Origin of the sequence: Bifidobacterium sp. WCA-178-WT-4B (assembly GCF_009696495.1) — a bacterium.
Lineage (GTDB): Bacteria > Actinomycetota > Actinomycetes > Actinomycetales > Bifidobacteriaceae > Bifidobacterium > Bifidobacterium infantis.
In genome coordinates this window covers 57,672-115,342 of the sequence record NZ_VULV01000006.1, presented here as the reverse complement: position 1 = coordinate 115,342, position 57,671 = coordinate 57,672, and the positions used below count along the sequence as shown (strand labels likewise).

General features: G+C 57.0%; 41 protein-coding genes and 2 pseudogenes (2 of these 43 cut by a window edge). 12 read left to right on the top strand and 31 right to left on the bottom strand.

The annotated features are described in order from the left end of the window. From FYJ31_RS05985 to FYJ31_RS05920, 14 genes and pseudogenes are all read right to left on the bottom strand, one after another. Positions 1-580, bottom strand: partial view of an ABC transporter substrate-binding protein gene (locus tag FYJ31_RS05985; RefSeq protein WP_154536257.1) — the 5' end (the start) only. Its footprint begins 800 nt before the window's first position; 580 of the gene's 1,380 nt are visible here — the first part of the coding sequence; it begins with the start codon at positions 578-580; its stop codon lies beyond the left edge, outside the window. Between the two features lie 184 nt (positions 581-764). After that, positions 765-1,652 carry a carbohydrate ABC transporter permease gene (locus FYJ31_RS05980; RefSeq protein WP_154536256.1) on the bottom strand — a complete coding sequence of 296 codons (888 nt, stop codon included), beginning with the start codon at positions 1,650-1,652 and terminating at the stop codon, positions 765-767. Next, the gene (locus FYJ31_RS05975) at positions 1,649-2,605 is read right to left on the bottom strand and encodes a carbohydrate ABC transporter permease (protein ID WP_071477681.1); all 957 of its coding nucleotides are present in this window, start codon (positions 2,603-2,605) and stop codon (positions 1,649-1,651) included. Before FYJ31_RS05975 ends, FYJ31_RS05980 begins: the two co-directional genes overlap by 4 nt. Before the next feature lie 237 nt (positions 2,606-2,842). Then, on the bottom strand, positions 2,843-3,892 hold the full coding sequence (locus tag FYJ31_RS05970) for a glycerophosphodiester phosphodiesterase family protein (RefSeq protein WP_060620223.1): 1,050 nt from the start codon (positions 3,890-3,892) through the stop codon (positions 2,843-2,845). 115 nt (positions 3,893-4,007) lie between these two features. After that, entirely contained in the window at positions 4,008-5,039 is a 1,032-nt protein-coding gene (locus FYJ31_RS05965) for a glutamyl-Q tRNA(Asp) synthetase (RefSeq protein ID WP_250235995.1), read from the bottom strand. Between the two features lie 455 nt (positions 5,040-5,494). Continuing rightward, the gene (gene clpB / locus FYJ31_RS05960) at positions 5,495-8,152 is read right to left on the bottom strand and encodes an ATP-dependent chaperone ClpB (protein WP_154536255.1); all 2,658 of its coding nucleotides are present in this window, start codon (positions 8,150-8,152) and stop codon (positions 5,495-5,497) included. A 219-nt stretch (positions 8,153-8,371) separates the two neighbouring features. Then, positions 8,372-9,193, bottom strand: a complete 822-nt coding sequence (locus FYJ31_RS05955; RefSeq protein WP_195839452.1) for a fumarylacetoacetate hydrolase family protein — start codon at positions 9,191-9,193, stop codon at positions 8,372-8,374. Positions 9,194-9,367: 174 nt separating this feature from the next. Then, a pseudogene (locus FYJ31_RS13300) lies at positions 9,368-9,496 on the bottom strand (DUF4854 domain-containing protein); the annotation flags it as partial. A gap of 416 nt (positions 9,497-9,912) precedes the next feature. Next, positions 9,913-11,103, bottom strand: coding sequence for a UDP-galactopyranose mutase (glf, locus tag FYJ31_RS05945; protein WP_154536252.1), 1,191 nt, complete (start codon positions 11,101-11,103; stop codon positions 9,913-9,915). 116 nt (positions 11,104-11,219) lie between these two features. Next, entirely contained in the window at positions 11,220-12,506 is a 1,287-nt protein-coding gene (locus FYJ31_RS05940; protein ID WP_195839455.1) for a glycoside hydrolase 5 family protein, read from the bottom strand. A gap of 13 nt (positions 12,507-12,519) precedes the next feature. After that, a complete protein-coding gene (locus FYJ31_RS05935) occupies positions 12,520-13,344 on the bottom strand; it encodes a carbohydrate ABC transporter permease (RefSeq protein WP_065474778.1) in 825 nt (274 codons plus the stop codon). Then, entirely contained in the window at positions 13,337-14,338 is a 1,002-nt protein-coding gene (locus FYJ31_RS05930; protein WP_154536250.1) for a carbohydrate ABC transporter permease, read from the bottom strand. The genes FYJ31_RS05935 and FYJ31_RS05930 overlap by 8 nt, the downstream gene beginning before the upstream one ends. Beyond that, positions 14,335-15,615, bottom strand: a complete 1,281-nt coding sequence (locus FYJ31_RS05925) for an ABC transporter substrate-binding protein (RefSeq protein WP_032744260.1) — start codon at positions 15,613-15,615, stop codon at positions 14,335-14,337. Before FYJ31_RS05925 ends, FYJ31_RS05930 begins: the two co-directional genes overlap by 4 nt. 325 nt (positions 15,616-15,940) lie before the next feature. After that, the gene (locus FYJ31_RS05920; protein WP_012578603.1) at positions 15,941-16,882 is read right to left on the bottom strand and encodes a glycosyltransferase family 2 protein; all 942 of its coding nucleotides are present in this window, start codon (positions 16,880-16,882) and stop codon (positions 15,941-15,943) included. A gap of 147 nt (positions 16,883-17,029) precedes the next feature. On the opposite strand from FYJ31_RS05920, the gene FYJ31_RS05915 reads away from it, so the two are divergent. Together FYJ31_RS05915 and FYJ31_RS05910 are read left to right on the top strand one after the other, a co-directional pair. After that, complete coding sequence (locus FYJ31_RS05915) at positions 17,030-18,157, top strand: acyltransferase (RefSeq protein ID WP_154536249.1); 1,128 nt, start codon at positions 17,030-17,032, stop codon at positions 18,155-18,157. A gap of 39 nt (positions 18,158-18,196) precedes the next feature. Next, positions 18,197-19,867, top strand: coding sequence for a DUF6020 family protein (locus tag FYJ31_RS05910; RefSeq protein ID WP_229773871.1), 1,671 nt, complete (start codon positions 18,197-18,199; stop codon positions 19,865-19,867). A gap of 40 nt (positions 19,868-19,907) precedes the next feature. On the opposite strand, the gene FYJ31_RS05905 is transcribed toward FYJ31_RS05910, so the two are convergent. Genes FYJ31_RS05905 through FYJ31_RS05890 form a run of 4 tightly spaced genes read right to left on the bottom strand, consistent with a single transcriptional unit; the run spans position 19,908 to position 26,821 of the window. Beyond that, on the bottom strand, positions 19,908-21,596 hold the full coding sequence (locus tag FYJ31_RS05905; RefSeq protein WP_326831185.1) for a DUF6020 family protein: 1,689 nt from the start codon (positions 21,594-21,596) through the stop codon (positions 19,908-19,910). A gap of 22 nt (positions 21,597-21,618) precedes the next feature. Next, on the bottom strand, positions 21,619-24,660 hold the full coding sequence (locus FYJ31_RS05900) for a DUF4422 domain-containing protein (RefSeq protein ID WP_154536247.1): 3,042 nt from the start codon (positions 24,658-24,660) through the stop codon (positions 21,619-21,621). Between the two features lie 59 nt (positions 24,661-24,719). Further along, positions 24,720-25,985 carry an ABC transporter ATP-binding protein gene (locus FYJ31_RS05895; RefSeq protein ID WP_154536246.1) on the bottom strand — a complete coding sequence of 422 codons (1,266 nt, stop codon included), beginning with the start codon at positions 25,983-25,985 and terminating at the stop codon, positions 24,720-24,722. A gap of 2 nt (positions 25,986-25,987) precedes the next feature. After that, on the bottom strand, positions 25,988-26,821 hold the full coding sequence (locus tag FYJ31_RS05890) for an ABC transporter permease (protein ID WP_308219196.1): 834 nt from the start codon (positions 26,819-26,821) through the stop codon (positions 25,988-25,990). A gap of 138 nt (positions 26,822-26,959) precedes the next feature. On the opposite strand from FYJ31_RS05890, the gene FYJ31_RS05885 reads away from it, so the two are divergent. Next, entirely contained in the window at positions 26,960-28,846 is a 1,887-nt protein-coding gene (locus FYJ31_RS05885) for a DUF4422 domain-containing protein (RefSeq protein ID WP_154536244.1), read from the top strand. Between the two features lie 79 nt (positions 28,847-28,925). Here FYJ31_RS05885 and FYJ31_RS05880 read toward each other — a convergent pair whose 3' ends face one another. Continuing rightward, positions 28,926-30,170 carry a nucleotide sugar dehydrogenase gene (locus FYJ31_RS05880; RefSeq protein ID WP_154536243.1) on the bottom strand — a complete coding sequence of 415 codons (1,245 nt, stop codon included), beginning with the start codon at positions 30,168-30,170 and terminating at the stop codon, positions 28,926-28,928. A 344-nt stretch (positions 30,171-30,514) separates the two neighbouring features. On the opposite strand from FYJ31_RS05880, the gene rfbB reads away from it, so the two are divergent. Next, positions 30,515-31,540: a dTDP-glucose 4,6-dehydratase gene (gene rfbB / locus FYJ31_RS05875; protein ID WP_154536275.1), complete on the top strand. Its 1,026-nt coding sequence runs from the start codon at positions 30,515-30,517 to the stop codon at positions 31,538-31,540. Positions 31,541-31,551: 11 nt separating this feature from the next. Here the strand turns inward: rfbB and FYJ31_RS05870 are convergent, their stop codons facing one another. Next, on the bottom strand, positions 31,552-32,760 hold the full coding sequence (locus FYJ31_RS05870; protein ID WP_154536242.1) for an acyltransferase: 1,209 nt from the start codon (positions 32,758-32,760) through the stop codon (positions 31,552-31,554). Further along, a complete protein-coding gene (locus FYJ31_RS05865; RefSeq protein WP_162859150.1) occupies positions 32,760-34,835 on the bottom strand; it encodes a DUF4012 domain-containing protein in 2,076 nt (691 codons plus the stop codon). The genes FYJ31_RS05870 and FYJ31_RS05865 overlap by 1 nt, the downstream gene beginning before the upstream one ends. Positions 34,836-35,326: 491 nt before the next feature. Between FYJ31_RS05865 and FYJ31_RS05860 the strand changes: the two genes are divergently transcribed. The 3 genes from FYJ31_RS05860 to FYJ31_RS05850 all read left to right on the top strand — a co-directional run bounded on the left by FYJ31_RS05860 (position 35,327) and on the right by FYJ31_RS05850 (position 38,762). After that, the gene (locus FYJ31_RS05860; protein ID WP_154536241.1) at positions 35,327-36,817 is read left to right on the top strand and encodes an ABC transporter permease; all 1,491 of its coding nucleotides are present in this window, start codon (positions 35,327-35,329) and stop codon (positions 36,815-36,817) included. Then, positions 36,814-37,935 carry an ATP-binding cassette domain-containing protein gene (locus FYJ31_RS05855; RefSeq protein WP_174774315.1) on the top strand — a complete coding sequence of 374 codons (1,122 nt, stop codon included), beginning with the start codon at positions 36,814-36,816 and terminating at the stop codon, positions 37,933-37,935. The genes FYJ31_RS05860 and FYJ31_RS05855 overlap by 4 nt, the downstream gene beginning before the upstream one ends. A 122-nt stretch (positions 37,936-38,057) precedes the next feature. Further along, complete coding sequence (locus FYJ31_RS05850) at positions 38,058-38,762, top strand: HD domain-containing protein (protein ID WP_154536240.1); 705 nt, start codon at positions 38,058-38,060, stop codon at positions 38,760-38,762. Between the two features lie 70 nt (positions 38,763-38,832). On the opposite strand, the gene FYJ31_RS05845 is transcribed toward FYJ31_RS05850, so the two are convergent. From FYJ31_RS05845 to FYJ31_RS05820, 6 genes are all read right to left on the bottom strand, one after another. Beyond that, complete coding sequence (locus FYJ31_RS05845) at positions 38,833-39,693, bottom strand: class II glutamine amidotransferase (RefSeq protein WP_032743842.1); 861 nt, start codon at positions 39,691-39,693, stop codon at positions 38,833-38,835. Between the two features lie 93 nt (positions 39,694-39,786). Continuing rightward, a complete protein-coding gene (locus tag FYJ31_RS05840) occupies positions 39,787-42,291 on the bottom strand; it encodes a KUP/HAK/KT family potassium transporter (protein ID WP_014485201.1) in 2,505 nt (834 codons plus the stop codon). 142 nt (positions 42,292-42,433) lie between these two features. After that, positions 42,434-43,393, bottom strand: a complete 960-nt coding sequence (locus tag FYJ31_RS05835; RefSeq protein WP_012578620.1) for a TatD family hydrolase — start codon at positions 43,391-43,393, stop codon at positions 42,434-42,436. A gap of 16 nt (positions 43,394-43,409) precedes the next feature. Continuing rightward, the gene (locus tag FYJ31_RS05830; protein WP_154536239.1) at positions 43,410-43,580 is read right to left on the bottom strand and encodes a hypothetical protein; all 171 of its coding nucleotides are present in this window, start codon (positions 43,578-43,580) and stop codon (positions 43,410-43,412) included. Further along, positions 43,581-44,726 carry an alpha/beta hydrolase gene (locus tag FYJ31_RS05825; RefSeq protein ID WP_136500748.1) on the bottom strand — a complete coding sequence of 382 codons (1,146 nt, stop codon included), beginning with the start codon at positions 44,724-44,726 and terminating at the stop codon, positions 43,581-43,583. A gap of 8 nt (positions 44,727-44,734) precedes the next feature. Then, on the bottom strand, positions 44,735-46,177 hold the full coding sequence (locus FYJ31_RS05820; RefSeq protein ID WP_154536238.1) for a sugar porter family MFS transporter: 1,443 nt from the start codon (positions 46,175-46,177) through the stop codon (positions 44,735-44,737). A gap of 240 nt (positions 46,178-46,417) precedes the next feature. Here FYJ31_RS05820 and FYJ31_RS05815 point away from each other — a divergent pair, with 240 nt between their 5' ends. The 3 genes from FYJ31_RS05815 to FYJ31_RS05805 are packed head-to-tail and all read left to right on the top strand — an operon-like array spanning position 46,418 to position 49,036. Further along, positions 46,418-47,437, top strand: coding sequence for an ROK family protein (locus FYJ31_RS05815; RefSeq protein ID WP_154536237.1), 1,020 nt, complete (start codon positions 46,418-46,420; stop codon positions 47,435-47,437). Then, positions 47,427-48,122 (top strand): N-acetylmannosamine-6-phosphate 2-epimerase, encoded by a 696-nt coding sequence (locus FYJ31_RS05810; RefSeq protein WP_154536236.1) that lies wholly within the window; start codon positions 47,427-47,429, stop codon positions 48,120-48,122. Before FYJ31_RS05815 ends, FYJ31_RS05810 begins: the two co-directional genes overlap by 11 nt. Before the next feature lie 38 nt (positions 48,123-48,160). Beyond that, on the top strand, positions 48,161-49,036 hold the full coding sequence (locus tag FYJ31_RS05805) for an AraC family transcriptional regulator (RefSeq protein WP_065474737.1): 876 nt from the start codon (positions 48,161-48,163) through the stop codon (positions 49,034-49,036). A 140-nt stretch (positions 49,037-49,176) separates the two neighbouring features. Here the strand turns inward: FYJ31_RS05805 and FYJ31_RS05800 are convergent. Continuing rightward, a pseudogene (locus FYJ31_RS05800) lies at positions 49,177-49,884 on the bottom strand (Fic family protein); the annotation flags it as partial. A gap of 612 nt (positions 49,885-50,496) precedes the next feature. On the opposite strand from FYJ31_RS05800, the gene FYJ31_RS05795 reads away from it, so the two are divergent. Next, positions 50,497-51,567: a Fic family protein gene (locus FYJ31_RS05795; protein WP_154536235.1), complete on the top strand. Its 1,071-nt coding sequence runs from the start codon at positions 50,497-50,499 to the stop codon at positions 51,565-51,567. 25 nt (positions 51,568-51,592) lie between these two features. Here the strand turns inward: FYJ31_RS05795 and FYJ31_RS05790 are convergent, their stop codons facing one another. Together FYJ31_RS05790 and FYJ31_RS05785 are read right to left on the bottom strand one after the other, a co-directional pair. Continuing rightward, a complete protein-coding gene (locus tag FYJ31_RS05790) occupies positions 51,593-53,401 on the bottom strand; it encodes an ABC transporter ATP-binding protein (protein ID WP_041080938.1) in 1,809 nt (602 codons plus the stop codon). A 10-nt stretch (positions 53,402-53,411) separates the two neighbouring features. Then, positions 53,412-55,322 carry an ABC transporter ATP-binding protein gene (locus FYJ31_RS05785; RefSeq protein ID WP_154536234.1) on the bottom strand — a complete coding sequence of 637 codons (1,911 nt, stop codon included), beginning with the start codon at positions 55,320-55,322 and terminating at the stop codon, positions 53,412-53,414. 441 nt (positions 55,323-55,763) lie between these two features. Here FYJ31_RS05785 and FYJ31_RS05780 point away from each other — a divergent pair, with 441 nt between their 5' ends. After that, on the top strand, positions 55,764-57,161 hold the full coding sequence (locus FYJ31_RS05780; RefSeq protein ID WP_154536233.1) for an ATP-binding protein: 1,398 nt from the start codon (positions 55,764-55,766) through the stop codon (positions 57,159-57,161). 116 nt (positions 57,162-57,277) lie between these two features. Here FYJ31_RS05780 and FYJ31_RS05775 read toward each other — a convergent pair whose 3' ends face one another. Continuing rightward, positions 57,278-57,671, bottom strand: the final stretch of a protein-coding gene (locus tag FYJ31_RS05775; protein WP_077425690.1) for an ATP-binding protein. 923 nt of this gene lie beyond the right edge of the window; the window shows 394 of its 1,317 coding nt (coding positions 924-1,317); its start codon lies off the right edge, out of view; its stop codon occupies positions 57,278-57,280.

Sequence of the window (57,671 nt, the reverse complement as noted above, 5' to 3'; positions counted from 1 at the left end):
TCTCGGCGGCGGCCCTCACTTCATCCAGCGTTTCCGGCGCCTTGTTCGGGTCGAGCCCGGCCTTCTCGAACAACGTCTTGTTGTAGTACAGCACCGGCATGGAGGTGTTGAACGGCATCGAATACAGCTTGCCGTTCACGGTGTAGTACCCAGCCACGTTCGGCTGCAGATCGGAGGTGTCGTACTTGTCTTTATCGATGAAATTCTGCATCGGCGTGATGGTGCCGGAATCCATCATGAAGCGCGAACCGATGTCGTAGATCTGCATCAGCGTCGGCGTGGACTGCGACTGCACGGCCGACTTGTATTTGGTGATCGCTTCATCATACTTGCCTTGGTACAAGCCTTTGACGGTGATCTTGCCCTTGTTCTGCGCGTTGAACTCATTGATCATCTTGTCCAGCACCTGACCGTTCGTGCCGGACATGGAGTGCCAGAAGTTCACGGTCACGGAACCGTCGGACTCTTTGGGCGTAGGGACGTTGGCGTTCGAAGCGGTATCCGATCCGCATGCCGCCAAGGAAACCATGGAACCCACCGCCGCGATGATGGCGATGGCACGGGTGGCAATCTTGTTCATTCTTGTTCGTTCTCCTCATAAGCTGCCCGCATGTCGGATACGACACGGCCGACGGACGGTGATTGGTGACAGTCGGCCAGCGAGCGCCGGCCGAGGGATGGTGATTGACGTCGACATTCAGCTCGGCCAATGGTCGGCGACGTCAATGGTTGGTTGTTGTCGGTATTGAGTTATGAATCACAGATCATTTGGTCGAACCAGCAGTCAGACCGCGCACGATCTGGCGCTGCCCGAACACGATGATGAACAGCGTGGGGATGACGGCCAGAACGGCGCCGGCCATCACCAGTCCCGGGTTGAAGGCATCGGGCGACTGCAGCTGCGTGATGCCGATCTGGATGGTCTGCATCTGCGGTGTCTCCGTGACCAGCAAGGGCCAGAAGAAGGCGTTCCAGTGAGTCAGGAAGGTGTAGATGGTCAGCGAGGCGATGGCCGGGCGGCTTAGCGGAAGCACTACGGACCATAGCAGGCGCAGGTTCGAGGCGCCGTCGATGCGCGCGGCTTCCACCAGCTCCATCGGGAATTGGCGCATGAACGAATGCATCATGAACACGCCGAATCCACTGGCGAGGAACGGAAGCACCAGCGCGAGGAAGGTGTTGCGCAGCCCGAGCGAAGAGATGGTCAGATAGTTCGGGATGATCACGGATTCACCCGGAATCATCATCGTGGACAGGAACAGCACGAACCACACGCGACGGCCCTTGACTTTGAGGATCACCAGCGCATACGCCACCAAAGTGGAGGTGAGCACCTGCGCCACGGTGATCACCAGCGTGGCCCCCAGCGAGTTGACGTACTGGCGCATAAGCGGAATGATCTGCGCCGCGGTGGCGAGATTATTCCAGGTGATGCCATGCACCGGCCAGACGGCGGGCGGATAGCTGGCGATGTCCTCCTGCTTCATCAGCGAACCGGCGAACGAGTAGTACACCGGGAAGACCACGAGGAAGGCAAGAAACAGCAGCACCAGCACGCCGAATATCTTCGAGGCGATGTATCTGGCGCGGGAAAGGCTCAGCGAGCCGGTCGCGCCGCGCGACACGGTACCGGAGGGAATGGAAGCGGTCATTGGTTATCCACCTGCTTTCCAACAGTGAGGAACTGGATCAGGGTGATGACGGCGACCACCACAATCAGCACCAACGCCTCGGCCGAAGCGTAGCCGAAATTGGAGCTGTTGTTGGCGAAACCGTGCATGTAGATGTCGTACACCAGCGTGGTGGTGGAGGCGTTCGGGCCACCCTTGGTAAGCACATGAATCTGGCCGAAGCTTTCCAACGACTGGATGGTGTCGGTGATGATCAGGAAGAACAACTGCGGCATGATCAGCGGAATCATGATCGAGGTCTGCAGGCGTAGACCGGAAGCACCGTCCAGACGAGCCGCTTCGACGATCTCCTCCGGAACCGAGCCCAGGCCGGCAAGCAACACCAGCACGTTGTAGCCGATGTTCATCCACACCGTGGTCATGGCGATGGCCGGCATCGCGAATTTCGGGTCGGTGAGCCAACCCACCGGCTGCATGCCGATTTTCTGCAGCGCGGCGTTGAACAGGCCAGTGGCCGGATTGAAGAAGGCGGAGAAGATGATGGACGCGGCCGACACCGAGTAGGCGAACGGAAGCGCGAAAATCGTGCGGAACACACGATTGACGGTGGATTCCTTGTTCAGCATCAACGCAATGACCAGCGACAGCAGAATCGTGGGAATCACCGTGTATACGGCGAACATCAACGTATTGAGCATGATTTTGCCGAATTCGGGATCGCTGAACACGCGCTGGAAATTGCGTAGTCCCACGAACTTGCTCTGTCGGCCGAGAATGTCGGTGCCCGACATGGACAGCACGAACGTGCGAATCAGCGGGTATACCACGAATACGAGGAACACAATGGCCGCGGGCGCAAGATACAGCGACGACGTCACGTCGCGCAGGGTGAATCGCGCCTTGGCACGGGAACCTGCGCCATATGACGGCGGGGATTGGCTAGGTTTTTGGATGTGTGCGACTGCCTGAGACATGCAAAGGCCCCTTCCGGTCGAAGACCGTTTATGCATTTTTCCTGTGGACGGTTACCTCGTTCAGTGGTACCCCAGCAGTCGACGCCCCTGGATCGATATCACTGAGAATTCAATATGGCTTCATCGCCATTACGTCTGATATTCGCCTCGTTCACCGCCCCGTCATGGCATGCCAATAAACAGGCCGCCCACCACGACAGATGTGGTGGGCGGCCTGAAGGGCACCGGTAAAGCGGTTTACCGTTCGTCGGGCACGAACGCCTCGAAGATATGACGGTCGAAGTAAGCGTCGCATTGGGCGAGTTCGTCACGGCTGCGCACGGTCCACGACACGGCGGTCGCGCCCATCGCGCGCGCGAGCCTGACCTGCGGCGACGAGCCGCCGACCCAGTCGTAGGCCACGAAATCGGGGCGGGACATCCAGTCGAACACGAGCAGGCCGGCGGCCCATTCGGTCACACCGTCCTCCTTGATGGTGGCGGGCCAGCTCAACTGCCCGCGATTCACCTCGGGATGGTTGACCTTGTACCATTCCACGGCACGGGGGTTGAACGATTCGATCACGTACGGGCCTTCGTACTGGGCGAGCAGCGCGGCGCCCTTGTCCATCAGTTCGTCGCAGCGTCCGTCCCAATGGGCGTTGTCATCGAACTTGTATTCCACGATCAGCGGAACGCGGCCATTCACCACCTTCAGCACGTCGGAGAACAGCGGCACATGCTGGTAGTAGCCGTCCGGTGCGGCGGACGGCGTGGTGACCAGCGGCGGCACCTCCTCGGCGCCGGGCAATGGTTCGGCGACGGCATCGCCGGGCCGGGCCGTGGGGAACAACGGGATGCGCGTCAACTCGCCGTAAGTGAGGTCTTCGATGCGGCGCGGATCGCCGGCCACGCGCTTCAGGTCGGGGTCGTGCACAACGACCACCTGGCCGTCAAGCGTCAGCTGCAAATCGAGTTCTATGCCATACCCGGCCTCGCAGGCGGCGGCGAAAGAGGCCAGCGAATTCTCGGGGGCGATCGGGCCGGCCTCGTTGGCGGAACCGTAGCCGGCTTTCTCGGCCATGCGGCGGGCGAGCGCCACATAGTCGCCGGATTCGGCGGCGTACCGATGGGTCAGGCCGGAACCGGCGTCGTGCAGACCACGGTGGGCGTACCACGCATCGGGAACCGAAGGCACGAAGTTGCGGCGCTTGTCGTTGAACGAGCGCGGCGCAAGCGCCCAGGCCGCGGTGCCCGCGGCAACGGCGCCGCCGATGATCACATTTCTGAACAGTTTCGATGAAGACATACGTTCCTCCCGTGTCGGACCAATTATCCACGCTCAGCCTACCGCGGTCCGTCACCTCGGCACGCAAGGTCCCGCCGGCTCACGACACGTTTTTGCGCAGCCCGGCGGCCCGCGCTCACAAGGCTTCGGCCAGCCATGCCGGCGTGTGCGGCGAGGCCGGATCCAGGATGCGATCGTCATGCTCGCCGCGCAGCGGCGTCCAGCTGAAGTCGGCCAGCAGGTCGGCGGGCGGACAGGCGATGGGGTCGGGCCGTAGGCGAAGCAGCCACGCACAGTAGCCGATGATCTGCTCCGGGCGGACGCCGCGCGCCCGCAGGGCGCCCATGTCGAGCGACCGCTCTCGTTTGGCGAGGCGGCGTCCGGCCGCATTGTCGATCAGCGGCAGATGCGCGTATGCGGGGCACGCGGCGCAACGGCTTGCGGGCCGACCGACGGCGCACGGGTCGATGCCGCCATGTTCCGGTTCAAAGCCGCCCTCCAGCAGGCACCGGCGAATCCGCATCTGCAATGCGGTGGAGCGCAGCAGGTCACGCCCGCGCACGATGTCGTCCACGCCCATGTCGAGATCATCGACCACCACGGCCAACTGGTATCCGAACAACCCATCGGCCCGGCGAATCACGCAATCGCCCACTTCCCGGGCCAGGTCGTATCGACGCGGCCCGTAGACGCCATCGGTGAAGGCGACGGCCGCCTCAGGCATGGCGATGCGGATGGAGTGACGGTCGCCGCGCGTCAGGCGGGCGCGCACCTGCTCGGGATGCTCGCGCAGCAGGCGGCGGCATGTGCCCGGATACACCGTGAAGCCGTCTCCCTCGTTGGGCGCCGACGCCGCGCGGATATCCGCGCGCGAACAGAAGCAGGGATACAGCACGCCCTGCGAGCGCAGGCATTCCAGCGCATACTCGTATCGTTCGGTGCGCCGGGACTGGAACATCGGCTCACCATCCCAGTCGAGCCCGAGCCAATGCAGGTCGTCCATCATGAGCCGGTCGGCACCAGCAATCACGCGCGGCTTATCCACGTCTTCGATACGCATCATCATGCGTTCGCCACGGGAACGGGCCGAGAGCCATGCGCCCAGCATGGCGTACACGTTGCCGATATGCATGCGCCCCGACGGCGTCGGCGCGAATCGTCCGGTCACTGGCCCTCCCTTCGTCTGTTAACACTCACTTTCCTACCATATGCGACAGTGAACACCTTGATGCCACGGTTCTTCCACTCTTGGGGAACACAATTGAGACGGATCGGACAGATACTTCCGTTTCAAGGGGCTGATTTCGATATTGCAGGAGGTCTACTTCCGTTTCAAGGGGCTGGTAGCCAAGTAGACACGGCGCAACAATGGCGGAATGGCGTTGCCATAAAGCCGCTGATACTCGCGGTTCGGCAGAAGAGCAGCCCCTCGAAACGGAAGTAGACCTCCGAAAGGGGGCAAATCAGCCCCTCGAAATCGAGATAGATCCACAAAGACGAAAAGGTGGGTATGACTGCTACCATACCCACCTGTTTAAGAGATTTTGCAGAGAAGAATCACTGTTGCGAAGCCGCCCGAACTCCCCTCAGTCAGCTTCGCTCAGAGAGGGGAGCCAGTGATTGTCACTTGTCTTCGGTGACGTTGTCTACGCTCACGGACGGGTCGTCGCCGCCCGAACGTGCGGTGAGGTCCAGATGCTCGCCGCCGGTCTGGTCGACGAGCACGGTGTCGCCGTCGTGGACCTTGCCGGCCAGCAGCATGCGGGCCAGCTGGTCGCCCACTTCGGTCTGCACCAGCCTGCGCAGCGGACGGGCGCCGTACGCCGGATCATACCCGGTGTTCGACAGCCATTCGCGGGCCGCCGCGGTGACGTCCAGCGTGATACGCCGGTCGGTCAGGCGCTGAGCCACCCCGGCCACCTGGATGTCCACGATGCCGCCGAGCTCCTCGCGGGTCAGCGGGTGGAACATGACGATGTCGTCCAGACGGTTCAGGAACTCCGGCTTGAAGCTCATGTGGACGGCGTCCATCACGGCCTTCTTCTTGGCGTCGGCGTCCATGTCCTCGTTCACGAGGAACTGCGAGCCGAGATTGGAGGTCATGATCAGAATCGTGTTCTTGAAGTCCACGGTCCTGCCCTGGCCATCGGTCAGGCGGCCGTCGTCGAGCACCTGCAGCAGCACGTCGAAGATCTCCGGGTTGGCTTTCTCGACCTCGTCGAACAACACCACGGAGTACGGGCGGCGGCGCACGGCTTCGGTCAGCTGACCGCCCTGCTCGTAGCCCACGTAGCCCGGTGCGGCGCCGATCAGGCGGGAGACCGAGGCTTTCTCCATGTATTCGGACATGTCGATGCGGACCATGGCCTTCTCGTCGTCGAACAGGAAGTCGGCGAGCGCCTTGGCCAGTTCGGTCTTGCCCACGCCGGTGGGGCCGAGGAACAGGAACGAGCCGGTCGGACGGTTCGGGTCGGAGATGCCGGCGCGCGAACGGCGCACCGCGTCAGACACGGCGGCGATGGCTTCCTTCTGGCCGATCACACGCTTGCCGAGGTAGTCCTCCATGCGCAGCAGCTTCTCGTTCTCGCCCTGCATCAGGCGGCCGACGGGGATGCCGGTCCAGTCGGAGACGATGCCGGCCACCGAGTCGGCGTCCACGCGGTCCGGAACCATCGGTTCGGCGTCCGGCTGCCCGGCGCCGGAGTCTTGGGTTTCGGCGTCGGCGTTCTCCGCTGCGGCAAGTTCCTTTTGGATGGATGGAATCTCGCCGTAGAGGATCTTCGAGGCTTCCGCGAGGTTGCCTTCGCGGGTGTACTTGTCCGCCTGCACGCGCAGTCCGTCGAGTTTGGCACGCAGGTCGCCGACCTTGTTGTGCCCGGCCTGTTCCGCATCCCAACGCGCCTTGAGACCGCTGAGCTTCTCACGGGTGTCCGCGAGTTCGGCTTGCAGCTTGCCCAGACGCTCCTTGGACGCAGGATCCTCGGCCTTCTTGAGCTGCATTTCCTCCATCTCAAGACGGGTCACCTTGCGCTGCAGTTCGTCGATCTCCTCGGGCGAGGAGTCGAGTTCCATGCGCAGGTGGGCGGCGGCCTCGTCGACCAGGTCGATGGCCTTGTCCGGCAGTTGACGGCCTGAGATGTACCGGTTCGAGAGGGTCGCGGCGGCAACCAACGCATCGTCGCCGATCGTCACCTTGTGGTGCGCCTCGTAACGCTGTTTGAGGCCACGCAGGATGGCGATGGTGTCCTCCACGCTCGGCTCGCCCACGAACACCTGCTGGAAACGGCGTTCCAATGCCGGATCCTTCTCGATGTTCTCGCGGTATTCGTCCAGCGTGGTCGCGCCGATCAGGCGCAGTTCGCCGCGGGCCAGCATCGGCTTCAACATATTGCCGGCGTCCATCGAGCCTTCGGCCGCGCCGGCGCCGACGATGGTGTGGATCTCGTCGATGAAGGTGATGATCTGGCCGTCCGCGTTCTTGATTTCGTTCAGGACGCTCTTCAGGCGCTCTTCGAATTCGCCACGGTACTTCGAGCCGGCCACCATGGAGCCCAGGTCGAGGGAGATGAGCTTCTTGCCTTGCAGCGTGGTGGGCACGTCGCCCGCCACGATACGCTGGGCCAGGCCTTCGACGACGGCGGTTTTGCCCACGCCCGGCTCGCCGATCAGCACCGGGTTGTTCTTGGTGCGGCGGCTCAGGATCTGGATCACTCGGCGGATCTCCTGGTCGCGGCCGATGACCGGGTCCAGCTTGCCTTCCTTGGCGGCGGCCGTCAGGTCGGTGGAGTACTTCTCCAGGGCCTTGTATGAGCCTTCCGCGTCCGGGCTGGTGACTTTCGCGCCGCCACGCACACCGGGCACGGCCTTGCGCAGGGAGGCGGCGGTGACGCCGTTCTTCTCCAGGATTTCGGCCGACTGGTTCGGCTTGCTGGCCGCGATGCCGATGAGCAGATGTTCGGTGGAGACGTATTCGTCGCCCATCTGCTGCATTTCCTTTTCGGCCTGGGCGATGGCGGCGGTCAGCTGACGGCTGGCCTGCGGCTGTGATGTGCTGGAACCGGATGCGCTTGGCAGGGCGACCAAGGCGTTGCGCACCGCCGCGCCGATGGCCTGCGGGTCTCCGCCCGCGGCTTCGATCAGCGAACGCACCACGCCGTTCTCCTGGCGCAGCAGCGCGTCCATGACGTGCAGGGTTTCGACCTGCGCGTTTCCCGCGGCGGACGCACTCTGGATGGCGTCGCCGACGGCCTCCTGGGCCATGGTGGTGAACTTCTGTTCCATATCGTATTCCTCCATATCATGCGGTCTGCGCAGTGCGGCTCGCAGGCTTCGAAAGTCCTGCGAGCGTTGCGGCAGACCGCAACTTGTCGTTGTCTGATATGGTCAACCGACCTGGAACCCATTCTATTCCCAAAACTTGAGTGCATGTGACTCAAGTTTTGGATTTCGGGGAGGTGACGGCGACGCCGCATGAGCGGCGACGTCACGCGCGAAGCCGCGTCACGCCCGAACGATTACGTTGCGCAGATCACCGATGCCTTCGACGTGCACGATGGTCTCGTCGCCGGGGTCGAGATGACCGGAGGCGTTCGGCGTGCCGGTCATAATCACATCGCCCGGCAGCAGCGTGGAGAACGACGAGATCGCGGCGATCTGTTCGGGAATGCCGTGAATCAGGTTGGCGGTGGTGCCGGACGCCATCGGCACATCCTCGCCATTCAGCGTGAACGAGATCCTGGCGTCCTTCCAGTCGAGGTCGTCACGCATCACGATCCACGGGCCAAGCGGGCAGGAGGTGTCGAAGCCCTTGGCGCGCGTCCACGTGGGGTCGATGCCCTGCAGATCGCGCAACGTCACGTCGTTCACGCAGGTGAAGCCGAGCACGTAATCCATCGCGTTCTCGACGGTCACGTTCTTGGCGATGCGTCCCATCACCACGGCCACTTCCGGCTCGCAGTTCATGTCCTTGGAGCAGGCCGGGTACACGATCGGATCGTCGGGGCCGATCACCGAGGTGGACGGCTTGGTGAAGATCACCATGTCTTCCGGCGCGTGGGCGATTTCGGAATGGCCGGCCTCGTGCATGAACTGGGCGTGCGCCTCATAGTTCTTGGCCAGGCCGTAGACCTTGGAGGGGATGACCGGGGAGAGCAGGCGGATGCCGTCGCCGTCGACCGGGTAACGAGTGCCGGTGGGCTTGACCTGGTCGCCGGCCAGCGGGTGGCCGTCCAGTTCGATGAGGTAGTCCTTGCCGTCCGTTTCGTCCTTCTGCACGAAGGCGTAGCGCGGCGAATCATTCAAAGAAAAACGTGCGAGTCTCATGGTGCTAAGCCTACTCCTTGGCGGTTCCTTCCGCAGAAGCATCCGTTCAAGGAGCAAGCAGACCGGCCTTCAATCGACCAAAACGCACGTTCGCTGGGATTGCTACTTTTCGGTCCAGGTTTTGTCGTACAGCGACTGGCCGCTTTGCGTGTGCATGATGACGCGCAACGATGCCTTGCCGCCCTGTTTCTTAATCTGGTTGAGGCCCACGATGCTCAGGATCAGACCGGGGAGTGAGACAAGGAACGAGCAGATAAAACCGGCAATAGCCAGGCCGTTGTACTTCCGGTTCGCTTCAGGCGGCCCAGGAAATTTGTCCCCGTCATCGACGCGACGTGGCACTTTACCAATTCAGTCAAATAATTGCTTCACGAACATCAATTACGCTCAAACTTTGTGCATTCGGCGCGGCCTTTGGCCTTTTTCGCCTCAATACAATTATCTTCTCGAAGTAGCCTCACATCCGACTCGGAAAGGCCGGCAAAAGAAATCAACTCAATAACGTCAGAATTCGCCACTTTATACGCCTTTCCGCCAGTCTACCGCCACTTTATACGCCTTTCCGCCAGTTTTTCATTCTGGGGAAGCCGAGCCATGTTCGAGCAGCGTCACCCCCCCACTTGCAACGTTAAAAACACAGAAGCCTGAAACCGGCTATTGCCTCAGCAATATTCAGTCGGTTTCAGGCTCAATCGTTAATCCTCTGGCGAAACGCTGGTCTACTTCTTCAGCAGCGGGGCGACCTGCTCCTCGTAGGCGGTCAGGGCGGTGTCGATCACCTGGTGCATGTCGTAGTACTTGTACGTGCCGAGTCGCCCGCCGAACACGGTCTTCGGCTCGGCCGCGGCCTTGGCCTCGTACCGCGCGTACAGGGCCTTGTCCGCATCGGTGTTGATCGGATAATACGGCTCGTCGCCACGCTCGGCGAAACGGCTGTACTCCTCCCACACCACCGTCTTGTCCGGGTTCTGCCGCTCGCGACGCTCCGGGTTGAAGTTCTTGAACTCGATAGCCCTCGTGTACGGCACGTCCGCGTCGGAGAAGTTCATCACCGGGCAACCGAAATGGTCGCCCTCATCGTAACGCACCTCCTTGAAGTCCACCGTCCGCCACTTCAGGTCGCCAAGCTCGTAACCGAAGTAACGGTCGACCGGACCCGTGTACACCACCGGCACGCCCGCGGCCCGCAGGGCCTTCTTGTTGTACGGCTGGGATTCGTCGAAGAAGTCCACACCCAGCGAAACCGTGATGCGCGGATCGTCGATCATGCGTTCCATCCACTTGGTGTAGCCGTCCGCGGGCAGACCCTCCCACGTGTCCTTGAAATAGCGGTTGTCGTAGTTGAAGCGCACCGGCAGGCGCTTGACGATCGACGCGGGCAGCTCGGCAGGATCGGTCTGCCACTGCTTGCCCGTGTAGTTCTTGATGAACGCCTCGTACAGGGGACGGCCGATGAGCTGGATGCCCTTGTCGTTGAGGTTCTGCGGATCGGTGCCGGCCAGCTCGCCCGCCTGCTCGGCGATAAGCCTCTGTGCCTCAGCCGGCGTGTAACGCGCGTGGAAGAACTGATTGATCGTGCCCAGGTTGATCGGCAGCGGATACACCTCGCCGTCATGCGTCGCGTACACGCGGTGCACGTAGTCGGTGAACGAGGTGAAACGGTTCACGTAATCCCACACACGCCTGTTGGACGTGTGGAACAGGTGCGCCCCGTACTTATGGATCTCCGCGCCGGTCTCCTCATCCATATACGAGTATGCGTTGCCGCCGATGTGGTCGCGCACGTCGATGATATGCACACGGGCACCCGCATGCTCCACCGCCTGCTGCGCCACCGTCAGACCAAACAACCCAGCACCCACAACAACCAAATCAGGATACTTCACGGAATCAGTACGCGCGTCTGCCATGCCTCGCGTTCCTTTCAATACGAAACTTCTAAATACGATGTTCGGATTACCACCATACTATCGCCACGGCCATGACGGTACTCGCCGGAGCCGCCGACGTGCGGCGGCCACGGCGCTCACCGCGCATCCAGCTCCGCGAAGGATGAGTCGGAGACGGCGGTGTAGTATTTCGCCCCATGCGGCTCATCGTCGGTTTCAAGCCGCGTGACGCCGAGCCGCCGCAGCGCTTCGCCGTCACGGGCGGTCGCCGAGGTGACGAGCGTGGGCCGGGCGCCTTCGGCATGCAGCCGCATCCACCGTTCGAAGATCGAGCCGCCCGGACCGCAGGCGCCACGGTTGAGCGGGTTGCCGTTCTCATCGACTTCGATGACGACGGCGGCGTCATTGCCTCCGGCTGCGGGCTTGTCCCGATACTCCTGCGCCATCTCGGCGAAGGCGCGGCCGATTGGTTTGATGTTGCCGTGTTCGTCGAAGAGGCCGAGAGCGTGCTCGAAGGGCGGGAAATCACTCATGCGCGAGTCCACGTCATGCGAGCACCACCATGTGACGCCCCACAGATTCGGGCATTGCGCCGCCTTGGCGATGGTGTCGCGGCAAAATTCCGGGGTCTGCTCGGCTTCGAGCACGTTCTGCGGGGCGCCGACCTCCTGCAGCCATACGGGCCTGTCGGGGTTCCGGGCGAAGGCTCGGGAGAGCTCGGCCAAGTAGAGCGCATGCGCGGTGCATTCCCCGCTCATTGCGCCATAGCCTTGCGCGGTGCCGTTGAACACCCACGAGTGGATCGTGGTCATGTCGCCCAGGTTCGCGGCCTGCACCGGCGTGAACGGATGATGGTCGAGATACCATACGCCGTCGTTTTCGCTGTGCAACGCCACGTGCTTCCTGCGGTCGACGACGGCCAGCAGATCGGCCAGCCAGGCGTCGATGCGCCGGGACGAGGTCGCCATTTTGGCGGGATGCGGACGGTCGGAGAACTGATTGAGTTCGTTGCCCAGGGTGAGCCCCCGGAACGCCGGCTCCTGGGCCAGCTCCCCGTACAGTTCGGCGACGAGCGTTTTCTCCGCCTTGACGGCATCGGCGTCCTCGAACATATTGCCGCGATGCCAGGTGACCAGCCATGACGGCAGGAAGTCGAAGCTGGACAGATGCCCTTGGAACACGTCCACATAGGCGTCCATCCCCTGCTCGCCGGCGATGTGCACCATGCGGCGTACATCGGCGATGGCCTTGCGGTTGATCCATGTGCGGTTGGGTTGCAGGTAGGGCCACACCGGGAAGACGCGCACATGGTCCATGCCCAGGTTCCTGATGCGGCGCATGTCTTCCTCGACGCTCGGCCAGTCGGGGTCGAGCCAGAAGTGGAACCAGCCGTGGGATGGGGTGTAGTTGACGCCGAATCTCATGCGCATCATCCTTTCATCCTTTGATGCCACCGGACTCCACGCCCTTGAAGAAGTAGCGCTGGAAGACCAGGAAGAAGATCACGATCGGCACGAGCGCGATGACCGTGCCCGCGGCGATCAGGCGCGGATCGGAGACGAACTGGTTCTTGAGCCGGTTCAGCCCCACGGTCAGCGTGTACACCTTGTCATCGGACAGGATGATCAACGGCCACAGGAAGTCGTTCCATGCGCCGACGAAGGCGAAGATCGTCACGACGGTCATCGTTCCCTTGACTTGGGGAACGCAGATGTTCCAGAATCGTTGCCACACGTTGGCGCCATCCACCTTGGCGGATTCCTCGAGCTCGTTGGGGATGCCGGCGAAGGCGTTCATCATGAGCAGCACGTTCATCGCGCCGCACAGGCCGGGCAGCGCCGCGCCGATCAGCGTGTTCTGCAGACCCATGTTCTTGACGATGATGAACTGGGAGATCAGCAGGGTTTCGCCGGGGATCAACATGGCGCTGAAGATCAGCAGCACGACCAGACGTTTGCCTTTGAAGGCCAGGCGCGAGAGCGCGTAACCGGCGCAGGTGGATCCCACGACGTTGCCGCATACGGCGATGGCGGCCACGATCAGCGAGTTCTTGAAATAGCTCAGGACGGGAATGCGGTTGAACGCCTCGACGAAGTTGCTCCACGTCGGATCCCGGGGAAACACGTAGGGCGGGACGGCGTAGATGTCGTCTCCCTTGCCTTTGAAGGCCAGGGTCAGCTGCCAGAACAACGGGCCGATCAACACGAGGAAGAACAGGGTCAGCAACGCATACTGCGCGACTTTGTTCGATGTCTTACGCATCCTTGCTCATCTTCCTTTCGATGAGAAACTCGATGGCGATCAGGCTGCCGACGATCAGGAAGATCAGCATGCTGACCGCTCCGGCATAGCCGTATTTGGCATTGAGTCCGGTGCCGTAGTTCTTGACCAGCATGGTCATCGTGACGTCTTGGCCGCCCACGCCGCCGGTTCCGCCGGTAAGCACGTATATTTCGTTGAACACGCGGAAGGCCGCGGCGCTGGACAGCAGCATGATGAGCACCATGGTGGAGCGCACTCCCGGCACGGTGACGTGCAGGAAGCGGCGGACCACGCCGGCGCCGTCGATCTCGGCGGCTTCATAGAGACCGGGGTCGATGTTGGCCAGCGCCGCCAGGTAGATGATCATGTAGTAGCCCAAGCCGGTCCAGATGGTGATCATCATCGCGCTGAACAGCAATAGCCAGCGATCGGTGAGGAACGGGATATATTCCTTGATTGCGTTGACGGACTTCAGCGCGGCATTGACCACTCCCTTCGGGGCCAGGATATTGGTCCACACCAACCCGACGATGACCGTGGAAACGACCACGGGCAGGTAGAAGGAGGCCCGGAAGAACGAGAGGATCTTGGAATTGCCCGAGACCAGGGAGGCCAGAATCAGCGGCAGGATGACCATGAAGGGCACCACGCAGACCACGTAGAGCGACGAGTTGAGCAGGCCGGTGTGCACGGCCGGATCGGCCAGCATCTTGCGGTATTGCTCCAGTCCGACGAACGTGCCGGGGCGGGCGAAGGTGGCGTCGGTGAACGACAGGCGTACCGTGTTGATGAACGGCGCGATGACGAACACCAGGGCCACGGCGAGCGCGGGCAGCACGAACAGCCATGCGGCGAAGCCCGTGCCTTCGTGGATGCGGTGGCCCTCATCCACGACGTCCACGCCGGCATGGCGGCGAGAACCGCCACGCGCGGCGGCTTTGGAGGAGCTGCCGCGCGCGGAGGTCGTGGATCCGGTTGGAGTGGATTCACTCATGAGTTCAAGTCCTCATTGGCGATCTTGACGACCTTGTCGAGGGCTTCCTGGGCGGACTGCTTGCCCTGGATGGCAAGGGCGATCTGTTCGCGCAGGCTGTTCTTCGCGTTCTCGGAGAACGGGGCCGGGGAGGCGAACCAATCGTCGTCGAGCACGGCCTTGGAGGCGAGTTTGACGGCCTGATCCTGCATGGAGTCGCCGGTCGGGGAGAACGCCGGGTCTTCGACGGCCCCCTTGGCGGACGGGAAGGTGTGCGAGGACTTGCAGAACTTGGTCTGGTTCTCCTTGTTCGTCACGAACTCGGCGAACTTCAAGGCCTCTTCCTTGTTCTTGGCGTTCTTGGAGACGACGAGGGTCTCCATGGCGACGTTCATCTTGCCGCCTTCGCCGAGCAGACGCTCGGTGATGCCGAGGTTCTTGTAGAGTTCCTTGGCGTTCTCCTCGAAGTCGGAGACCGAGTAGGCCGAACCCGCCAGCGAGGCGACCGACCCCTGCTTGAAGGCGTCGCCTTCGCCGGTCCACAGGTTGTTGAGCGCATCTGCGGACAGGGACTTCTCGTTGTACATGTCGATGTAATGCTGGACCAGCTCAACGCCCTTGGCGTCGTTGAAGGTGAATGCGGTCTGGTCGCCGTTCATGAGTTTGGCGCCGTACTGGCCGAGTGATTCGATCGTCGGGGTGGAAGCCACCATCGTGGTGCCGGCGCAGTTCTTGCCGAGCGTGGAGGCTGCGGCGAAGAACTCGTCCATGTTCTGCGGCAAGGCGTCGATGCCGCACTGGGTCAGGACCTTCTTGTTGTAGTACTGCACACCGGAGTTGAGGTACCACGGGAAGGCGTAGGCGCCTTTCTCGATGTTCTCGCCTTTGAAGGTCACGGCATCCCATGACGACTTGGTGAACTGCTTGGCGGCGTCGGGCGCCTCGGTGCTCAGGTTCATCAGCACCCCCGCCTTGGCGAGGCTGTAGGCGCCATTGGGGCTCATGTCCACGATGTCGGGCAGGGTGCCGGCTGCGGCGTCGGCGTTGATCTTGTCGGTGTATCCGTCGGCAGGCTGATCGATCCACTTGATCTTGACGTCCGGGTTCTCCTTCTCGAACGCGGCGATAAGGTCGTTGAAATACGGCGTGTAGGTATCGTTCTTCAGATTCCAGGTCTGGAAGGAGACTTCTTTCTTACCGTCCGCCGTTGTCCCTCCGCCCGACGAGCCGCAGGCGGAGACGCTTACCAGCGCTGCTACGGCGCAGGTGATGCCGAGAATTTTCTTAGTGACGTGCATGGGTTCTTCCTTTCCTTGATGAGACTCGTCCGATGCGCCGAGCTTCATTGATCGGGGCGTTTGGCCGGTGCCCCACGGCTTGGCACCCACCAGCTGTTGTTCGTCGTTGAACCGGTGGGTAACTAAACCGCTTTAGTATCATCTTACACCACACCGCCCAAGCATCGAAACATCCTGCGGAAACAGCGGAAAATCCCGGACACGCCACCCCTCTTCGGCGTGTCGCCCTCCCCCACCCAAGAAGCATCCCTCATCGGCGCGGCATCGGTGCCGGGACAACAAAAAACTCCTTCCTTGCACAAGGAAGGAGCCAATGGGGAAACGGCTATCTGCGTCTCAACATGGCGAAACTGTTGGACTCGACGATGAACGCCTTGCGATCGTTCTTGGCCATGACATCAAGGACGACACCCGTCACGAACAGCAGCAGCCCGGCGATGACAAGCATGACCGCTCCGATCAGCGTGGGGAATCGGGCCACCATGCCGGTGTTCCAGAAGTCCACCGTCACCGTGCCGCACAGCACGACGCCAATGATGCCGAGGACGCAGCCGATGCCGCCGAAGAATGGGAGCGGCTTGTATTCGCGGATCATGCGGAAAATGGTGCCCATCACCTTGATACCGTCGCCCACAGTATCGAGCTTGCTGACCGACCCCTCGGGGCGATCCCGATACTGAATCGGCATCTCATAAAGGCGGAGGTTGTTGTTCAACGAGTGGATGGTCATCTCGGTTTCGACCTCGAAGCCGCGCGACAACACAGGATAGGTCTTGACGAAGGTGAACGAGAAAGCCCGGTAACCGGTCATAATGTCGGTGACATTGGCGTGGAACAAGCCGTTGATGGAACCGCGAACCAGACGGTTGCCGAAGTTGTGGAAGGGCCTCTTGTTCTCCTGGAAGTACGTGGAGCTCAGTCGGTCGCCGATCACCATGTCGTAGCCTTCGAGGACTTTGTCCACCATGGCCGGCGCGGCGTCGGCGGGATACGTATCATCACCGTCGGCCATGACATACACGTCAGCATCGATGTCTTCGAACATGGCGCGAATCACGTTGCCCTTGCCCTGGCGCGGCTCCTTGCGGACGATCGCGCCTTCGCCCGCCGCTATCTCGGCGGTGCGGTCGGTGGAGTTGTTGTCGTATACGTACACGTCGGCATCGGGCAGCGCCGCTTTGAAGTCGCGCACCACCTTGCCGATGGTGACTTCCTCGTTATAGCAAGGAAGAAGCACCGCAACGGAAACGTTCGAATTCTCAAGCATACGTCTTACTATAGCTTCTGTGCTGCCGATTTTGGATTTTGCATGAGTCTGTCACATTCCTGCCCCCTGTGCAGAATGAAACGTGGAAGATGAAGAGTTGTGCGGACACGTGCGAATACAATCATTAGAGGGATGTGATACAAGCGAATGAAAAAACGTGTAGTCGGTTATGACATCATTAAGTGTATTGCAATGTTTTTTGTGGTAATGCTTCACTACTCGTTTTACACGAAATTCTATTCAGACGGACTCGCCGGAACGGCAATCACCGTATTATGCGTAGTGTGTGTGCCACTGTTCTTTGCCGTGAACGGCGCACTGCTTCTTCCCCGAGATATGAATACGGTGAAGCATTATCGGAAAACATTGAACATCATCATTGTGGTTACGATATGGAGATTGCTTGCCGCAACATTCTTCACCCTTGTTGACGGATCACACCCGGTGACATTAAAGAATCTCGCCATCTTCTTACTTGGCGGAGGATTTGGAGATTATCCGACTGGATATTTCTGGTTTATGAACGCTCTGATTGCAGTTTATTTGGTCTTACCCGTAATGAAGATGGCCTTTGATGCAGAACAGAAGATCGCATTCCATGCACTATTAACGGTTTTGGCTGCTTTCACAGTGGGTAAAGATTCCCTGAAGCTAGTCCTACAGATGGCAGGAACCACAACAAATCATGATTTTGCTTCGATTATAAATCCCCTTGGAGAATTCTACATCTTCGGCTCGTATGGATACGTTTTACTGTATGTCTTAGTCGGAGGTGTGATTGGAAGATATCTGAAGCAAACACGGGAAGAGAGTACCGATGGCAATGCTCTGCATTTTTTATCCAGAATCTCCCCAGGAAAAGCATGCGTCGGTATTGCAATCTGTTACACGCTAACACTGTTAATCCAACGATATCAACATGCCACACATGGCACTAATTTAACCGTGGACAATGGGTACTGGTTGTTACCAACATTCATTGCAACGGTACTGATCTTACTGACGTTAGGCCAAGCGGACATTCAAGGCACTGGGGCCAAGTTCTTCCAAATTGTCGGCATGAACACATTCGGCGTATACATGCTTCATCTAGCGGGACTCGTATTATTGAGCCGTTTGCAGTCGTTATCGTGGTTCGAATTCATGGGAACCATGAACTCAATTGCAGTGACTATGCTAAATACATTATTGTGCGTATGCGTATTTGCTGCATGCCTTGCAACGTCCGCACTACTCCGGAATATTCCATATATCGGACGGTTGTTTACTTTGTGAACAAGCATGTATAGCCCCTATGGAGAAAAGAAAGCGACAATGAATCAGCTGAAAGCATTAAAGAGAATCGAGCCACGGATCTTAGTTCCACTGACTCTTGGCATAATGTTCGCCCTAGGGGATGAATCTTCCAACCCCAAAGGCTACATCATGCAGGGCAGAGAATCATTGATTGTAAAAATAGTGGTCTTCTGCGTCTTGTTCTGTGCATTGTTCCGAACCATGGACATTCTTATTCACAGAATATACGCCGCAAAAGATAGGTCGTGCGAGAGACATTGTTCAGGGTTCTTCGAGTATGGCTACGCCATAAAACCATGGCTGAAAAATGCGGCAATAATCGCTACATGTTGGCTGCCATATGAATTTTGGCTGTTTCCTGGTGTATATTGGTCGGACACTTCGAAACAACTTCTTATTCATTACGGGGCAGAACGATTCACTGACCACCACCCCTTCACCTTAACATACATCTTTGGCTGGTTCGCTGATTTCGGCCAACAAGTTTTTCACAATCCAATTTATGGATTATATTTATTGATTGCCATACAGCTTATTGCCGCACCATTAGTTTTCTCTTGGATGCTTTTGTATACAAGGAAGATGGGCATTCCGCAATGGTTATGCCACGTGGAATTGGCATTCTTCGCATTGTTCCCATTCTTCCCGGTGATGTTCTCTTCACTAGCAAAAGACACTATTTCCGTACTGTTTTTCATCCCCTTCTGCATACTGTTCATTGATGGTATTCGCACCAAGGGCACGTCTCTGGTGAGGCCGGGAACTATCATCGCACTGACGTTATGCGGTTTGTTGACTTGTCTGACAAAGAAGGCAGGCATGTATGTGATAATCCCATCAATGCTGCTGATGTTTCTGATTGCAGGAGTATCAAAGAAAGCAAAGACCATTGCATTCGCCATTGGAACCGCGATTGCTGTTGTCATGATAATCATCATTCCTAAAACCGTCATGCCGACACTCGGCATCACCCCGGGAGGTAAGCAGGAAACCATACCGTTTGCTATTCAGCAGGTTGCACATGATGTTAAGTACAATAATAAGGACATCACACCCCAAGAAAGAAAACTAATTTCTGATTTTTTAACCATCGATTACAAGAATATTCCCACTGCATACGATCCGCAGATTGCTGATCCAATAAAGGGAACCAGTCTAAGGAATCCCGAACTCTTCAATGATTTCATTAAGTTGTGGCTTAAGAAGACTGCGGAACATCCAATTGGTCATCTTGAAGCATGGATGGGGCTGGTACATGGTTGGTTCAGCTTCTCCAACAATGATGGTTCGCCAAACGATATGGTGGTTTGCACTGAATCCGCATGGTATTACGAACCTATTCTGAAATACGTTCCGCAATGGCCACTGAAGGCGAACAGAAGCGATACCGCACGTTCCGTGTACAACATGGAACAGAGTCTGCCTATATTAAATGCCCTGTTCTCCCGTGCGTTATGGGCATCTATTCTGCCATGCTTCATGCTGTACCTAGCCTTACGGCGCGGTAAAGGCAAATGGAGCCGTGTGGCTTCAATGCTTCCAGTAGATATGTCATTCGCCTACTCACTGTTGGTGCCCGTGTCTGGCATGGGCGGGGAGCCAACACGATATGTGCTACAGCTAATCTGTATCGCGCCATTATTCCTTGCATTTATGAGCACGACGACTAGGTCTGACACAATCAGGTAATCAACAATAAGAGGTGGGACTGCAATCCCACCTCTTATTGTCATTGTTCAGGCTCGCCTTGTTCCAGCAGGGACAATGAAATACAGAGGAACAATGGGAGCGTGTATACAAGCGGAAGCACGTAACGGACAGCCTCTCCATAGGCAGATGTAGGTCCCGCAACCAGTGTGAGCAGGGTAACCATGATCGGCATGTTGAGAATGAGCATACGCCACCAGCTTCTACTTCTCACTGAGACAAATATAAGGAAGAATGGCAGAATGGACGCCCATAACGATTTCTGGAACAGAACACCTGCTATTGGCAACGTTAGCAGCGTCTGTTCGTAGAATCTTCCAAAAGCCTGTCCGCCTTTAGTGGAGTCCGGCCATGACATGAACTGGTTCACTCCCGGATGATGATGAGAAGAGCCCGATAATACCACCATGCTATTCTGCTTCGCTCCGTCTTTTGAGGCAACGGCAAACGAAAACCAAGATGCAGAAAGGCCAGCCCAGCCAGCGGCCATATCCGTAGGATGCGTCAATAACTGGCGCAACCAGAGTTTCCCGAGTTTGTGGACGTCTTCCGGAGGAATACGTTGTCCTTTGATGGGGTCAGATACATACCAGCAATATGCCCCGCGCAAACGTTCAGTATCTTGTTGATATATTTCCTGAATTTCATCAAGCTCTTTATTACTAAGGGAACTCGGATGATTGCGCACGACATTCGCTACTTGCTGCATGGGAACAGCAAGCATTTCACTATTTTCCCCAGGTTCAATATGAAGAACGGGGAAAATGAATGTTGGAGCGATTAAACCTACAGTAAGATATGGAATAAGCGCGATGGCCACCACTCCCGCTTTCAGAAGCCATGTCTTCACGATGAATGCCAGCAGCAGAAGACTGAGCATGATAACGTACATGCCAGTTTTTTTGACGGCAGAAGCAAACACTGTATCAACAATCAACAATACGTCAAATAAGGGTGATGCGAGGACATTACCTCTTGTCATCCATATCTCGCAGAACATGATTGAGAAGAAGACGAAAAGAGGTGTTGCAATAGTATCTTTCGCTAAACTCATTGCAAGACAAGGAAGAAATGGGAATAACGCAAAAAAAGCGATTACGATAAATCGTATCTTCCAAGGAACCTTGAATCGTGTAAGATAGCATGTCATTGAAGCAAGAGAAAGCGCAGAAACTGCTGCTTGCAAAATCACTAATATATATAATCCATATACAGCATTATCCAATAGGGATTTACCCAGGACGGCAAAGAACCCCAAGAGGTAAGTAAGCGCGAATGGATGGTGATCAGTAATTGGTGTGTTCGGATCAAAAAACTGGACAAGCTGCCATGAAGTATCAAACCAATAGGTTCCAGGGAAAAATATGACAGCATAAGGAATCCAACATATACTGATTATTCCCCATGAGACTATGACAGACTTTAGCGACCAGTCGAGTTTAAGATGCTTGCAAAAGTCAAATGGCGTATCGAGGTTACAGGGATGTCTCTTTATTTTCTTTGCCAGTTTTATGGCACCGTGAAATATGATGACGAATAGTGCCGCAAAGAAGATGACATCCGCATAAAGGATGATGTTCCTTATCTCCAGCGTTCCTCCATGGACTCCAACAAAGGAACACACTCCGAACAATACGCCTAGAAGAATCGGCACAAGGTAGGCGACTCGTTTCGACGTTCTTACTACTCGACCTTTTAAGCCTTTGTTCACAGTGATAACCTTCCCACCAGCGTCAACGCCTACCGCGGATTACACGCGCAACGGCTTTCAATACGTCGCGACGTCTGGAACCAATAGGCATCAATGGATCAACAAACTTACGAATCGGATTATCTTCACCAACTGCACGCTCATGATTCGGCAAGAAAACTTCTTCTGGAATCTGTGGCTCGTTTGCCAGTATCACACGCTTAATTAAACGTTCGTAGAATGGTGTCTCACGGGCATAGTCCCAATACATCGAAGCGTAATCACAATCCGGGTCCACCCAAGGTTTCTGATAACCGGCGTAATGGATAATCTGCGGATTGCTGCGCGATTTTACGTAGGCGTCATAAACATCATTGGGTGCCTGCGTAAACAGGCTGCCAACGCGCCCACCACAATCGTGCACCACATTCCACTCCCACGGAAGGTATAGCACTTTGCCCTCGCAATATGCGTTCAACACATCCTGATCATTGTAGATGTAATTTGGGTTCGATGCGTAAGTGAGCCATTGCCCGATAGAGTAGCGATTGCGCATCCCCTTCGTGTTGAGGACCAGCACTCCAGCTTGGAAGTAATCGTATGGATTCTTCATCTTCAGCACATCCTTCGCATATGACATACGCTTGCCGTGCTTCACGTTTAGGTTGCCAAGGAAGTCGATGTCGCGGACAGCCCCTAACAGGTTGTCCTGAAGATCGATGTCATACAGCTTCGCAATATCACCAACGATAATGATGTCGGAATCGAGATAGAGCACCTTGTCGTAATTCGGCAGGAGTTGCTGAATGAGGAAACGGTAGTACGTTTCGATACTGATATGTGCATTGTTTGTGGACAAATCGTAGCCAGACAGCTCACGTTTCACATTCAGGAACCGCAGACTCATGTTCGGAAACTGCTCGAAGAAGCGCCACATACGCTCTTGCTTGTCCCCTGCGATATCCCGCTGCAACACTACAACATCATAGAAATATGACGGATCAGCATTCTTCATAGCCGAATAAACCGTAGTGGTGAGCTGTGGAACATAATTATCATCCGCGGCGAACACGACTGGAACGATCGGCTTGTCGAACACATCAAGCGGCTTCAGCTCTTCAGCGGGTTCTGGATTGGTGAAGTGTACGCACTGCAGTTCTTTGAACCGCCAGTTGGAATCGACGCGCTTGTGGTGTAGCAGGTAGATGTTCAGCAGACGCTCGGAAAGATGCCCGGGCGTGCGCAGGGCTTCCCTGCTGTAGTGGCTGTAGTCGGTGTTCCTGTCGAATTCCTCAAGGATTGGGAACATCCAGGAGCAATAGTCGAAGAAGATTTCCCTCTTCATGATGAACATGTTGCAGAAGCAGGCTTTGTTGCCCTCGAAGAAGGCCTTCGCATCCTCCTTGTAATCGGGGTACATGCTGCACAGGATCTGATAGCAACGCTTCAGATCATCATCGTAAAGCAAGGGAGCAGCCTCCCACAATGCACGCGGAGTCCCATGCTTGTCAATGATTTCCTCAAGATTGCCGAAGGGTGTGGTGATAACATCGTACTGCTTGACCACTTTGGCGATGTTGGCATCGTTGAGACCATATTTTCGTGCGGCTTTCGCATCGATATAGTCATCCATGATTTCGCCATACGGATTCTCCTCATGCGGGGTTTCGGAGAAATCGAAGTACCTGCGGTAATGGCAGAAACCGTAGTAATCGGCGTTGATGTTCTTCCATGCCCAGTATTGCGTAGTGAGTTCGCAATAGCGTGGATTGCGTTCGGAAATGTTTTCTCCGTCATCATCATGGAACGCCCAAGGGAAACGGTAGCTGCCCTCGCGCAGGCCTACCTGTACAGGCTGCATGATGACGCTATCGAAGGTGTCGACGTTCTTATGCGTGGTGACGAAGAGACGAATGCGTTGCTCGTTGTACTTCTGGAACGTTTCCGTATTGCAGGTCTTTTCAGTGAGCTCAGACATATGATGGGTGGCGACCTGTTTCATTTCATGGAATCGGATAGAATCTTCGGATATCTGATCGGCGGGAACGGTGATGGCATTGGCCATTGCGAGCCAGTTCGGTAAAGTATCGTCCGGGGCAATCAATTGATCTGCGGAAAGCAGAGCGTAGGCTTTATCACGTACGAAGCGGTAAATCTCTCGACCGGTGATTGCCGGGCCGAAGACCTCCTGCATGGATTCCAACGCTTCGGCTTTCTCATCTTCGGGGATACGAACAGCCCAGTCGTTCGCGAGAATTTCGGTGGCTTTACGCTGGAATCCCTGTGCACATGAACGCAACATGTCGGAATGCTGTGCGTCGGCGAACTCGTATGACGCATCGAAATCCGCCTTGAAATGTTCACAGTACTTTGCGTATTTCTTTGCGCTGATGGTGTTGGTTCCGCTGATGCCTCGTCCGTAGTAATACACGTATCCGCGGCAGTGTTTGCAGGAATGGTAGGTCTTCGCGAAGGCGGAAACGACAAAACATTCATAGCCGTCCTGGGAACGTCCGAGCCTGTCCTTGGTCATCGCGGCAAATGCTTGCTTGAGGATGGAAGTCTTGTAGAGGCGCTGGGTTACGCGCCAATCCACTTTGTAACCTCGGGACTCATCGAAGATATCGCGAACGATATCCTCTCCCGATGAATCTGGTATCTCGGTATTGTTGAATGCTTCAAATGCTTCCTGTTCGGATTGCAGAAGGTCATTGGCACCGATTACCGTCAGACCATAATGAAGAATATCTACGGGGTGCTGAGACAATTCCTGCACGAGCTGTTCGCACATGTCAGGTTTCAGTGCATCATCACCGTCAAGGAAGAACGTGTATTCTCCGGTAGCGGCCTCTGCTCCGGCCATGCGAGTGCGATGAGTGCCCATGTTAGGATTGTTGGCAATCACGCGAATGCGGGGATCCTGCGTGGCGGCAGCCTCTGCGATCTGGGCCACGTCGTCGGTACTCGCGTCATTGACTACAATTGCCTCGATGTCGGAGAACGTCTGATTCCGTACGGAATCAAGGCATTCCTGCAAGTACGAACCAACGTTGTAGGCAGGAATGACAATTGAAATCTTAGGCATTGATTCTTCCTTCAGGGAGCATTGATTTGCAATATTGATGCTAGATGACCTTTACATATTTAATCGTCATAAGAAATGAGATGCATTCGCATGGCACGGTCATTCAACAAGGCATAATCTCTCGTATTAGCTTTATCTCTGACAGCGAAAAGCAAAGAATTATCGTCATTAGTATAAGCAATCATATCCGTTCGCTTATCATCTTCTAAGTTCTCAGTACGGAAAGAACCTACAAGACGAAATTCGCCGTTATTAAACAAAGCGAGGGGCATATCCATGTGTAAAATATGATGACCCTTCTGAACTTTGAGGTTCTTCTGACCTGAATCATAGGGGATTCCGCCACGTTTAATATCGTTCATTGCAATTGCGATGTAGCCGTCATCGTCATTGTATTCGTATTCAATGTCGAATTTGAAAGTATCAGAACAATTAGCAACAGTTGGTGAAACCGGAATGAATCGGAATGTGGGGACACGGTCGTTGAGTCCTTCTGGATGTTCATTCTTTTTCGGACGACTGTGCTTTTGGTCACTTCTGATGTTTTCGAGAGTGTATTGATCAGCAACTGAGTCTTTATCTCCCGAAGCAATGATATTGCCATCTTTGATTAAGATAGCTTTATTGCAATAACGTTTCACTGCGTCCATGGAATGCGTAACCAAGATAACAGTTTTTGTCGGATCCCTCTTGATTTTAGTGAAGAAATCATCGCATTTGCGTTGGAACGCCTCATCGCCGACGGCGAGCACTTCGTCGAGTACCAGAATATCGCCCTGTGCCTTGATGGCTACGGAGAAAGCGAGACGGACCTGCATGCCGGAAGAATAGTTCTTGAGCTTCTGATCCATGAAATCTTCGAGCTCGGCGAATTCCACGATGTCATCGTACATGGCATCGATTTCCGTGCGGGTGAAGCCGAGCAACGCGCCATTCAGATACACATTTTCACGGCCGGTCAGCTCAGGGTGGAATCCCACGCCAAGTTCAATGAACGGGACCAGCTTGCCCTTGACGGTGACGGACCCCTGCTCCGGAGTGTAAATCTGAGAAATAATCTTCAACAGTGTGGACTTTCCTGATCCGTTACGCCCAACAATGCCGAAAAAGTCGCCCTGCTGCACCTCGAAATTGATATCGCGCAGCACATGTTGCTCGGTATAGCCTTTGATGCCTTTCGTCCAATTCAGAAACGCCATCTTCAGGCCGGTCGCCTGCTCGGTGGGTAAACGGAACATCTTGGCCACATGGTCGACTTTGAGCACCACCGGACGTTCGTCCACGGTTTTCTCCTGCGTCTTCTCAGTCATTGCAACTTCAGCCATAATCAGAGCACCTCCGCGAACTTGGAGCTGTACTTGCGGAACACATGAATACCTAGGCACAAAATAAAAACAGACAACACATATGGCAGCAGACACAGCAGCCTGTTATCAACCATGGTCCACACTGTTGGCACGTATTCCGGGGAAAGCAGATTGTGACGAATATCCATGATTATCTGTGTGGAAGGATTCAGCATGAGCAATTTACCAGCCCAAGAGAACTCCGGATTATTGACCACCATCGAAATCGGGTAAATTATAGGCGTGGCGTAGAACATGGCTTGCAGCACGACCTCCCATATATGCGCCACATCACGGAAGTACACGAACAGCGAGGCGAGCAGCAATGCCACGCCCAATCCTAAGCAATACAGCTGAATGATGTTGAACGGCACGAGCAACACGCGCCAAGTGTAGTGCGCATGGGCGAAGAAGCCGAACAGGAGCACCACGCATAGGTTGATGCCCAACGAAATCATAGAACCCATCGTGGTGGACGCCACGATGATGTAATTCGGGAAGTGTACTTTGCGTAGCAGATCACCACGTCCAACGATGGATTGCATGCCCATGCTGGTTGATTCGGAGAAGAAGCTCCACAAACAGGTACCGCATAGCAACGAAATCGGGAAGGTTGGGGTGCCATCCGAGAACTTCAGGAACTTCACGAACACCACATACATCACGGCGAACAACATCAACGGCTTCAGCACGGACCATACCATGCCCAGGAATGATCCCTGATAGCGCAGCTGGAAGTCGGTCTTCACCAGTTCCTTGAAAACCACCATCGCGTAGTGGTACCTCTTCTTGAGGCTCTCAAAAAAATCTTTCACGAACATTCCATCCTACTAGTGCGAAGCGTTTGGACGCAAAATCATGTGGCAGTGCGGTTGATGCGCTCTCCTTCGACAGTACTCTCATATATTCTAGTGAGGAAAGGACGTTTGTCTTAGTAAGGCGGAATATCTCACATGGTTCTCACAGCGGAACAGCACCATTCGAACATCCGAATCTTCGTGTCGGCACATAAGCAGGCCACGTTTCCCAAGGGGGAGAGCATTCTTCCGATGCAGGTAGGCGCCGCTCACGCCACGACCCGTTTCCCGAACACCTTGCATGACGATGAAGGCGAGAACATCTCTGCCGAAAATCCGCGGTATTGCGAGCTGACCGCGCAATACTGGGCTTGGAAGAACGAAGATGCCGATTATTACGGTTTCTGCCACTATCGTAGATATTTCGATTTCACGGATACCCCACATAAGGAAAACGATTACGGCGAAATCATTGACTCATATATTGACAGTCGCACGATTGCCGAATATGGCATCAACGACAAGGCGATCGCACATGCAGTGGACGGATGGGACATCATCACCACACCATTGAACGATGTTCGTCGTATCGGCGGATTTTCAAACCTTAAACAGCATTGGGACGCCGACGAGCATCTGCGGCTGAATGACTTACGCCATATGTACGACATTCTGTGCGAGCGGCATCCCGATTACAAGATGGATGCCGATGCCGTACTCAACGGCCGCACCGCAGCATTCTGCAATATGTTCATCATGAGGAAAGAAATCTTCTTCGAATACAACGAGTGGCTATTCCCATTGCTTGACGAATTCGCAATGACCACCGACTTCAGCAAGATGGACATGCAGACCACACGCACCGTCGGCCATCTCTCCGAACGGCTTTTGAACATCTTTATCGCACACAAGCAGCGCACCGGCGCAGACTGGAAAATCAAACGACTGCAATGCGTGCATTTTCTGCATCCAGAGCCGACCGCGATACTGGAACCGGTAGGGCAGGAGCGTGGACGTGTGGTGCCGGTGGTGTTCGCCGCGGACAACAATTACGTCCCGATGCTCACCACCACCATCTATTCAATGCTGAAGAACGCTTCCACGAATCGTATGTATGACGTGATCGTACTAGAACGAAACATAAGCGACGAGAACAAGCGCTACATGCGGCAGTTCTTTGCAAGGTTCTCGAATGCCCTGATTCGTTTCTTCGACGTGAACCGCTATCTCGCCGGATTCAATCTCACTACCAGCAATGCGCACATCAGTATTGAAACATATTATCGTTTCATCATTCAAGAAGCGTTGCCATTCTACTCGAAGCTGCTGTATCTGGACTGTGACCTGGTGGTCAATGGCGATATCACCGAACTATTCGATACCAAACTCGGAAGCAACGCTATCGCTGCAGTACCAGATATTGATTTCATTGGAAATCTCAACATGAAGAACGGTAAGCGTGCTGAATACGTTCATAAGCAGTTGCACATGCGTGACGCATATGGCTACTTCCAAGCCGGTGTATTGGTAATGAATCTCGACCGCATGCGCAAGATTCACACAGTGCACGAATGGCTAGAAATCGCTTCCAGACCGGGATACATATACAATGATCAAGACATTCTTAACGTAGAGTGTGAAGGTCTTGTCACATATTTGGATTATTCGTGGAATGTGATGCACAATTGTGCAGGCCGCATTGCTGGAGTGTTCGATTTCGCACCTGCCTCCATGTACAAGGCGTATATGCAATCACGTAATACGCCAAAAATTGTGCACTACGCGGGCTTTGATAAACCATGGGAAAATCCATGGTGCGATTTCGCACCGCTGTACTGGAGCTATGCGTGTGAAACGCCATTCGCGGCACAAATGGTTGCCGCAATGAGCGGCGTGGAACGCCCCGCCCCACCAGAACACCACGAACGCGCAATTGCCGAAGACAGCCCTATGCGCAAGTATGTGGATGTGCTGGCTCCGGTCGGCTCCAAACAACGAGAACTGCTGAAAGTGATAGCGCGCAAGGCGCAGGGCAAACGGTGAGACAGGCAGACAAGTCACCGGTTGTTGACGGGGGCTTCGTGTCCTCGTCAACAACCGACCATGGTTTCACAGGGAAGAATTAGTCCCTGCGAAACAGATCGCGGGTGTAGACCTTGTCGCTCACGCCCAGCAAATCGTCATTCCAACGGTTGGCTACGATGGCAGACGAGCGGGTCTTGAAATCAGCGAGATCATGGGTAACCTCACTGCCATGGAAATTGGATTCGCGCAATGTGGGCTCATAGATGAGTACAGGGATGCCGTTCGCTTTGAACTGCTTCATAACGTCTTGGATGGCGGACTGACGGAAATTATCGGAACCGGACTTCATGGTCAATCGGTAGATACCGATGATAGGGTTCTGAACATTCCTGACAAGTTCCATCACCTCAGAGGCTACGAATTCCTTGCGGGTACGATTTGCGTCTACAATGGCCTCAATGAGGTTCTGCGGAACCTGACTGTAATTGGCTAACAGCTGTTTGGTATCCTTCGGTAGGCAATATCCGCCATAGCCGAAGCTGGGGTTATTATAGCCGTCACCGATGCGGGGATCGAGGCAAACACCCTCGATGATTGCACGCGTGTTGAGTCCACGGCTTTCCGCATAAGTATCCAGTTCATTGAAATACGCCACACGTAACGCTAGATATGTGTTGGCAAATAGTTTGATGGCCTCAGCCTCGGTGACGCCCACCACCAATGTGGGAATTCCGGTGCTGCCATCATGATTAACGCGAGACATCTCAGCGGGATCAGCACCTTCAACGAGCAGGGACGCGAATCGACGTGCCGCTTCGACAGACTCAGTATCATTCTGCGGGGCGCCGACGACGATGCGGCTTGGATGCAGATTGTCGTACAACGCGTGTCCTTCACGTAAAAATTCGGGGGAAAAGAGAATACGATCATCCTGAAGGTTCTTACGTAACTGTTGCGTATATCCAACCGGTATGGTGGATTTGATGACAATCCAAGCATTCGGCGCATATCGTCTGACCGATGTAATCGCCGCTTCGACACTGGACGTATCGAAGTAATTTTTCTTTTCGTCATAGTTTGTCGGCGTGGCGATCACCGCGAAATCAGCATCTCTATATGCCTCCTGCGGATCTAGCGTGGCATGAAAGTCAAGTATTCTTTCGCCAAGAGTGCTTTTTTCCAAGAAATCAGTAATTACAGAATCGACAATAGGACTTTTCCCATTGTTTAACTGCTCGACTTTCTCGGGAATGATGTCGAGTGCATGAACTTCATTGTGCTGAGCGAGCAGCAAAGCGACAGACAATCCAACGTAGCCAGTCCCTGCAACCGCAATCTTCATAGTGTCAGCCTTTCCTTACGCAACCCTAAGATATTGTAGACGCAGGTCACTGCAACGAATCAACGTAGCCAGCATCTTCCAAATCGCACATGCCGACGTTCATCCTGTACGGGCGAACCGGTAACCAATGCACATTTCTTGATGGGTCTTGCAGAACGACGAGCGAATACGGCTAAGGAGCATCCCGAAAACGTAATTATCGCGTCATTCGTGAAAATCAAAACACGTCAGCTTCCAAGGACAGAAGAGGCACGAAAAGCTCGCACGGACGCAAGATGGCGTCCGCACCCGGACCCGAACCCCCAGCCGTTGGCATGCGACGGTATGCTGGAATGGTGAACAGCATGGCGTGCGGCGGCGTATTCGGGCCGCGTAATATTCTGGTGACCGGCGGATGCGGCTTCATTGGCGCGAACTTCGTGCGATACGTGGCGCGGAACCATCCGCACGTGCACATCACCGTGCTCGACAAGCTGACGTACGCCGGCAATCCGGAGAACATCGCCGGCCTGCCACCGTCGCAGGTCGATCTTGTCGTGGGGGACATCTGCGACGTCGCGCTGTTGGAGCGTATCGTGCCCGGTCATGACGCCATCGTCCACTTCGCCGCGGAATCGCACAACGACAACTCCATCGCCAATCCGGAACCGTTCATCCGCACGAACGTGGAAGGCACGATGCGGCTGTTGGAGGCCGCCCGGAAACACGACGTGCGCTTCCACCACATCAGCACCGACGAGGTATACGGCGATCTGGCGTTGGATGATCCGGCGCGTTTCACGGAAGACACGCCGTATCGCCCCTCAAGCCCGTACAGCGCTTCGAAAGCGTCGTCCGACCATCTGGTGCGCGCATGGGTGCGTACATACGGCCTGCGCGCCACCATCTCCAACTGCTCCAACAACTACGGCCCATACCAGCATGTGGAGAAGTTCATTCCACGGCAGATCACCTCCATCATGGAGGGCGCGCGGCCGAAACTGTACGGCACCGGCGAGAACGTGCGCGACTGGATACATACGGAAGACCACTCCCGCGCGGTGTGGGCGATCCTCACCCGCGGGCGCATCGGCGAAACGTATCTGATCGGAGCGGACGGCGAGATGAGCAACATCGCCGTGCTGCGCATGATCCTGCAGCTGATGGGCCAGCCGGAGGATGCGTTCGACTGGGTGCGGGACAGGCCCGGGCACGACAGGCGATACGCGATCGACGCATCCAAACTGCGCGCCGAACTGGGCTGGTCGCCGATGCACACCGATTTCGCCGGCGGACTGCGCAACGTCATCGATTGGTATACGGAACACCGCGACTGGTGGGCGCCGACCAAGGAGGCCACCGAGGCCCGCTACCTCGCGCAAGGGCAGTGAAACGACGGCTGCTACGGGCGGCCTTCCCGCGGCAGAGCGACGTTGCGCAGCAGACGCTGCACAGGCTTAAGCACCACGGTATCGGCAATCACCGCAAATAGCAGCGCCGCGAGCAACGTGACGGCGAACATCAGCACGCTGATGCCCGCGTACGACCATCCGTCCGTGGGCGCGGGAATCCGCGGGCCGATCAGCACCTTGGACAGGGGCGAATGCACCAGATAGATCGTGTAGGAGTACCCCGCCAGCCAGGTGATCGCCTTGCGCAGCCGCGCCGACGCCGGATGCACGTCGTACCGGAAGAACAGGAACACCGCGGCCACCACCACCGCGAAGGAAACCGTGAGCGTGCGGCCGACCTGAATCTGCTGGCCGGCGAACAGGTACGGCGTGGCGACGGTCCACGCCAGGGCGAACGGAGCCAACGCGTACAAACCGTGCCGCGCCCGCGTGGACGGCGGATAGTATTCCAGCACGAAACCGAGCAGATAGTAGACCAGCAGCCCCCGCCAAGGGAACGACTGCAGGAACGTCAACGGGTATCCGGCAAGATTGCAGATCTGCTCGGCGGCGGCCACGGCGGCGGCCAGGCCGATCAGCAGCCAGGCACCCGACCGGCCAATCGCGCGCATCATCGCGGCCAGGAACGGCGTCGCCAGCACAAACCCGGCAAGCATGAACACGAACCAATAGACGGAATCGTCATACCCGGAAAACAGATCAAACAACGTTCCAGACACAGCGCCGCCAACCGAACGATGATCAATCACCAGGTAGGCGACGAATCCCATGCCGCCCGCATACAGCAGATACGGCACAATCAGCGAGACAAAACGTTTGTAGTAGTAGCGCACGTACGGCGCGAGGCTACCGGGATCGGCTTGGCCGGCACCGCCGCCTGTCCGGGCATCAGAGCCAGAACCCGGCAGGTTGCCCGACGAGCGGGTGCTCCCCAGCCGGCCGGCGTCGCACGTCAGGTTGAACCGGCCGGACACCATGATGAACAGCGGATTGCAGACCATGAACAACGCGAACAGCACGGATCGCACCGTTTCCGCGCCGCCGGTGAGAGCCATCTTGACGGGCATGTAGTTGTTGATCACGTGGACGCCGATGACCAGGCACATCGCCACCACGCGCAGCAGATCGTAGTTCACATCGCGCGGCTTGCCGGCGACGCCAGCACCGGCGGCGTCGGAAACGGAATCGGGCATGGTCATCACATGGATCCCGCCAGGGACTTCAGATCGACCGGGCAGCTGATCTGGCTCTTCAGATTGTCCAAGGTGTCCAGGCCGGCCGAGGGATCGGAGGACGCGCCCTTATGCGCGTCGTTCTTGCCGCCGTTCGCACCATCGGCGCCGTTCGTATCCGCCGAGCACTCATCGGTCACCTTACCGTTGGAGCCCGTCTCGATGCCATCCGCATTCACCACCGGCGTGGTTACCGCGTTCAGTGGATGTGTGGCATCGCTGCTGACCCGAACGGTATAAGCAATCGTCAATTCTTTTCCGGGCTCGATCCACTGCTGGTTGAACATAATGTACTGACGGTCATACAGGCTCGCGGTGTTGGTATCCCATGAATCTATATCAGCCTGCACAGCGGTGATTTCGCCACCGTACGGGGCGGTAAGCACCACGCGGTACAACATGCCGCCGAGCACTGGATTCTCCGAGCCGCCATTAACGAAATCAGGCAACGATTCGGCCTTAGCCTTAGTCAGCGTGTTCTTCATGGTGAAGGTGACCGTGTATTCGTCACCGAGCTGATCTTCCGTAAACTGACCCAGCTGCGTGTTACGCACGGCTGTCGTGATGCGCTTATCCAGCACGCCAGAATACAGGGCGTTCTGGCTGGCCGAGACGTCACCGCAAGTCTTTGTGACCGTGGTGGAGGTCTTCAGATACCAATCCTGCTTGCCTTGCTGCAGCTCCGAAAGATAGATGCCGGTTTCAGGCACCTGACTGTCAGCAGACAGCTCACCACTGGCCTTATCGTCGATAAGTCCGGTGGCAATCAGCGCCTCCTGCTCATCCGGATCAGCCATCCATAGCTTGAAATGACCGCTAGCGCTGGTATCTCTGATTGCCTTCAACAGCGGGGATGCGGTAGAAGCATTCGCGTTACCAAGCACGTGGTTCATAATTGCTTGAGCCGCTTCGGAAACGAAGTTGTTCTGCTGCTCGAAGTCCGGGTAATCCGTGTACAGGTCTGAAGCGAAGAACGGCACCGTGGTGGTGCCATCCAGCACTCGGCCGTCCGAAAGCTTGACCTTGCCTGTGGCTCCCAGCAATGCCTGGAGGAATACGGGATCGAATGACAATACACCCGCTACGTTCTTGTCTTCGTTGCCTTTCTGATACAGCCACATGTATTTGTTCATCTGTGCCACACGCTGGAATTCGGGGTCGATGGTCGTGGTGGCCGGGTACTGGTCAAACGTGTCGCCAAATACCTGGCGCTCCTTCAGCACCGTAGCATCCATTGGCTTCTCAGGAATGTCCCAACCAGAAGTGGTGGCGAAATCACCGATGGTAATCGTGCCCTTATCTGCCGTGATTGCGGCGATGGTGCCCACCATGCCGCCCGCCGAACGCAGCTCGGCCGGGTTCTGCACCATCACCAAATACGTGCGCTTGCCGTCCTCGCCAAGCAGTTGCGGTAGCAAGTTAATGAGGCCATCGTATTCGCTGAGCATCGAATCCACGGTCTTGAGCGCAGCCTTTTCGGATTCGAGCACGGTGGCCACCTTGGCGACGCTCGGAGTCGGCACCTTGTTGAGCTTGGTGAGCTGCTGCGAGATATCCTTATGCGCCTGCTTGACGATATCCGGCATATCCATCAGGGCGCTGACGTCCACCGAGCCATTCTTCAGGGAGAAGCCCTGCAATCGTTTGGACAGGTTCAGCAGATCAGTGAACGGACCGTTGACCAGCGTATCCACGGAAGCCAGCATTTCGCGGGCAGCGGTGATGTCGCTGCCAAATCGCGAATGGTCGCGGAAGAAGTCCCACTGCGGGCCGTTCAGCTCCTCGTTGAGATCATTGGTGGCATTGACCAACTCTTGGGAGATGTCCGACAGACTCTTATCGCTGCCGCAGCCAAGTGCCGAATTGGCCAGACCTTCGGCGGATGTCAGCACACGCTGCGCATCCGTGGCCATTCTCGAGACGGATGCCGCGTAGAGCGTGCCCACACAGGTGACGCTGGCCAGCAACGTCAGCAGCAGTACAACCACCACTCGCGCCCATATCGGTGTACGGCTGACCAGCGAACGGCCGTTGCCACCCACGTGCTGGGGAGTCTTCAGGTTTACGGGACCCGTCTGCTGATTTGCAGCGCTATTCGTAGATGCGGAGCGATTGGATTTCCCGTTACCGGCATGGCGGCTTCTCCCACGCCCCACAGCCTTATGGCTCGAATGCCCTGAAGTGAATCGCATACTTATCCTACCCGAAAATCTGCTCGGCTCATACTCTTATCCAACGGCGCAAGGCCACGCTTCCGGATGCCGGACTCCGGGCGAATCCGGAATCGCAGACATGCCGGAGCACACGTGACGCCACGCATATCTCATGCCAGTGTACCGATGCCACCGAAATAGACCGAGGGTTTATCCCATACCGGGTGCAAATCCCCTCATGACCACCACATCGCTGTCGGAATGTTCTCAGACTTCATTGAGGGGTATAACAGTATTGCGCAAGAAAACGGTCACTAAACGCAACAATAGTTAAAGCCGTATTGATCTGTTCGGCTTAGGAGAACGGGAGAGGTAATTACATGTTCGTCCTCAGCAACGCCTGGCGGGCCCTGACACGTTCTAAAGGACGTACGGCCCTGACCGCGTTCATCACCTTGGCGGTCACCTTCGGCACAGTCGCCGGACTGGCCATCATTCAAGAAGATACCAACGCACACACCACCGCGTACGATCAGCAGAAGGCCACGTTGGCCATTCGCCCGACTGCGGCTACGTGGAAGAAGGTCTCCGCTACCGATCAGTCCTCCACCAGGCATTACATGACGTGGTCCACCTACAACGAGTACGCCGCGCTCATCCAGTCGGCCGTCAGCTCGCTGAACTTCACGTTCACCGAGACCGCGCCGGCGCGCGTGAACGGCGACCTGAAGGCCCTCGACGGCGGTTCGCTGGGCACGGCCGGAGACGATGCGACCGGCGGGCGGCTCATCTGGCGGGCGTTCTGGACCAAGGACGCCGCCACGGCCAGCGACCTCGGTACCTTCGAAATCGTGGACGGCAAGGACCTGAGCTACGACAACAAGTCCTCCAACCCGGACGCCACCAGCGCACTGGTGTCGAAGGCGTTCGCCTCCGCCAACGGCCTGAAGGTGGGCGACACGTTCAAGGTGGCGGCCGCCTCGGATCCCTCGACCACGGCCGAACTCAAGGTGCGCGGCATCTACCGGTACACGTCCGGATCCACCGTCGACAATCCGGTGACGGCCGCCCGCAACCGCGAGAACGCGATCTTCACCGCCTATCCGGCCTTCTCCAAGGCCGGACTCGACCCGCAAAGCGTCGACCAGAACACCCCCGGCTGGAAAGTGCCCGACCTGGACGTGACGTTTGACGTCAACAGCCCCGCCACATACCGGGCCTTGGTCGCCAACCTCAAGAAGGCCAAGCTGCCCGCCAAGGGTTACGCCGTGTCCTCCCCCTCGCTGGAGGCCTACACCGCCTCGCTGAAGCCGTTGGACAAGCTGGCCTCGCGGGCGAGGACCTATACGGCCATACTGGCCGGCGTGGGCGGCGTGCTGTTGCTCATCCTCGTGCTGTCGGGCGCATGGACGTCCAAGCGTGACGACGAGATCGGCATGGCACTGGTGTCCGGCGTCACTCGCGGGCGTTTGGGATGGCAGTTCATGCTGGAAGTGTTCATCGTCACCCTGCCCTTCTACGTAATTGGTCTGGTCGGAGGCGCGTTCGCCGCCAAGCCGATCGGACCTGCTCTGGCATCCGGCCATGCCATCCCGGTGACATCGGACCTGATTTGGACCATGGTCTGGTATGGACTGGGTTCAATCCTGATCCTGGCGATTCTTGCCGCCCTGCGCCTTGCGTTCTTCAGCGCGAACAAGCTGTTCGCCGCCGATGGCGACTGGGGCACCGTGAGCGAGACTGAGGCGATTGAAACGGCCGAAACCACTGGCGCTGCTGAGACCGATGAAGCTGCTGAGGCCACCGCTCATGATGCTGGCGAGGCCAATAAGACGACCACCACAACCGACGATGCGGAGGCACAGGCATGAGCGACAAGAACAACGATCAGGAACTCGAGAAGGCCACTGACGCAACGGCTGACGAAGTGACTTCTGAGACTGAGACGAACGACGCCATTGAATCCGTTCCAGCTGACTCCGTGCAGTTCAGCGTGACCTTCGATGACGTTGATGACGAAGGCACTGTTGACGATGGTATTTACAGCGCACTGGCATCTGCCGAAACCGGAGCAACCGACGAGACCAGCGAGGCCGAAGCAGACGCCATCGCTTCGGCCAACGCATCCGCCGAAGTGACCGAGCGCAATGCCGCCCGCGTCAACGAAACACTCCGACTGGCCAAAACCGATCACAAAGACGCATTGGCCGAGCATGCGGAGCCTCAGGGCAAAGCGACCGATCCCACCATGACGCTGGCCTCGCGTATCGATCGCGTGTTGGTGGGCGGCGGTTCCGACGACATTCTGCTCAAGACCTACCCGACCTTTGCCCTGAACAAGGTGACGGTCGCCGGTCCCAAGGGCAAGGTCAACATCCTCGATGACGCGAATTTCTCCTGCTATTCCGGGCACGCATACGCGCTGCTGATCAGCGACGACCCCGATTCGGGCATCACCGCCGACGCCAAGCGTCGCGCGCTGATGGGCGTGATGAGCGGTTTGACCACGCCGGCGTCTGGCACGGTGATGAACAAGAGCGCCAACATTGTTGAGCTCGAGCCCGTGGAACTACGCGGCCACCGTCTGGGCATCGTACCGCAGCTGCACGCCGTGCAACCGAATCTCGACGCCGAACAAAACGTGCTGTACGCCATGAATGCGTCCAACCGCAACTTCCTGAAGCCCAAGCCGGTGATCGCCCGCGAACTGCTGGCCAAGGTCGGCTTCTCCGAGGCCACCAGCGGCGTGGCCGTCGGCACGTTGCCTTTGGTGCAGCAGCGTTTGGTGGCCATCGCCCGTGCAATCAGCACCGAGGCCGAAGTGCTAATCCTCGACGAGCCGACACGAGGGCTGAACGCGGATGACGAGGTGACCGTGTTCGCCGCGCTGGCCAAGCTGGCGCACACCGGTGACCCGAAGCATTGCGTTATCGTGCTCACTGCGTCACGCGAGATCGCCGAAGCAGCCGACACACTCTTCAAGATCTGATGTTCAGACCATAGGACCCCTGTGATTCGTATTGCCGAATCACAGGGGTTTTTCAATGCCGCGGCTCATTGCCGCGCTAATCTGAGGATAAATCTGACCGTACGAGGCGAAACCTGATAATCATGACCGGATATATTCCCACACTGGAGCAGATCGACGAGTTGCACCGCAAAATCGCGCCGTCCAAGGCGGCGTACGAGCTGGTGCACACGCATTGCGTGATTGTAGCGACCATCGGCTGCCAGATCGTGCGCCGGCAGAACGCGCTGTTCACGCGCCGCTGCACATTACCGAAGGACGCGGAGGTACCGCCCACCGCAGGCGTCACCGGCGGCCATGTGCCGCCGCGTCTGCTCGACGAGCATTTAGTACTCATCGGCGGACTGCTGCATGACATCGGCACCTACCGCGTGTTCAAGCATGACGGCTCTGACGACGAACCGCTCAAATTCAGCAAGAAACGCTACATTCTGCACGGTCTTAAGGGCTACGAGTATCTGCTCGACGAGGGCGTGGACGAGTCCATCGCCCAGTTCTGCCGCAACCATACCGGCGTGGGACTTACGCGCGAGGATGTGGTGCGCCAGGAGCTGCCATTGCCACCAGCCGACTATGTGCCGATGAATCTCGAGCAGGAAGTGGTGATGTACGCCGACAAGTTCCATAGCAAGTCAGTGCCGCCGAAGTTCCTGCAGGTCGAGGCGTATACGGCCCGAGCCGAGCGATTTGGCGGAGAGAACAAACAACGATGGCTGAATCTGGTGGCCAAGTATGGCGTGCCGGATATTCCGGCGTTGGCGGAGAAGTATGGGATGCGGATGATTTGAGGCTCTAGGGCCCCCCAGTCAGTCTGTCGGCTGACAGCCCCCCTCGTCAGAGACGGCTTATGAAGCTATTTCAGATGGAACGGAGACGGTAGGTGCCGTTGCGGTTGGAGGCGATGATCATCTGGTCGTTCTCCAGCACGTTCCAGCCTTCCTGCTCATAGCCGGAAGAGGAGACCACCACACCGGCGGAGTCGCCGTTGTCGTCGCGCAGCTCACGGTAGCGCATCACACGGTAGTCGGCGGCCTGCTCGCCACGGCCGTACTCATCGTAGATTTCCACGATGCGCGGGCTGGTCTTCTCACGACCGGCGGCGCACAGGGCGATGAGCTGGTCCTCGGACTGAATCATGCAGTTGTAGCTGGACTTCGGGTAGGCTTGGCGCAGTTCGCGCACGGCCTGGGCCACGGCCTCGTCGAGCGGGAAACCGAAGCCGATGTATTCCAGAATCACCGCGAAGAAGATAGCGGAGTCGGAACGGCCGCCGGTGGAGAGGAACACACTGTGGTTCACCGGGTATGAACGGTTGGTGACGATGTTGCGGCCATTGGCGTCCGAGATATCGCCGTTGTGGATGAAGCTCAGGCCGTTCGCATAGAACGGGTGCTGGTTCTCCATGATGAGCGGCAGATTGGAACTTGCCAAGCGCAGGTGCCAGATGGCACCGCGAGACGGTTCGTCGGCCAGCGCCTCAAACGTGCTGTCATGACGGGCCGCGATGGTCGACTTGTAGATTCGGGTACCGGTTTCCGGAGTGGGTGCGCCGCCGTCGCGCACGTGCGGTGCTTCGGCGGGATCGGAAAGCTGGGCTACGCCCCAGCCATCATTGTGGATTTCAGACAGTTCGCGGAAATCGCCGACATTGTCCCGACCCAACACCGCGTTGAGGCTCAGGTTGAAGCCTGCCGTCGCGTATCCCAGTAATCTGCACATGGTATTTCAACTTACCGAAGCCGTGTGGCGACGTGCGGCGACTGTTATAGGCATTCTTTATAGAGCGCATCAGCGCCGCTGCAAACTGGTATGTTATCGCTTCTGTTTGGCGGAGCGCTGAGGCTTGGCGGCGGGTTTGCCGTTCTTGGCCTTGCCCTTATCGCCCTGCTCAGCGACCGCAGCGGCGGCAGCGGTCTCAGCGATCTTCCGCTCCTCGGCCGATACGGCGGCATCGAGCTCCTGTACCAATCGCCCGAGCCCGGACGTGGTGTCCATCGGGTCGGGGACGGCGGCCGGGTCGGCCACTGCACGAGTCGGCGTGGGCGTCGGGATGGTCTTGGCCGTATCGGTGCGCTTCAGACGCGGTGGGCGGCGGGTGGAGACGAACAGCGGCTGCACCTCGACCAGCGGGTTGTAAGGTGCCAGACCGAACCACTTAACCGGCGAGCCAGCCATGCGGCGGATTGCGTACTTGGCTTGCAACGACAGGGCACCGCGTGCGGAAACCTTGGATTCCGGCATCAGGGCCTTGTGAATCAGCACGTAACGGATGGTGCCGATGTCCGGATCGGCGTCGACCTTGGGGTAAATCGACTTCTGCTTAGGCAGTTCGCCGGTTTTGGACAGGTCGTGCATGATTTGGTGGATGTACGCAGGGATGGACTGCGAAACCTTGAATCCCAAACGGAAGCGCACGCGGTAGATGTAGTTCGTGCCGAAGTTCTCCACCGAGTATTCACGGGTGAACGGCTCGTCGGTGGTTTCCACGCTGACTGCCCACCAAGCGCGGGCACGCTTGGGGTGGTCGGCGAAGATGGAGAAGAAGATGTCCGTGTCGAGTCGCTTGGTTTCCGAGTCGGAGGTCAGGTACACGATGTTGTCCGCAAAATACGGGATGCGGAAATCACTGTGCAGCTTGTCGAGCGCGGGTAGGAAGTCGTTGGGCCGCATGTGACGGCGTTGCGCACGTTCGAGCTTGGTGCCCTCATTCCACGTGTACATGACGAACAGAATCGCGGCGGTCAGCAACATGGTGAACCAACCACCATGCAGGAATTTGGCCATAGACGCGATGAAGAACATAGCCTGAATCGCCAAGAACAGCACGGTGAACACGATGGCACCGACCCGCTTGCCGGAATGCCAGATGTGCACGCCGAGCAACACGGTGGTGGTGATCATCGTAATGGTCAACGCCAGGCCGTACGCGGCGGAGATATGCTCGGAATCCTTGAAGATGGCGAGCACGGCGAGCGTGGCCACGCACAACACGCCGTTGACCACCGGAATGTACAGCTGGCCGCGCGTACGGGCCGGGTAACGCACCTGCAGATGGGGCATCCAGTTGAGGCGGGTGGCCTCGGAAACCATGGTGAACGCGCCCGTGATCAGGGCCTGGGAGGCGATCACGCCGGCTGTGACGGACAGGATCACGGCCAGGTACCGCACGTTCGGGGTCATCATCTGGAAGAACGGGTTGAGCGACTTCATCGCGGTGTATTGCTGGTTATCGCTATTGGCCAGCATCCACGCGCCTTGGCCGAAGTAGTTGAGCACCAGCGCAACCTTGATGAATGGCCAGGTGAAGTAGATGTTGCCGCGCCCCACGTGGCCCATGTCGGAGTACAGCGCCTCGGCACCGGTGGTCGAGAGGAACACAGTGCCCATAAGGGCGATGCCGGCAGCATTGTCCGGGCTGAACAGGAATTTGATGCCGTACACCGGGTTCAGGGCCGCGAACACAGACCAGTCGTTAGAGAGATTCGTGACGCCCACGATGGCGAGGAAGCTGAACCAGACCAGCACCATCGAGCCGAATACTTTGCCGATGCGTTCGGTGCCACGCGACTGCACGGAGAAGAGAATCACGATGATCACGACGGTAATCATCAGGGTCAGGCTTGGGTTTTCGTCGAACAACCCTTCCAATGGCGGCAGGGTCTGCAAGCCTTCGACTGCGGAACTGATGGAAACCGCCGGAGTAAGTACCGAATCCGCGAGGAATGCCGCGCCGCCGAGCATGGCGGGAATCGCGAGCCATGCGCCGTACTTGCGAATCAACGAGTACAGTGCGAAGATGCCGCCTTCGCCATTGTTGTCGATGCGCATGGCGATGAGCACATATTTGACGGTAGTGATCAGCGTAATCGACCAGAAGACCAGCGACAGCATGCCGAGCACGGCCTCTCGGTTTACGCTGCCAAGCCCTCCCTGACCGGCAAGGAAGGTCTGCGCGGTGTAAAGGGGCGAGGTGCCGATGTCGCCGTACACCACGCCGAGCGCCACAATCGCCATGCCCCAGGTAACCTTGTCTGGACTGGATTGCAAGCGGGCCCACCATCGGCCGAGGCCGCCTTTCGACCATGCGCTGGCGATTTTCTCGGCTTCCTTGGTTTCGGCTTCCCTCTGCTTGGCGAGTGCCGCGCGCTCCTCCTTGGTGAGAGTGCGGCGGGACACCTTGGGAGCGTTGGTAAAGGTGTCGGCCCTCAGCAGTGCTTCTTCTTCCTGTCGGGCCTTGGCTTTGGCGGCGCCAGCCTGGGCTTTCTGGGCCTTTGAGGCTTCTTGGGCGCGTGCGGTCCTTTGGTTCGACTCAGCCATACGTTCAGTCCTCCATTGAGGTGGAGATCATCCCCCTCGCTTATGTCAGGTACATCATGGTAGACCTCGTTCACAATTCTGACAAATTTTACAAGTCAACACATCGTCTCTACACGCGCCGCGACGGTCGCACACCCGGCCCTCACAGTCCGTATACGGCGCGGGCGGTATCGCGGGTGCCGCGCGCCACATCCGCGATGGACAGGTCGAGCGTATCGGCCATGGCCCGCAAGGTGTAGGGGATCATATACGGCGCGTTGGTGCGCCCGCGGTAGGGCATGGGCGTCAGGTACGGCGCGTCGGTTTCGACCATCGCATGGTCCAGACCCACGATTCGCAGCGATTCGCGGATGCCGTCGTTGCCCTTGTAGCTCACGGTGCCGGAGAAGCTCAGATACCAGCCATGTTCGCGCGCGATCTCGGCCATCTCACGGTCGCCGGAATACGAGTGGAATACGGTGCGTTCGGGCGCGCCGTCGGCCAGCAGGGTTTCGATAACCTCGCGATGGGAGTCGCGGTCGTGAATCTGCATGGGCAGGCCCAGTTCCTTGGCTAGGGCGATATGCGCGCGGAAGGCCTCACGCTGCAGTTCCTTGGCACCTTCGCCGGTGCGGAAGAGGTCCATGCCGGTCTCGCCGATAGCCACCACTTGCTCGGGGTATGTGGTGGCGAGGCGATGTACTTCGGCGAGCGCGTCCTCGAAAGACGTGTCATGGTAAGGCTTGTATTTGAGGGGCAGACCATCCGGCCCCGGCACACCGCGATGCCCGTGGAGCACGGACTCATTGGGGTGTATTGCGAGCGCCGCGTGCACGTTACCTGGATGATCGAGGGCCATCTGGACGGCGGTCATCAGGTGCGGCAGCTCGCAACCGCAGTCGATGATACCCCCAATGCCGACAGATTGCGCCTGCGCCAGCAATTGGTCGACGTCGTACACCGGGACTTCGGGCTGTCCCTTCTCCTGCGCCTCATGGCTCATAGCGCGCGCGAAAGGGATTACGGAGGCCACGTGAGTGTGGTTGTCGATGGTCTGGGCGTCGTCCGGCAATGCTTCAGGTGCCGGGGCCCAGCTACGGTCGCGATGGTGGTGCTTGCTCATGGTTTCTCAGTGTAGGCTACCGCCAGCAGGCGAACACGGCGAGCGCAAAAAACACGATGGTGACGATGGGATTGGTGATGAGACTGAGCGCCTGACGCGTGGTGCCGTGGGTCATGCTTTCTGTTGGAGTGATGTTGAGGATGCCGCCGCAGTCATCGTCTTTTCGCGATTGCGGCGGCAATGTCATCTACACACTCGCCGTAAGCGATGTGCGCGGTGATAGATGCTCGCGGAAGAACGCCATCATTGCGTCATTGAGTTCTCCGCTGCCGGAATCCCACGTCATCAAGGGATAGTCATGAGGAATACGCTTGCCGTTGACAGACCGCAGATCATGCAGTTCATGATCGCAGTTCATCGATCGCAGTAGCATCGTTGCGTACAGCGCATCGTTTTCCAGAAAATCATCGGTACTGGTGGAAAGCCATACCGGCGGATATGCGATTGCTCGCATCAACGATTCAGTACGCTCATATGGTGTTCCCTCCAATCGTGATATCAATGTTCGGAACGCTGGCCGCAGCTTCTCGAACAGCTCGCCGGAATCCGGGTAGAACGCATCGAACAGATGGTCATACACCAGCATGCCGGAGGTGAAACCGACTGATTGGAACCGCACATGATTACTATCAATCCCCAGAAGAGAGGACAGCTCCTCATTGGTCTCACACGCCAACAGGAACGTTCCCAGCAATGCGCCGGCAGAATCGCTGACCAGGAACAGTTGCTCAGCCGACAGCTGCCACCCATCACCATTGCTTACTAGCCATCGCAAGGCCGTCGACACATCAGTCAACATATCGAGGAAATCGCCTCCGGGTGCCAACGTATAGTTGGGGCACACCACGGCAAATCCTCGGCTGGCAAGCTGAGCGGCATACGCATTCTGAATTTCCTTGAATGAATAGAAGAACGCGCCACCGTGAATGTTGAAAATAACCGGAATATCACCGTCGCCGCGCAAGTATGCGTCCTTCGGCAGGAAAATATCCAACTTATGAGCACGCCCGCCATCGGCCATATAGTCGATATCCGGAAATTTCATCACGGTATCAGGCAACGCACTGCGGAAGTCCAGTCGGCGTACGTCACTGAACGCGTAGCTTGCCCGATGCTGCCGCACATAATCGATAAAGACTCGATACTCATCATCATCATCGGGTATGTCTGCGGTATCGGGAAGATCCTCGTCAAGGTAAGTCCATGTTCGGGCCAACCGTTCCTGTAGCGGCGTCAAAACACAAGTTCCATTCGTAGCGTAAATATCATTCAACGTGAAAGGAATTCCGTTGACAGAGAACGTCATTGCATCGTCGTCTTGATAACGCATCATTCCCCACCTCACTTCAGCTCAGCCTTCATATCCTCAAGCTCCACACCGTTGGTTTCCGGCAGGAACTTGACGACAAAGAAGAAGCCCAGCAATGCCATCAGCGTGTAGAAGCCGTACGTCCATCCAAGACCGATACCATCACGCATAGGAGGATAAATCGTAGTGATAAGGAAGTTGAACATCCAGTTCGCGGCAGTCGCCACGGCCTCCCCCTTGGCACGGATACGATTCGGGAAAATTTCGCTGATGATGACCCAGACGGTGACGTTCGTAGTGGCACAGCAAACCAGGAAGAACGCGTAGGTGCATACGATGGAAATCCACGTCCACGTAATCGACAGGCTCAGAGTACCGTCAGCACTCAACTGTCCTTGGCCGAAGCCAATGGCCGTGATGCCCAGGAATACCGTCATCAGCAAAGTTCCGTATTTCATAAGATTACGGCGACCGACTCGATCGATAAGCACCATACCTACCACCGTGGCAACGGCGGCGAGCGTCGCACGTACAACAGCGATGGTCAGCGACGCCTGCTCGCTGAAGCCCAGCATGTTCCAAAGGCTGGAATCGTACAGCATGATGATATTCTGCCCGTTGGCCTGAGCCAGCAGAACGAAGATGATGGAAATCCAGACCACGCCCTTGAGACCGAACGTCTTACCGCGCAGTTCCCTGAAGGAAACCTTCTTCTCGTTCTCCTCGCTCTGGAACGACTTCTGGATTTTGGCGATGGTCACATCGGCATTGCTGTCACCGATGACGTCAATCAGAATGGTCTTGGCCTTTGCAATCTCGCCCTTCATAACCAGATAACGAGGAGTCTCTGGCAAAGCGAAGCATAGGAAGAACATGATAACGCCAGGCAGGGCTGTTGTCACTAGCATCCAACGCCATGCGTCTATCCCCATCCAGAATGGCATTTCAGCGCCACCGGATGCCACGACATAGATATCGTTGACGACCAGCGATGCGATGATGCCCAATGCGATGGCCATCTGCTGGAAGCTGGTGAAGAAGCCACGTCTTGCTGCTGGAGAAATCTCCGAAATGTAAGCGGGGCCGATTGCCGAGGTGAATCCGACACCAAGGCCTCCGACGATACGGAAGATGATAAATATGGTGAAATTCGTCGTCAGACCTGTCACCAAAGAAGCTGCCACAAACAATATGGCGGCAAGTTCCAGTACACGAATTCGTCCCATACGATCGGCGACCACACCGGCGAACCATGCGCCGAACACACATCCCAGCAATGCGCTGGAGACCGAGAATCCGCTCATGGTACTGCTGAGTGCAAAACCGGAATCCGGACTGGCGATTGCGGTCACGGCGCCGTTGATGACCGACGTATCGTATCCGAACAGGAAGCCACCCACGGCTCCGATCGTACAGACGGCAATTAACTTGCCTTTAAGCTTGCCATCGATTTGAGACTGAGTCTGTTGGCTCATGATATTCTCCTTTGCCCGATGATGGACCTCGTCGCCCACCAGTAAGCCCCTATCGTATTGAGCGAGCATTTGCCGGTCATTGGCAACAGGGCTATGGGCGTGATACAAATGAATGATTTTGTGACCGATGGTTCAAGGCGTCGTTGTCGTACTCGGAGGAAGCCTGATAACAATAAAAGCGGAGTCGAACTGACGCAGTGCAGTCGCCCATACCGCTTAATCACACCAACGGAGATGCCTATGAGTTTTGCAAGCATAATCCATCAGCATACGGTGATATCCGTGGACATCGGCGGCACCAAAATCGCCGCTGGTCTCATGTGCGTAGACCTCGACGAACAAGGAAGACCGCGGGACATGCCAGCGTTGATTCGACGGTACGTCATACCGACGAAAGCACGTCTCGGCGGCACCTCCGTATTGCAACGCGTCGTTCAAGCCATTCGCCAGTGTCTGGACGATGGTGAGATTCCTTTCCCACTATTGGGGATCGGTGTAGCGAGCGCAGGAGTCATTGACGGCAACGGTTCGGTGGTATCAGCCACTTCGTTGATTCCCGGTTGGGCCGGTATTCAACTGCAAGCCGAATTATCGGCAACGTTCAACGTGCCTGCCATCGTCATCGGAGATGTTCAGGCACACGCCCTTGGTGAAGCTCACTGGGGATGCGGACGACAATACCAATCACTACTGGTCGCCGCCATCGGCACCGGTATCGGAGGCGCGATAATCATCGACGGGGAACTGGTACGCGGCGTCCACGGAGCCTGTGGCCATATCGGCCATCTGCCGCATCCCGACGCCATTGGTATATCCTGCTCATGTGGATGTAAGGGCCATGTGGAGTCAATCGCCTCAGGTACCGGCATTGCCGATAATTATCGACGGGCTCTGCAACAGAACGGACACAATACTCTCCCCACCGACATCAATGGACGCACTATCGCCGAACTGGCCAGTCAAGGTAGTACGGAAGCCGTAACCAGTATCACTCTGGCCGGCACGAGTCTCGGCGATGTTCTTGGCGGACTAATCAATGCCCTTGATCCCGATGCCGTGATCCTTTCCGGCTCCGTAGTCCATTCTGGAGAACTATGGATGAAATCTGTGAAACAAGGCATCCAAAGACAGACCTTGGGCATTCTTTCCCGAACACCGGTTTTGACAGGAACACTCGGCGGCAGAGCCCCTCTCATCGGAGCAACATCAGCTCTGTGCGCCGACCTCAAATCAAATAAGGAGCAGAAATATGAATACTAACGATACTTATTCGAAACGTCTTATTGATTCGCTCCACGGCACACTGATAGTCAGCTGTCAAGCATATCCCGGCGAGCCAATGCGGCATCCCGAAACCATGGCCCAAGTCGCTCAATCAGTAGAACTCGGCGGCGCTGCCGCCATTCGATGCCAAGGTCTTGCCGATATCAGCGCCATCAAAGGCCAAGTAAAAGTTCCAGTCATCGGCATATGGAAGGAAGGCGATAACGGCGTATACATCACGCCAACGTTACGCCACGCCAGAGCCTGCATCATGGCGGGAGCCGACATTGTGGCACTCGATGCTACAGATCGGCCCCGGCCAGACGGTCTAACTCTGCAGCAGACCGCGCGGCAACTCAAAAGCGAGGGCGCAATACTGATGGCCGACTGCGGCTGCATCGAAGACTCCGATGCAGCCGTGGATGCAGGATTCGACATCATCTCCACCACGCTGGCTGGATACACCGATTCCCGCGCCAAAACAGAAGGACCGGATTACGAGCTCCTCGCTCAAATGCTGGAGCGGCACCCCCACGTACCGGTGATATGCGAGGGTAGGATACATACTCCGTCCGATGCGGCCAAAGCCATAGAAATGGGTGCCTGGGCAGCCGTAGTCGGTACCGCCATCACCCACCCCATGACGATAACGTCATGGTTCGCCGATGCAGTAAGGTCCTGATGGCGCACAAACCAACAGCGACCTAGGTAGGAGGCGATATGCAGTACGTTAAGGGCACCAATCAGGAGCTATTGACCACATCACCGCAGTTCCCTGCCCTGGTCATCGCACATCAGGGATTCGACAAAGCCAGGTTGCATTGGCATGAAGGCTTCGAGGTGGTATACGTCCGACGCTGTCGGGCCACAGTGATGAAAGGCACCCAACGTTCGATGCATCATGCCGGTGATGTAGTACTGATTCCTCCACGCTGCCTGCATAGCATCGAACTTATTCAGGATCTTCAACAACCATCAGCTGTACCGCAGGCGCTTTCCGTAACGATCTCGCCCACGGAGTTGCTACCGTCATATCCGTATATTACCCAAATCCAACAACAGCTGGATTACGACTACATTGGCGAAAAAGATCATCAACAATTGCTGAAATGCTGCGAACAAATGTTTGCGGCACTGATCAGCGGCAAGCAGACACGGTTCCTTGAAGCGAATTCCTGGTTCTACACCATGCTTACCAATGTTTTTGACTACGCCAAACCATTGGCTGCAGCGAACCAAGAAGACACCGAGGATGAAACCATACTCCAGGATGGACGAGTCATTAGACGAATACGCCACTACGTGCAACGTCATTATCGCGAGCCCCTATCCACCGCACAGGTGTCGCAGAAATTCGGATATTCACGAGAGCATTTTTCAAGGATATTCAGCAAATATTCTGGAGTGACATTTAAAGACTACGTAACGCGTGTACGTCTGCTGGCGGCCTGCGATTTGCTCACCAACACGGATATGCCAATCAATCAAATCGTCCGGGAATCCGGATTCCCCAGTTCTCAAACCATGCGAGGATCGTTTGACCGCGAATTCGCATGCACGCCCAGCGAATATCGCTCTCGTTCGATGGAAGAATAATCGAGAATCATCTCCATTCTTACGAAGCGCGATATGGACGATACTGCAGTAGGAGTCCAATATGTCGCAGTCCCTCAAAAACGAACAAATCCGGTAGTGCCTGAGAATCTTGGCATTACTACAACCATGGCACGAAGTTCCTAATCCTCACTCACTCCCATCGAGAGGATGCTTTTCAACGATTCCGACGTCTGTATCTTCAGCGGGCGCTTCCCGGACTGAACGACGAGACCCGCATCCAGTATCTCCCCCACGTATGTTCTCGCACTTTGCTTGGATAGTCCGATTTGGCGGGCGGCGTCGTCCAGCGACATGGACTCGGTCGAATCGAACATCTCCTCCTGGATTACGCCGTATAGTATCGAGGCCGCTTTCGCAGACAGACCGTGCTTCTGCCTAAGCTGTTCGCAAATCGTCTCGCCCTTGTCAAGCTGGTCAACCATGATTTCGAGCTCGCCAATCAGCTCGTCCTGGGCTTCACGGATGAACCCGAGGAGGGTGTTCACGAAAAGCGTGAGCTCTCCGCAGTTCAGCTTAGCCTCCGCTTCCACGAACGCCTTGTAGTAGGCGTTTTTGTTCTCCGCAATGGTGCGCGACAAAGACAGTACCGTAGGCATGGTCAGATCATGATTCAGGTAAAGGGCCAGGAGATACCGCCCTGTCCTGCCGTTGCCGTCGTAGAACGGGTGAATGTACTCGAATAGGAAATGCGACATGATAGCCGCCTGCAGGCGAGGAATCTCGTCGGAGGTTGCGAGATGAATCATATCCGCGAGAAGCGCGCTGATATTGCCTTCGCCACTGACGCCGTTATGAATTGCAAGACCGTGCGGCCACTTCAGCTCCATCGCTTATTCTGGTAGAACTTCGCGGAATCATATACACCTATCACATCACTGATAGTTTTCAATAAAGCAGCATTAGCCGCACCGCCTCCACACAACGGCGAGTCCCCGTCCTCTGCTCCTCGAGCCAATCGCGATGCCACATGCGCAACGCCTCTCGACTGGGATAACCCAACTCGCGGATCACATCCGCAACGCAGCACTCGTACCGCACATACAACTCAACCGCACACCGACGCTGCTCCTTGCTGTACTTCGCCATGGCCGCCCCCTCGAATCACAGTCCAAGAAAACGGCACCACCCCCAAATGATAAGTATTGCTTGTCATGGAACGCCTCCCCAGATTGCGTTCTACACTGGCCAACTTCCACTTGGCCAACCTCTGCCTGGCCAAGCCATACGGGCCAAGCCTTCGAGCGATTACATGCCGCCAATCTCGTCCGCCTGAACTTGCCGTTTCTTGCCACGAGCGCAACATTCCCGGGAAAGTAGCGCAATCAGCAAGCGAGATGGCCGCCATCCTGCCGCCTTTTCTGCCTCATCAGCCCATTTTCTGCCTCATTTTGATAAAATATGATGCAGAAAAGTTCGTATGATGCAGAAAATGAGGCAGTATGAGATCATTCGACTACATCGAGTCAGGTAAGACGTTGCTCACCCCGCACACCACGAGTTTGCTTGCCGCTATTCACGAGGCAAAAGGGCGTCAAAGCATACAGACAACAATCAGACCGGATATATTGGGGACGCTGGTTGCCGTCGCGCGCATCCAAAGCACAGATGCCTCAAACCGCATCGAAGGTATTTCTACCAGCGATAGCAGGCTCAACGATCTCGTCTCGGAGAAAGTCACACCGCGCAATCGCAATGAAGAAGAAATTGCCGGTTACCGTGACGCGCTATCGGTTATTCACGAAAGCCACGACTATATTCCGATTACCCCGAACGTCATTCTTCAACTGCACCGCGACCTCTTCCGACACACACCACTGACCTTTGCGGGGCATTTCAAGGACAGTGACAACGTCATCATCGAACGAGATGCACACGGGACCAGCACCGTGCGATTCGCCCCACCGTCCGCACTTGTCACACCGGAACTGATCGAACGCGCGTGTTCCGCCTACACGCAAGCAATCCGAGATGGACATACCGATCCATTGCTTGCCATCGCCATGTTCATTCTCGATTTCACCTGCATACATCCGTTCAATGACGGCAATGGCCGTATGAGTCGGCTACTCACGCTCCTGATGCTGTGCCGCAATGGCTATATGGTCGGCAAATACATCAGTATCGAACACCTTATCGAGCAAAGTAAAAGCACTTATTATGAGGCGCTGGCCGCAAGCACCCAAGGCTGGGACGACAACGCCAATGATTATGCGCCATTCACGAACTACCTGCTTGGCATCATACTGTCCGCGTGCAAGGAATTCGACGAACGCATCAATCTCACGGCAGGCGGCAGAGCGCAGGGAGCACCGCGAGTAGCCACCAAGGGAACGCGGATTGAAGCACTGCTTGATCGATCCCTAATGCCACTCTCCAAGGCCGATATTCTCGCTCGTATGCCCGATACCAGCACCACCACCATTGAGCGCACGCTGAAATCACTGTTGGACTCCGGTACGATCATCAAAATCGGTGCCGGTCGCAGCACCCGCTATGTGAAACGCCGCTAAACGCATCCTTGTGCGCAACATCTCGTCACTCTTCCGGCGCTCCACTGGCCACGCGAATCATCGCGTACTGGGACTCGTAGAGGCGGTAGTACGCGCCCTTGGCGGCGAGCAGCTGCGCGTGCGAGCCGTGCTCGACGATCTGGCCGTGATCGATGTAGAAGATCTCGTCCGCGTTCTCGATCGTCGACAGGCGGTGCGCGATGATGAAGCTCGTGCGCCCCTTGAGCAGATGCTGCAGGCCGGCCTGCAGCGCCTCCTCGGTGCGCGTGTCGATGTTGCTCGTCGCCTCGTCCAGGATCAGGATACGCGGGTCGGCGAGCAGCACGCGCGCGAAGGCGATGAGCTGGCGCTGGCCGGCCGACAGGGTCGATCCGCGCTCCTCCACCACCGTGTCGTACCCGTCGGGCAGTTCCATGATGAACTCGTGCGCGTGCACGGCCTTCGCCGCCGCCTCGATTTCCTCGTCGGTGGCGTCGAGCTTGCCGTAGCGGATGTTCTCGCGCACGTTGCCGGAGAAGATGAAGGTGTCCTGCAGCATCACGCCCATCTGCCGGCGCAGCGATGCGAGCGTCACGTCGCGCACGTCGTAGCCGTCGATCGTCACCGAGCCCTCGGACACGTCGTAGAAGCGCGACAGCAGGTTGATGATCGTCGTCTTGCCGGCGCCCGTCGGGCCGACCAGCGCGATTGTGCGCCCCGGTTCGACGTGGAAGTCCACGAGGTTGAGGATGTTGCGGCCGTCCTTCTCGTAGCGGAACACCACGTCGTTGAAGTCGACGCGCCCGCGGATCTGCGGCAGGTCCGCCGCGTCGGGCTTGTTGCGGATCTCCGGCGTGACGTCGAGCGTCTCGAAGATGCGCTCGAGGTACGCCGAGCAGGTGATGAGCTGGTTGTAGAAGTTGCCGATGTTGATCACCGGATTCCAGAAGTTGTTCGCGTAGCCGACGAACGCGATGAGCACGCCGGTGGTCACGTTCACGCCCCCGAAGCCCATCACGCCAACGAAGTAGATGAACGAGATGGTCATCACGGAGATGGTCTGCACGCCCGGCCACATGAGGAACTGGATGTGCACGGCGTGCATCCACGCGGAACGCACCTCGCCCTGCTGTTCCTGGAAGGTCCTGAACTGGGCCCGCTCCTGTGCGAAGGTCTGCGTGGTCTTCACGCCGGCGATCGACTCGTGGATGTAGGCGTTCAGGTTGCTCTGCTTGTTGGAGAGCTTCTGGAAGGCGCGCCGCTGGAAGATCTGCAGCACGCGCACCCAGATGATGAGCACCGGGAACAGGATCAGGCTCCACAGGGCCAGCTGCCAGTCGATCACGAACATCACGATCAGCGTGATCACGAAGGTGAACACGTCGGAGATCACGTTGATCAGACCGGAGCTCAGCGTGTCCGAAAGCGTGTTCACATAGTTGACCACGCGGATCAGGATCTTGCCGTGCGGGCGCGAATCGAAGTAGCTGAAGGGCAGCGTCTGGATATGCGTGAAGATATCGCGGCGCATGTCCTTGAGCATGAGCTGGCCGACGCGCGTGATCGCCACCGTGCGGTAGCGCAGCCCGAACTCGTACAGCACGATCAGCGCGGCGAGGATCACGGCGAGGATGCCGAGCTTGCCGAGGTCCTTGTTCGGGATCGCCTCGTCGATCATGATCTTGGTCAGGTACGGCACGGCGACGACGATGCAGCTCATCGAGATGACGACGACGAGAATGCGCGCCACCTGTGCCATATACGGTTTGAGATATTTGCCGACGCGCAGGATGTCCCGGAAGTTGATCTGCTCCTCGAGTTCCTCATCCTCGCGGTATGTATTGCGTTGTGCCATAAGTCCTCTTCTAAAAACCTTGTGCGACGCCGGACTGGAGTCCGAGCTGCTTGTGGTAGATGTCCCAGTAGCGGCCGTGTGCGGCCACGAGTTCGGCGTGGGTGCCGCGTTCGACGATACGTCCGTGCTCGAGCACCAGAATCAGGTCGGAATCCTTGACCGACGAGATGCGGTGGGCGATGGCGACGATGGTCTTGCCGCCGTCCATCTCCTTGAGGTGCTTCTGGATCTCCGCCTCGGTCTCCATATCGACGGCCGAGGTCGTATCGTCCATAATCAGGATCGACGGATTGTCCGCGAGCGCGCGGGCCAGCGACAGGCGCTGCTTCTGCCCGCCGGACAGGCCCACGCCGCGTTCGCCCACGACGGTGTCATAACCCTGTGGCATCGACCTGATGAAATTGTCCGCGCCGGCGATCTGGGCCATTTTCTGGATATATCGGTCGTCGCTATCACCGCTGGCACCAAAACCGATGTTGCCGCCGATGGTGTCGGAGAACAGGAAGGTATCCTGCGCCACGATGCACACCTGCGAGCGCAAGGTGGCCAGCGGCCAGTCGCGTGCGTCGATGCCGTCGATGAGCACATGGCCAACGGTCGGGTCGTAGAAGCGGGAGATGAGGCTGACGAGCGTGGACTTGCCCGCGCCGGTTTCGCCGAGGATGCCGAGCTTGGAGCCGGCGGGCACGGTGAAGTCGAGGTCCTTGAGGATCGGGGTCTCCGGGTCGTCCGGGAAGGCGAAGCTGACGTGGTCGAAGCGGATGTCGCCCTTGATGTGCAGCGGGCAGGACTTGCGTTCGGTGGACTGCTGGGCACCGGATGTTCCGGAAGCCACGGACGCTCCGGTAGCCCCGGTAGCCTCATCATCGTGCTTGACTTGCTCGACGATCGTGACCGCCTGCTTGACGGCTTCGACCGCGTCGGGCTTCTCCACGATGCGCGGCTGTTCGGTGAGCAGCTTGCGGATTTTGATGCAGCTGGCGTTGAATCGCTGCCAGTCGTTGATCAGCCAGCCGGACTGGCGCACCGGGCCGTCGATCATCCACAGGAAGGAGTTGAAACTCACCAGATTGCCGAGGGTCATGTAGCCCTTGATGACCAGAAAGCCGCCGAGGCCGAGGGTGATGAGCTGCAGCGAGAAGCCGAGGCCGTCCAGCCACGGCATGTACTTGCGCGAGTTGTAGGCCAAGGCCATGTTGCACTGCATGTAATCGTCGTTGTGCTCGTCGAACTTTTCGGTCTCGTACGGTTCGCGCACGAATGCCTTGACCACACGGTTGCCCTCGATGTTCTCTTCGACCATGGAGTTGAGGGAGGCCAGCGAGTTGCGGATGGCGAAGAACAGCGGGTGGGCGTGCGTGGACAGGCCGCGCGTGAGCACAAAAATGAACGGCGTGACGCAGGCCAGGACGAGCGCGAGTCGCCAATCGATGGCGAACATCACGCACAGGGCGCCCACGAACATGACCACGCAGTCGGCAATCTGATAGCTCACCCAACTCAGGCAGTGGCGGATCGCGTCGGTGTCGGAGGTCAGTCGGCTCATGATGTCGCCGGTGCGTGTGTGGTTGAAATACGTGAAGTCGAGCTCGTGCAGCTTCTCGTATTCGTCGGAGACGAGGCGGTAGACCGAGTTCTGGCCGAAACGCTCCATCCACATCTGGTAGCCGTATCGCGCGCCCACGCGGATGATGGTCATGAGGATCATCAGTCCACACAGACGTGGCAGTTCGTCGGCATGTCCGCCGACGATGACGCGGTCCACGATGATACCGGACAGAATCGGAATGGTCAGGGCCATCGTGTTATTTGCGATGAACAGTAGAAGCGCGCCTACCACGCGGGGCAGGTCTGGTTTGCAGTATGGCAGCACCCATTTGAGATTGCTTGCGCTGGTATTGATTCCCGGATCGACGTACATGTGAGGAGATCACCGTTTCTTGGGGATTGTTTGCTTGTGGTATGGTGCGGCATGCTCCTGCGCCGCACGCGGCAATCGCTGCCGCCGCGATTCACGATCAGCCGTGCTTCGCACTGCGCCTGTCATTGGCCGCATGACCGAAGCTCTCCTTCATCGGTCGAAGCACGTTCGACTTTCGCAAACGCGTACTAGTCTAGGCGACCTGCGTCTAATCGCAACGGCCCGCAACTCTGCGTGTTCCCCGCATTAGCAACGCGGCACGGCCCGCTAAGCGCAACATTCCCCGGAATGTGTCGCGCGAAACGTTGCGCATGCGGCAATGCACGCTCGAGACCTGTTGCATACCAGTCGACCAAATTATAGAATCATAATTAAGTAAATTACGATTCTATAATTTGCGCGTGTGCACCAGGCAGACAGCAAAGCAAGGAGACAAGGGCCATGTTCGTCGGGCGAGATAAGGAGCTTTCGGCACTGGAACGCCGCTGGAGCTCACAGCAGTTCGAGTGCGTCGTGGTCTGCGGCCGTCGCCGCGTGGGCAAGACCACACTCATCAACCGCTTCCTCGAAGATCGCCCCACGATTTTCTTTTCGGCAATCGAATCCAGCGCTTCCAAGAATCTCGAATCGTTAAGCCGCAGCATTGCTCTGTATGAAAAGGGCTCAGAGGCGTTCGAGACAACGCCCGTATACCGCAGCTTTGAATCCGCACTGGAAGCGGTGTTCGTGCTGGCCGCAAAGCAACGCATCGCCTTCGTCATCGACGAGTACCCATATCTGGCCAAAGCAGACCGGACCATCAATTCGGTCCTGCAGCATGCCATCGACCGCCATAAGGATGACAGTCAGCTCATGATGGTGTTATGCGGCTCTTCCATGTCGTTCATGGAGCGCCAGGTGCTTGGGTATGAGAGCCCCCTGTACGGCAGACGCACCGCTCAAATCAAAGTGGAGCCATTCGGCTACGCCGATGTCCGCAAGTTCTTGCCAAGATACAGCAACGAGGACGCCGCCATTGCTTACGGACTTACCGACGGTATCCCGCAGTATCTTCGGCAACTGGACGACGGCATCAGCATCCGAGACAACATCCGTTGGAACATCCTCGATCCAAGCTGCTATCTGTTTGAGGAGCCAGACAACTTGCTGAAGCAGGAGCTGCGCAGTCCGGCCGAGTACAACGCCGTAATCCAGGCCATTGCCTCCGGGGCATCTCGGTCGAACACCATCGCCACCGCATGCCATATGGAATCGTCCTCATGCGCCACCTATTTGCGCAATCTCATCGATCTGGGAATCGTTCGCAAGGAGACACCTTTCGGCGAGGACGCTCCTCGCAAGACGATCTACCGTATCGAGGACTCGTTCTTCCGATTCTGGTACCGATATGTGCCGAACAACATGTCCCTCATTCAATCCGGTCATGCCGATCTCGCCGCCGACCGTGTTATGCGCACTATCTCCGACTTTATGGGGCAGGTGTTCGAAGACATCTGCGTTCAGTGGATATGGTCCCATAACGGTACCGAGGCATTGCCTTTCCTCATGCTTGATGCCGGACGTTGGTGGGGCGCCAATCCGACCACCCGTAGTCAGGAGGAAATTGACATCGTGGCTTCAGGAGAAAAACCGAAAACTCTCCTATTCTGCGAATGCAAATGGCGCAGCGTGCCATCCGGTCTGCAGCAGTTGGAAGTGCTGCGCAATCGCGCCAGACTGCTGCACCCCGAAACCAGCCATTACATGCTGTTCTCCAAATCAGGCTTCGACGAGCATGTCGCCGCCCGCGCGGCGCAAGACGGTACAGTGACGCTTGTCGATTTTGCGGATATGGATTAGTCGGTTCACTCCATTGCGGACGGTAAGGGTGAAGTAACAGGCTGGGTCAATGGACCGAACCGCTAGACCGGGCAACAGACCCAATCCGCGGCACATTCCCGGGAAAGTGGTGCGCGTTACATCACGCTCAAACAACCCAGCATGTATATGGGCAGGTATTCGGCTCGTCCAACAGTCTCCACGTTGCCATCATGGAACACGTAGGCATGGGCAAACCGATAATTGTCGGTATCCAGTAGGTTGTTCATGGCCCGATGCCGCGTATAGTCCTTGCCCGATTTGATTTCAACCAGTGAAATATCATCCAGACCTTGCTGCACTACAAAATCAACTTCACCAATACGGTTCTGGTTGAAGTAATGCAGTTCCAATCCCTGTGCAAACAGTTCCTGAGCCGCTGCATTCTCGAAAATCGACCCGTAATTCATACTGGATCGGTGATTCACAATCTCTAAGTCCACACTGCGCATCAAACGGGAGGTCAGCAAACCGACATCGTTCATGTACAGT

Bases quoted from the DNA above. Each gene is read 5' to 3' on its own strand.
- FYJ31_RS05980 (WP_154536256.1), bottom strand. From the start codon at position 1,652: ATGACCGCTTCCATTCCCTCCGGTACCGTGTCGCGCGGCGCGACCGGC.
- FYJ31_RS05975 (WP_071477681.1), bottom strand. From the start codon at position 2,605: ATGTCTCAGGCAGTCGCACACATCCAAAAACCTAGCCAATCCCCGCCG.
- FYJ31_RS05970 (WP_060620223.1), bottom strand. From the start codon at position 3,892: ATGTCTTCATCGAAACTGTTCAGAAATGTGATCATCGGCGGCGCCGTT.
- clpB (WP_154536255.1), bottom strand. From the start codon at position 8,152: ATGGAACAGAAGTTCACCACCATGGCCCAGGAGGCCGTCGGCGACGCC.
- FYJ31_RS05955 (WP_195839452.1), bottom strand. From the start codon at position 9,193: ATGAGACTCGCACGTTTTTCTTTGAATGATTCGCCGCGCTACGCCTTC.
- glf (WP_154536252.1), bottom strand. From the start codon at position 11,103: ATGGCAGACGCGCGTACTGATTCCGTGAAGTATCCTGATTTGGTTGTT.
- FYJ31_RS05940 (WP_195839455.1), bottom strand. From the start codon at position 12,506: ATGAGATTCGGCGTCAACTACACCCCATCCCACGGCTGGTTCCACTTC.
- FYJ31_RS05935 (WP_065474778.1), bottom strand. From the start codon at position 13,344: ATGCGTAAGACATCGAACAAAGTCGCGCAGTATGCGTTGCTGACCCTG.
- FYJ31_RS05930 (WP_154536250.1), bottom strand. From the start codon at position 14,338: ATGAGTGAATCCACTCCAACCGGATCCACGACCTCCGCGCGCGGCAGC.
- FYJ31_RS05925 (WP_032744260.1), bottom strand. From the start codon at position 15,615: ATGCACGTCACTAAGAAAATTCTCGGCATCACCTGCGCCGTAGCAGCG.
- FYJ31_RS05920 (WP_012578603.1), bottom strand. From the start codon at position 16,882: ATGCTTGAGAATTCGAACGTTTCCGTTGCGGTGCTTCTTCCTTGCTAT.
- FYJ31_RS05915 (WP_154536249.1), top strand. From the start codon at position 17,030: ATGAAAAAACGTGTAGTCGGTTATGACATCATTAAGTGTATTGCAATG.
- FYJ31_RS05910 (WP_229773871.1), top strand. From the start codon at position 18,197: ATGAATCAGCTGAAAGCATTAAAGAGAATCGAGCCACGGATCTTAGTT.
- FYJ31_RS05900 (WP_154536247.1), bottom strand. From the start codon at position 24,660: ATGCCTAAGATTTCAATTGTCATTCCTGCCTACAACGTTGGTTCGTAC.
- FYJ31_RS05895 (WP_154536246.1), bottom strand. From the start codon at position 25,985: ATGGCTGAAGTTGCAATGACTGAGAAGACGCAGGAGAAAACCGTGGAC.
- FYJ31_RS05885 (WP_154536244.1), top strand. From the start codon at position 26,960: ATGGTTCTCACAGCGGAACAGCACCATTCGAACATCCGAATCTTCGTG.
- FYJ31_RS05880 (WP_154536243.1), bottom strand. From the start codon at position 30,170: ATGAAGATTGCGGTTGCAGGGACTGGCTACGTTGGATTGTCTGTCGCT.
- rfbB (WP_154536275.1), top strand. From the start codon at position 30,515: ATGGCGTGCGGCGGCGTATTCGGGCCGCGTAATATTCTGGTGACCGGC.
- FYJ31_RS05870 (WP_154536242.1), bottom strand. From the start codon at position 32,760: ATGACCATGCCCGATTCCGTTTCCGACGCCGCCGGTGCTGGCGTCGCC.
- FYJ31_RS05860 (WP_154536241.1), top strand. From the start codon at position 35,327: ATGTTCGTCCTCAGCAACGCCTGGCGGGCCCTGACACGTTCTAAAGGA.
- FYJ31_RS05855 (WP_174774315.1), top strand. From the start codon at position 36,814: ATGAGCGACAAGAACAACGATCAGGAACTCGAGAAGGCCACTGACGCA.
- FYJ31_RS05850 (WP_154536240.1), top strand. From the start codon at position 38,058: ATGACCGGATATATTCCCACACTGGAGCAGATCGACGAGTTGCACCGC.
- FYJ31_RS05845 (WP_032743842.1), bottom strand. From the start codon at position 39,693: ATGTGCAGATTACTGGGATACGCGACGGCAGGCTTCAACCTGAGCCTC.
- FYJ31_RS05840 (WP_014485201.1), bottom strand. From the start codon at position 42,291: ATGGCTGAGTCGAACCAAAGGACCGCACGCGCCCAAGAAGCCTCAAAG.
- FYJ31_RS05835 (WP_012578620.1), bottom strand. From the start codon at position 43,393: ATGAGCAAGCACCACCATCGCGACCGTAGCTGGGCCCCGGCACCTGAA.
- FYJ31_RS05830 (WP_154536239.1), bottom strand. From the start codon at position 43,580: ATGACATTGCCGCCGCAATCGCGAAAAGACGATGACTGCGGCGGCATC.
- FYJ31_RS05825 (WP_136500748.1), bottom strand. From the start codon at position 44,726: ATGATGCGTTATCAAGACGACGATGCAATGACGTTCTCTGTCAACGGA.
- FYJ31_RS05820 (WP_154536238.1), bottom strand. From the start codon at position 46,177: ATGAGCCAACAGACTCAGTCTCAAATCGATGGCAAGCTTAAAGGCAAG.
- FYJ31_RS05815 (WP_154536237.1), top strand. From the start codon at position 46,418: ATGAGTTTTGCAAGCATAATCCATCAGCATACGGTGATATCCGTGGAC.
- FYJ31_RS05810 (WP_154536236.1), top strand. From the start codon at position 47,427: ATGAATACTAACGATACTTATTCGAAACGTCTTATTGATTCGCTCCAC.
- FYJ31_RS05805 (WP_065474737.1), top strand. From the start codon at position 48,161: ATGCAGTACGTTAAGGGCACCAATCAGGAGCTATTGACCACATCACCG.
- FYJ31_RS05795 (WP_154536235.1), top strand. From the start codon at position 50,497: ATGAGATCATTCGACTACATCGAGTCAGGTAAGACGTTGCTCACCCCG.
- FYJ31_RS05790 (WP_041080938.1), bottom strand. From the start codon at position 53,401: ATGGCACAACGCAATACATACCGCGAGGATGAGGAACTCGAGGAGCAG.
- FYJ31_RS05785 (WP_154536234.1), bottom strand. From the start codon at position 55,322: ATGTACGTCGATCCGGGAATCAATACCAGCGCAAGCAATCTCAAATGG.
- FYJ31_RS05780 (WP_154536233.1), top strand. From the start codon at position 55,764: ATGTTCGTCGGGCGAGATAAGGAGCTTTCGGCACTGGAACGCCGCTGG.